49 protein-coding genes and 1 pseudogene are annotated in these 57,671 nt (G+C 42.4%); 28 read left to right on the forward strand and 22 right to left on the reverse strand.

The window, feature by feature from the left end; all coding sequences use genetic code 11:
- Positions 1-400 precede the first annotated feature (400 nt).
- Positions 401-1,558 carry an exo-beta-N-acetylmuramidase NamZ family protein gene (locus HUZ36_RS10650; RefSeq protein ID WP_147389819.1) on the forward strand — a complete coding sequence of 386 codons (1,158 nt, stop codon included), beginning with the start codon at positions 401-403 and terminating at the stop codon, positions 1,556-1,558.
- A 54-nt stretch (positions 1,559-1,612) separates the two neighbouring features.
- Here the strand turns inward: HUZ36_RS10650 and HUZ36_RS10655 are convergent, their stop codons facing one another.
- Complete coding sequence (locus tag HUZ36_RS10655; protein ID WP_125254034.1) at positions 1,613-2,461, reverse strand: MurR/RpiR family transcriptional regulator; 849 nt, start codon at positions 2,459-2,461, stop codon at positions 1,613-1,615.
- A 212-nt stretch (positions 2,462-2,673) separates the two neighbouring features.
- Between HUZ36_RS10655 and HUZ36_RS10660 the strand changes: the two genes are divergently transcribed.
- The 3 genes from HUZ36_RS10660 to HUZ36_RS10670 all read left to right on the forward strand — a co-directional run bounded on the left by HUZ36_RS10660 (position 2,674) and on the right by HUZ36_RS10670 (position 7,040).
- Positions 2,674-4,050 (forward strand): Na+/H+ antiporter NhaC family protein, encoded by a 1,377-nt coding sequence (locus tag HUZ36_RS10660; protein ID WP_176032824.1) that lies wholly within the window; start codon positions 2,674-2,676, stop codon positions 4,048-4,050.
- A 415-nt stretch (positions 4,051-4,465) separates the two neighbouring features.
- On the forward strand, positions 4,466-4,972 hold the full coding sequence (locus HUZ36_RS10665; protein WP_176032825.1) for a DUF3087 domain-containing protein: 507 nt from the start codon (positions 4,466-4,468) through the stop codon (positions 4,970-4,972).
- A gap of 256 nt (positions 4,973-5,228) precedes the next feature.
- Complete coding sequence (locus HUZ36_RS10670; RefSeq protein ID WP_368659796.1) at positions 5,229-7,040, forward strand: DUF3413 domain-containing protein; 1,812 nt, start codon at positions 5,229-5,231, stop codon at positions 7,038-7,040.
- A gap of 111 nt (positions 7,041-7,151) precedes the next feature.
- On the opposite strand, the gene HUZ36_RS10675 is transcribed toward HUZ36_RS10670, so the two are convergent.
- From HUZ36_RS10675 to HUZ36_RS10685, 3 genes are read right to left on the reverse strand one after another with little or no spacing between them, the layout of a single operon-like run.
- Positions 7,152-8,738, reverse strand: a complete 1,587-nt coding sequence (locus HUZ36_RS10675) for a sensor domain-containing diguanylate cyclase (RefSeq protein ID WP_176032827.1) — start codon at positions 8,736-8,738, stop codon at positions 7,152-7,154.
- Complete coding sequence (locus tag HUZ36_RS10680; RefSeq protein ID WP_125254029.1) at positions 8,731-9,153, reverse strand: hypothetical protein; 423 nt, start codon at positions 9,151-9,153, stop codon at positions 8,731-8,733. The genes HUZ36_RS10675 and HUZ36_RS10680 overlap by 8 nt, the downstream gene beginning before the upstream one ends.
- Positions 9,153-10,373: a hypothetical protein gene (locus HUZ36_RS10685; protein ID WP_176032828.1), complete on the reverse strand. Its 1,221-nt coding sequence runs from the start codon at positions 10,371-10,373 to the stop codon at positions 9,153-9,155. Before HUZ36_RS10685 ends, HUZ36_RS10680 begins: the two co-directional genes overlap by 1 nt.
- A 162-nt stretch (positions 10,374-10,535) precedes the next feature.
- Here HUZ36_RS10685 and HUZ36_RS10690 point away from each other — a divergent pair, with 162 nt between their 5' ends.
- From HUZ36_RS10690 to csrA, 6 genes are all read left to right on the forward strand, one after another.
- The gene (locus HUZ36_RS10690) at positions 10,536-11,162 is read left to right on the forward strand and encodes a GTP cyclohydrolase II (RefSeq protein WP_128732228.1); all 627 of its coding nucleotides are present in this window, start codon (positions 10,536-10,538) and stop codon (positions 11,160-11,162) included.
- A 261-nt stretch (positions 11,163-11,423) separates the two neighbouring features.
- Positions 11,424-12,221, forward strand: a complete 798-nt coding sequence (locus HUZ36_RS10695) for a BPSS1780 family membrane protein (RefSeq protein ID WP_125254026.1) — start codon at positions 11,424-11,426, stop codon at positions 12,219-12,221.
- On the forward strand, positions 12,221-12,709 hold the full coding sequence (locus tag HUZ36_RS10700; protein WP_125254025.1) for a regulatory protein RecX: 489 nt from the start codon (positions 12,221-12,223) through the stop codon (positions 12,707-12,709). Before HUZ36_RS10695 ends, HUZ36_RS10700 begins: the two co-directional genes overlap by 1 nt.
- 4 nt (positions 12,710-12,713) lie before the next feature.
- Positions 12,714-15,317 carry an alanine--tRNA ligase gene (alaS, locus tag HUZ36_RS10705; protein WP_128732227.1) on the forward strand — a complete coding sequence of 868 codons (2,604 nt, stop codon included), beginning with the start codon at positions 12,714-12,716 and terminating at the stop codon, positions 15,315-15,317.
- A 7-nt stretch (positions 15,318-15,324) separates the two neighbouring features.
- A complete protein-coding gene (locus tag HUZ36_RS10710; protein WP_125254023.1) occupies positions 15,325-16,548 on the forward strand; it encodes an aspartate kinase in 1,224 nt (407 codons plus the stop codon).
- Positions 16,549-16,638: 90 nt separating this feature from the next.
- A complete protein-coding gene (gene csrA, locus HUZ36_RS10715; RefSeq protein ID WP_010375935.1) occupies positions 16,639-16,824 on the forward strand; it encodes a carbon storage regulator CsrA in 186 nt (61 codons plus the stop codon).
- Between the two features lie 261 nt (positions 16,825-17,085).
- Here the strand turns inward: csrA and HUZ36_RS10720 are convergent, their stop codons facing one another.
- On the reverse strand, positions 17,086-17,586 hold the full coding sequence (locus HUZ36_RS10720) for a YcxB family protein (protein WP_128732226.1): 501 nt from the start codon (positions 17,584-17,586) through the stop codon (positions 17,086-17,088).
- Positions 17,587-18,044: 458 nt separating this feature from the next.
- On the opposite strand from HUZ36_RS10720, the gene HUZ36_RS10725 reads away from it, so the two are divergent.
- The 3 genes from HUZ36_RS10725 to HUZ36_RS10735 are packed head-to-tail and all read left to right on the forward strand — an operon-like array spanning position 18,045 to position 21,228.
- Entirely contained in the window at positions 18,045-18,293 is a 249-nt protein-coding gene (locus tag HUZ36_RS10725) for an OadG family protein (protein ID WP_176032829.1), read from the forward strand.
- A gap of 12 nt (positions 18,294-18,305) precedes the next feature.
- A complete protein-coding gene (oadA, locus tag HUZ36_RS10730) occupies positions 18,306-20,087 on the forward strand; it encodes a sodium-extruding oxaloacetate decarboxylase subunit alpha (protein ID WP_147389805.1) in 1,782 nt (593 codons plus the stop codon).
- 10 nt (positions 20,088-20,097) lie between these two features.
- Positions 20,098-21,228 (forward strand): sodium ion-translocating decarboxylase subunit beta, encoded by a 1,131-nt coding sequence (locus HUZ36_RS10735; protein WP_128732224.1) that lies wholly within the window; start codon positions 20,098-20,100, stop codon positions 21,226-21,228.
- A 410-nt stretch (positions 21,229-21,638) separates the two neighbouring features.
- On the opposite strand, the gene HUZ36_RS10740 is transcribed toward HUZ36_RS10735, so the two are convergent.
- Complete coding sequence (locus HUZ36_RS10740) at positions 21,639-22,568, reverse strand: alpha/beta fold hydrolase (RefSeq protein ID WP_176032830.1); 930 nt, start codon at positions 22,566-22,568, stop codon at positions 21,639-21,641.
- Between the two features lie 243 nt (positions 22,569-22,811).
- Here HUZ36_RS10740 and HUZ36_RS10745 point away from each other — a divergent pair, with 243 nt between their 5' ends.
- Positions 22,812-22,994, forward strand: coding sequence for an alternative ribosome-rescue factor A (locus HUZ36_RS10745; RefSeq protein WP_176032831.1), 183 nt, complete (start codon positions 22,812-22,814; stop codon positions 22,992-22,994).
- A 162-nt stretch (positions 22,995-23,156) separates the two neighbouring features.
- Here the strand turns inward: HUZ36_RS10745 and HUZ36_RS10750 are convergent, their stop codons facing one another.
- From HUZ36_RS10750 to HUZ36_RS10770, 5 genes are all read right to left on the reverse strand, one after another.
- Positions 23,157-23,315, reverse strand: a complete 159-nt coding sequence (locus HUZ36_RS10750) for a hypothetical protein (protein ID WP_167508253.1) — start codon at positions 23,313-23,315, stop codon at positions 23,157-23,159.
- 108 nt (positions 23,316-23,423) lie between these two features.
- Complete coding sequence (locus HUZ36_RS10755; RefSeq protein ID WP_176032832.1) at positions 23,424-24,173, reverse strand: hypothetical protein; 750 nt, start codon at positions 24,171-24,173, stop codon at positions 23,424-23,426.
- A 334-nt stretch (positions 24,174-24,507) separates the two neighbouring features.
- On the reverse strand, positions 24,508-25,062 hold the full coding sequence (locus HUZ36_RS10760; RefSeq protein ID WP_176032833.1) for a hypothetical protein: 555 nt from the start codon (positions 25,060-25,062) through the stop codon (positions 24,508-24,510).
- Positions 25,063-25,179: 117 nt separating this feature from the next.
- Entirely contained in the window at positions 25,180-25,914 is a 735-nt protein-coding gene (locus HUZ36_RS10765; protein WP_176032834.1) for a helix-turn-helix transcriptional regulator, read from the reverse strand.
- A gap of 28 nt (positions 25,915-25,942) precedes the next feature.
- Positions 25,943-26,260 (reverse strand): hypothetical protein, encoded by a 318-nt coding sequence (locus tag HUZ36_RS10770; RefSeq protein WP_176032835.1) that lies wholly within the window; start codon positions 26,258-26,260, stop codon positions 25,943-25,945.
- A 178-nt stretch (positions 26,261-26,438) separates the two neighbouring features.
- Here HUZ36_RS10770 and HUZ36_RS10775 point away from each other — a divergent pair, with 178 nt between their 5' ends.
- Complete coding sequence (locus HUZ36_RS10775) at positions 26,439-26,816, forward strand: MmcQ/YjbR family DNA-binding protein (protein WP_176032836.1); 378 nt, start codon at positions 26,439-26,441, stop codon at positions 26,814-26,816.
- Positions 26,817-26,829: 13 nt separating this feature from the next.
- On the opposite strand, the gene HUZ36_RS10780 is transcribed toward HUZ36_RS10775, so the two are convergent.
- Positions 26,830-27,417 (reverse strand): acyl carrier protein phosphodiesterase, encoded by a 588-nt coding sequence (locus HUZ36_RS10780; protein ID WP_176032837.1) that lies wholly within the window; start codon positions 27,415-27,417, stop codon positions 26,830-26,832.
- 161 nt (positions 27,418-27,578) lie between these two features.
- Here HUZ36_RS10780 and HUZ36_RS10785 point away from each other — a divergent pair, with 161 nt between their 5' ends.
- Entirely contained in the window at positions 27,579-28,160 is a 582-nt protein-coding gene (locus HUZ36_RS10785) for a YqaA family protein (RefSeq protein ID WP_176032838.1), read from the forward strand.
- Positions 28,161-28,163: 3 nt separating this feature from the next.
- Here HUZ36_RS10785 and HUZ36_RS10790 read toward each other — a convergent pair whose 3' ends face one another.
- The 3 genes from HUZ36_RS10790 to HUZ36_RS10800 form a co-directional block, all read right to left on the reverse strand.
- On the reverse strand, positions 28,164-29,222 hold the full coding sequence (locus HUZ36_RS10790; protein WP_176032839.1) for a hypothetical protein: 1,059 nt from the start codon (positions 29,220-29,222) through the stop codon (positions 28,164-28,166).
- A 64-nt stretch (positions 29,223-29,286) separates the two neighbouring features.
- The gene (locus HUZ36_RS10795; RefSeq protein ID WP_176032840.1) at positions 29,287-30,771 is read right to left on the reverse strand and encodes a tetratricopeptide repeat-containing sulfotransferase family protein; all 1,485 of its coding nucleotides are present in this window, start codon (positions 30,769-30,771) and stop codon (positions 29,287-29,289) included.
- Between the two features lie 54 nt (positions 30,772-30,825).
- The gene (locus HUZ36_RS10800; protein WP_128732210.1) at positions 30,826-33,273 is read right to left on the reverse strand and encodes a TonB-dependent receptor; all 2,448 of its coding nucleotides are present in this window, start codon (positions 33,271-33,273) and stop codon (positions 30,826-30,828) included.
- A gap of 339 nt (positions 33,274-33,612) precedes the next feature.
- Here HUZ36_RS10800 and HUZ36_RS10805 point away from each other — a divergent pair, with 339 nt between their 5' ends.
- The 4 genes from HUZ36_RS10805 to HUZ36_RS10820 all read left to right on the forward strand — a co-directional run bounded on the left by HUZ36_RS10805 (position 33,613) and on the right by HUZ36_RS10820 (position 38,212).
- On the forward strand, positions 33,613-34,077 hold the full coding sequence (locus HUZ36_RS10805) for a CreA family protein (protein ID WP_125254003.1): 465 nt from the start codon (positions 33,613-33,615) through the stop codon (positions 34,075-34,077).
- Between the two features lie 124 nt (positions 34,078-34,201).
- Complete coding sequence (locus HUZ36_RS10810; protein WP_167508252.1) at positions 34,202-34,375, forward strand: hypothetical protein; 174 nt, start codon at positions 34,202-34,204, stop codon at positions 34,373-34,375.
- Positions 34,376-34,973: 598 nt separating this feature from the next.
- The gene (locus HUZ36_RS10815) at positions 34,974-35,663 is read left to right on the forward strand and encodes a transposase (protein WP_176032841.1); all 690 of its coding nucleotides are present in this window, start codon (positions 34,974-34,976) and stop codon (positions 35,661-35,663) included.
- A gap of 677 nt (positions 35,664-36,340) precedes the next feature.
- Complete coding sequence (locus HUZ36_RS10820; RefSeq protein WP_176032842.1) at positions 36,341-38,212, forward strand: DUF885 domain-containing protein; 1,872 nt, start codon at positions 36,341-36,343, stop codon at positions 38,210-38,212.
- 78 nt (positions 38,213-38,290) lie between these two features.
- Here HUZ36_RS10820 and HUZ36_RS21740 read toward each other — a convergent pair.
- From HUZ36_RS21740 to nfsB, 4 genes and pseudogenes are all read right to left on the reverse strand, one after another.
- A pseudogene (locus HUZ36_RS21740) lies at positions 38,291-38,986 on the reverse strand (endonuclease/exonuclease/phosphatase family protein); the annotation flags it as partial.
- 12 nt (positions 38,987-38,998) lie between these two features.
- Positions 38,999-39,352, reverse strand: a complete 354-nt coding sequence (locus tag HUZ36_RS21745) for a hypothetical protein (protein ID WP_254879541.1) — start codon at positions 39,350-39,352, stop codon at positions 38,999-39,001.
- Positions 39,353-39,660: 308 nt separating this feature from the next.
- Positions 39,661-40,770: a M35 family metallo-endopeptidase gene (locus HUZ36_RS10830; protein ID WP_176032843.1), complete on the reverse strand. Its 1,110-nt coding sequence runs from the start codon at positions 40,768-40,770 to the stop codon at positions 39,661-39,663.
- A gap of 516 nt (positions 40,771-41,286) precedes the next feature.
- A complete protein-coding gene (nfsB, locus tag HUZ36_RS10835; protein WP_176032844.1) occupies positions 41,287-41,946 on the reverse strand; it encodes an oxygen-insensitive NAD(P)H nitroreductase in 660 nt (219 codons plus the stop codon).
- Between the two features lie 96 nt (positions 41,947-42,042).
- On the opposite strand from nfsB, the gene HUZ36_RS10840 reads away from it, so the two are divergent.
- Positions 42,043-42,954 (forward strand): LysR family transcriptional regulator, encoded by a 912-nt coding sequence (locus tag HUZ36_RS10840; RefSeq protein ID WP_176032845.1) that lies wholly within the window; start codon positions 42,043-42,045, stop codon positions 42,952-42,954.
- A gap of 4 nt (positions 42,955-42,958) precedes the next feature.
- Here HUZ36_RS10840 and HUZ36_RS10845 read toward each other — a convergent pair whose 3' ends face one another.
- Positions 42,959-43,807 (reverse strand): sterol desaturase family protein, encoded by an 849-nt coding sequence (locus tag HUZ36_RS10845; protein ID WP_176032846.1) that lies wholly within the window; start codon positions 43,805-43,807, stop codon positions 42,959-42,961.
- A 119-nt stretch (positions 43,808-43,926) separates the two neighbouring features.
- Here HUZ36_RS10845 and HUZ36_RS10850 point away from each other — a divergent pair, with 119 nt between their 5' ends.
- A complete protein-coding gene (locus tag HUZ36_RS10850) occupies positions 43,927-44,895 on the forward strand; it encodes an AraC family transcriptional regulator (protein WP_176032847.1) in 969 nt (322 codons plus the stop codon).
- A 129-nt stretch (positions 44,896-45,024) separates the two neighbouring features.
- On the opposite strand, the gene HUZ36_RS10855 is transcribed toward HUZ36_RS10850, so the two are convergent.
- Positions 45,025-46,167, reverse strand: coding sequence for a serine hydrolase domain-containing protein (locus HUZ36_RS10855; protein ID WP_176032848.1), 1,143 nt, complete (start codon positions 46,165-46,167; stop codon positions 45,025-45,027).
- 629 nt (positions 46,168-46,796) lie between these two features.
- On the opposite strand from HUZ36_RS10855, the gene HUZ36_RS10860 reads away from it, so the two are divergent.
- Both HUZ36_RS10860 and HUZ36_RS10865 read left to right on the forward strand, forming a co-directional pair.
- Complete coding sequence (locus HUZ36_RS10860) at positions 46,797-47,795, forward strand: RimK-like ATPgrasp N-terminal domain-containing protein (RefSeq protein ID WP_176032849.1); 999 nt, start codon at positions 46,797-46,799, stop codon at positions 47,793-47,795.
- Positions 47,795-48,904 carry a GNAT family N-acetyltransferase/peptidase C39 family protein gene (locus tag HUZ36_RS10865; protein WP_176032850.1) on the forward strand — a complete coding sequence of 370 codons (1,110 nt, stop codon included), beginning with the start codon at positions 47,795-47,797 and terminating at the stop codon, positions 48,902-48,904. The genes HUZ36_RS10860 and HUZ36_RS10865 overlap by 1 nt, the downstream gene beginning before the upstream one ends.
- Positions 48,905-49,044: 140 nt before the next feature.
- On the opposite strand, the gene HUZ36_RS10870 is transcribed toward HUZ36_RS10865, so the two are convergent.
- Positions 49,045-50,883, reverse strand: a complete 1,839-nt coding sequence (locus HUZ36_RS10870) for a di-heme-cytochrome C peroxidase (RefSeq protein WP_176032851.1) — start codon at positions 50,881-50,883, stop codon at positions 49,045-49,047.
- Positions 50,884-51,308: 425 nt separating this feature from the next.
- On the opposite strand from HUZ36_RS10870, the gene HUZ36_RS10875 reads away from it, so the two are divergent.
- The 4 genes from HUZ36_RS10875 (at position 51,309) to HUZ36_RS10890 (ending at position 57,474) form a co-directional block, all read left to right on the forward strand.
- Positions 51,309-52,811, forward strand: coding sequence for an ethylbenzene dehydrogenase-related protein (locus HUZ36_RS10875; protein WP_318671117.1), 1,503 nt, complete (start codon positions 51,309-51,311; stop codon positions 52,809-52,811).
- Positions 52,808-53,479: an Lcl C-terminal domain-containing protein gene (locus HUZ36_RS10880; RefSeq protein ID WP_125253990.1), complete on the forward strand. Its 672-nt coding sequence runs from the start codon at positions 52,808-52,810 to the stop codon at positions 53,477-53,479. The genes HUZ36_RS10875 and HUZ36_RS10880 overlap by 4 nt, the downstream gene beginning before the upstream one ends.
- 10 nt (positions 53,480-53,489) lie before the next feature.
- Positions 53,490-55,454 (forward strand): pre-peptidase C-terminal domain-containing protein, encoded by a 1,965-nt coding sequence (locus tag HUZ36_RS10885; RefSeq protein WP_176032852.1) that lies wholly within the window; start codon positions 53,490-53,492, stop codon positions 55,452-55,454.
- 292 nt (positions 55,455-55,746) lie between these two features.
- On the forward strand, positions 55,747-57,474 hold the full coding sequence (locus HUZ36_RS10890; RefSeq protein ID WP_176032853.1) for a hypothetical protein: 1,728 nt from the start codon (positions 55,747-55,749) through the stop codon (positions 57,472-57,474).
- Positions 57,475-57,671 lie beyond the last annotated feature (197 nt).

Genomic DNA, 57,671 nt, shown 5'->3' on the forward strand with positions numbered 1-57,671 from the left:
GCATAGCTCAGCTGGATAGAGTACCTGGCTACGAACCAGGCGGTCGGAGGTTCGAATCCTCCTGCGTCCGCCACTTTCCTCAAGTGGTAAAATAAAGAGATACACAAGCCGACTTAAGTCGGTTTTTTTGTGCCTGAATATACAGTGTAGGAGCAGGTTTACCCTGCGATCTTTAATTTCACCGTTACTCATCGCCAAATGGATGCTCAAGCGGTCGGAGGTTCACTCCCCACAAAGTACGTCCTGCGTCTGTCATTTCCCTCTAGTGGTAAAATAAAGAGATACACAAGCCGACGTAAGTCGGTTTTTTTGTACCTGGACATTTCGGAAACCTTTGAAAATGAATGCCTTTTCATTTATTGTTGAGTTGATAATATTGTCTAAATTCTCAGTGGCTTCTATGTTTCAGTCATTCATCACGTTGGTGATCTTAATTTTTGGTTTCTTATCATTCAGCCTCAATGCGCTTACCTTAGGTGCTGAGCGAGCTGAAGACTACTTATCTGCTTTGAAAGGCAAACGAGTGGGACTCATTGTAAATCAAACCTCCCGAGTCGCAGATCATCATCTTGTAGACTTTTTAATAAAACAAGGTGTTGATGTTAAGAAAGTATTTGCCCCAGAGCATGGCTTTCGTGGAAACCAAGATGCAGGCGCGCAAGTTGAAGACGAAAGAGATGTGAAAACCGGACTGCCAATCATCTCGCTTTATGGCAAGAATAAAAAGCCAAAAGCTGATCAGCTTAAGGACATCGATATTCTTATTTTTGATATTCAAGATGTCGGTGTACGATTTTATACTTATATCAGCACCATGCACCTCGCGATGGAAGCAGCATCAGATATTGGTATTGAGTTTTGGGTGTTTGATAGGCCAAACCCAAATCTGAACTATATAGATGGCCCAGTATTAGAAAAGCCGTTTCGGTCATTTGTGGGCATGCACCCGATCCCAGTACTACATGGTATGACGGTAGGGGAGCTTGCCTTGATGATTAATGGAGAAGGCTGGTTGGTAAGTAACAATAAATTGCGCCTTCGCGTGGTTTCTATGCTGCAATACAGTAGTGCAACCCAATACAAAACCCCAATACCGCCAAGTCCTAATTTACCTAATCAACGCGCTATTTATCTATATCCTTCGCTCTGCTTTTTTGAAGCGACCCCAGTTTCGGTAGGAAGAGGCACAGACTTTCCGTTTCAAGTATTTGGCCATTCAAACCCTAAACTAGGAAAGTTTAATTTTACCCCTAAGCCTGTCATCGGTGCGGCCTCTAACCCAAAACTAAATGGTGTGATTGCTTATGGTGAAGATTTAAGGGACAGTTCAGTGAGAGGATTTGATTTAACTTGGTTTATTGCTGCCTATCAGCAATTCAGCCATGAGGGAGTGGAGTTTTTTCAATCCCCGAGCTTTATGGACAAATTAGCAGGAACAGACAAAGTCCGCAAGGCCATGGAGGCAGGGTTGACTGCCTCAGAGATCCGCACACTGTGGCAGCAGGATGTTCAGCGTTTTATAAAGCTACGAGAACAGTACTTGTTGTACCCACGGTGAGCGACTTGGTTGAAAACGACTAAAACACGGCAGGTAGCCTGCCGTAAAACATCATTACTCGCTGCGCAATACCTGCATGTTTTCGTTTGCTTTATCAACGCGTTTTTGCCAGTGAAGGTTCGACTGTGCCAGCGATGTAAACAATACATCTATAAGATAAGCTTGTGAAGTACGTGATAACATACCTGAGTGCTTAAGCGGCTCTCCTTCGTTAATGCAGTACAGCGTGGCGTCCGCCATTTCGGCTAGTGCATGGTTGCCATATCTTGAAATAGCCAAACACTTACAATCATTGTCTAGTGCTTGATTCGTTAGCGTTAACAAGCTTTTACTTGTACCTGTATTACTAATAACTATCAGTAGATCATCTTTTCCCATTGTAGCGATAAAGCTAGAAGCACTGATCTCATCAACTTGTGCAATGGCTGGGATCCCTAGTTTTTGTAATTTCCATGTTAAATCTTGTGCCATCGTAAAGGTGCTGCCCAGCGCACAAACTATTACTTTTCTGGCGTTTTTTACCAGCTGAATTGCGCATTCAAACTGTTTAGCTGAATTTAATTTCCGAGTCTCTGAGATAACATTTTGCTGTTTTAGTTGTAATTTATCTGCAATTAACTCAATAGAATCGTTGCTGGAAATTAGCTCATCAATTGGCAAGCTTGTATCTGCTTGCTCGTTAAGTGCATCCACCACGGCTAATTTAAAAGCAGGAAACCCTTTGTAACCTAACTTTTGAGCAAATTTCACGACGCTAGATTGGCTAACACCAGCTTCACGCGCCAGCTCAACAGAAGAAAGCGCACGGATTTTATCGCCCGAGTTCAAGGTAAAGTCAGCGAGCTTAGCCTCACTATTTGATAGCGATGGACGAAGAGCTTTGATTTTGACAAATGTAGACATGCGATACTCAATCCGAACTAAATTAATCTGTCCATATTATAGGTTCAATTGTAACGTTACGATAGACCAAAAAGGAATATCATTGCACAAAACACACTCATTGTACCAGTTTTAGGGTTAAATGTTGACTTAAATTTAATTTATTCATAAAGACTTGGTGTTTTAAACCGCTTAACTTAAGCTAGGTGTTTTGAATTCGTAGACTAAACTATATGGCTTGGTACTCAATTTTACCACCTTTGATCGCGATAGTGGTCGTGTTTTGGCGTAAAGAAGTCATCATCGCACTGATATTAGCGCTAGTTTCATCTGAGCTTCTGTTGGCAATGAATGGCCAGCAGCCATTACTTTGGGCTACTTTTGTTGGTAGTGTTGAGCGTGTTATTGAAGTGTCGACTTCGGCAGGTAATAGTAGAATATTAATTTTCAGTATCGTGATTGGAGCACTGCTGGCTTATATTCGAGAGTCTGGTGGAGTTGCTGCCACGGTAAATATGCTACTAAACCGAGGGGTTGCAAAAAGTAAACGTCAAGTTGGGCTGTTGACAATGTTTACAGGTACCGCCGTATTTATAGAGTCAAATATGAGCGTACTAACGTCAGGCATTGTTGCTAGGGGACTATTTGACAGGTTCAGCATGAGCAGAGCACGTTTAGCTTACATTATTGATAGTACCAGCGCTCCTGTTTGTATTTTAATTTTATTAAATGGATGGGGAGCATATGTTCTCGGTTTGCTGAGTAATTATGAGTTGGCGCAATCTCCAGTCAGTATTTTATGGGGTAGCGTAATGTTTAACTTTTACGCGATTATCGCACTCTTAATTGTGTTTTACACAATTATCTTTGATAAAGTCCACGGCCCTATGAAAAAGGCTGAGCAGGAACTCCAGCATCAATCTGTTGAATTAGATAGTGGCCCTCAAGCCACCAAGTCTCGTTATATGTTAATACCATTATTGACGCTGATCATAAGTATGGCTGGGTTTATGTTTGTAACCGGAAATGGTGAGTTGGTAAATGGAAGTGGGTCTAAGTCTGTGCTCTACGCCACAATATTGGCCGTAACAGTCGCATACATACTGCTATTAGCCGGTAAAAGATTTAACCATCATCAATTAATGGATATCGGTTTTAAAGGAATGGGAGAATTGCTCCCACTTGTTAGCATAGTGCTCCTTTCTCTAACGCTGGGTGCAAGCCTGAAGGACTTAGGTACAGGGACTTTCGTTGCATCTTTGGTGGGTGACTATTTGCCTGTGTATTTAATCGTACCTGTGCTTTTTATCACAGGAGCGATAATGTCGTTTACTACAGGAACTTCTTGGGGCACTTTTGCAATACTTATACCGATAGGTGTGCCCTTGATCCAAACGTTAGGATTGCCACCATCCTTAGTGATAGGCGCTATTTTGAGTGGAGGTATATTTGGAGATCACTGCTCACCAATTTCTGATACTAGTGCAGTTTCTGCACTCGCCTCGGGCTGTGATTTACTCACTCATGTTAAAACTCAGCTCCCTTATGCGCTAGTAGGAGGAGGGGCTGCAATTGTTTGCTTTATGATTGCAAGCTTCGTTATGATCTAGTTATAGGCTCCAGCTATATGACTTTGTTTTGATACCAGCCTCATTTTAGTTAGCGTGAGTGACATCTGGGGGGCAAGCCGGTATCCGGCTATGTCCCATGCTTTCTATGTCGATGATTTGTCCCTCTGCGGATGTAGGTACCTTGGCGATAGCAGGACGAGGTAGCGAGGTTATCGACAAGATTTTCTCGCCTCAAAGTAGACCACTTAATTAAGCAAATTGGTATCATTTGTGCTGTCATGGTGCTGTTCCCTAAAATAAATCATTAAAGGAAAAACGATCAACAATGACCAAGAGGATGGAAATTTCTTATTTCGTTGATATGAATCTTGGTATGATGTGATGCCTTGGTTTAGAATGCGCGGGTTGAAAAGGCACGTAGCGTCTTGAGTTAAACTTAGGGGAGTGGTGAGTTATGACATTAATAGAGATAGATAAAACCCGTTATCGAAAGCACTTAAATCAGGTTATTGTGGCATGTGTTATTGCATTGACTGCGATTAGTTTAGGCGTAGCGCAGCTACTTATCTATTTGTTTCCAGATGCTGATGGTAGCCACTTCCATTGGAACTTATCAGGTGTCGTCGTGGCCTGTTTGATAATTGCTGGTGTCTTAAAAAAATACAAATCCCATTCGTTTATGACCGAAGTGAGTTATGTATGGGATTTGAAGCAGGCACTCAATAAAATTACACGAAAGATGTCTAAACTAAAGCAAGCCGCAGCAAACGGAGAGGTGGAAGCAATGACTGCGATTCAATACAGTTATGCAGGCTCAAGGCAGCTTTGGCAACTTGACGATAACACCATAACGATGGATGACTTAGCACTATGGCAAAGTGAACTTGATGCACTTGCTAGCAAGTACCAAGTTGAAATTCGAGCAGAAAATTATCATGAGTCTATTTTAGATAAATATTAAGGTGTGTTGATCTTTGTTTTTTGAGTATTTTATTGGTTGCGGCACTCGACTTGCCGCCTAGCAACCTATGCAACAATGAGCAAAACGCGCTAAAGTGAATCCAAACTGCTGCAAAAACAAACCTGAAAGATAAACAAATCCTAGGCAAACCTTTGATAAGTAAGGTTTGCAATTTTTCACATTTTTTAATGTGACACTAATATGTCAAAAGAATAATATACCGCTCGTTTTTTCTATTAGTGGGACGAGTAGGGTAGTGTCGTTACGTCATAGACTGCATCAATTTGGTTGGTTAGTGTTAATTAACTCGCTTTTTTCTATCTTACTAGCAGCAAATGTTGTTAATTCTAATCCGAATAGCTACCAGGGCCTGACTCTCTTCTACGCTACAGTGTCGACATGGGGGCATATGGCATTGCTCACAGGCGCTATTAGTTTGGTGCTATTGCCATTGGTTTGGGTTAAGTCAGAAGGTTGCAGGGCGCTCGGTTTTTCAGCTTTTTATGCTTTTTTCTTTGCGTTACTAATAGCCAACAGTCTGTGTTTCGAGCTATACAAATTTCATATCAATGGTGTCATTATTGATATGTTGTTAGCAGGGCAGGTGATTGAGTTATCTGTGCATGCTTGGATACAAGCCAGTGTTATTTTTGCCCTCTTATTTGTGTGTCAATACATACTTGTTAAGTGGAGCAGTAGACCAAAACGGCTAATGAGTATGCGGCTGGGGCGAAAATATGTTGTAGCCACCTGCGCCGCCGTGTTAGCAAGCAACACAATTCACGTTTGGGCAAGTGCGAACGTATACCAACCAATTACTGGATTCAGCAAGTACTTACCGCTTTTTAAGCCAGCCACCGCGAATACACTTTTGCGGCAATATGAGTTAATAGATGAAGCAGCGCTTGCACAACAAAAAAGCATGTCTTTGGTAAAAGGGCAGTTTAATTATCCGCTTCATCGGCTTGAGGCAGACTCTGTTACTGCACCTAATATTGTCGTTATTGTACTTGACTCTTGGCGCTACGATGCTTTTACAAAAAGTGCCACTCCTAATATCTGGGCGTTTGCCAAACATGGCCTGACCTTTGAGCAGCACTTCTCGACCGGTAACTCAACTAGAACTGGGATCACTGGCTTATTTTACAGTTTAACAGGAACCTATTGGCAAGATATTTACAACAATCGTGCCGCTCCGCTATGGATGGATAGAATGCGCGAATTAAACTATCAATTTGGTATTTTTTCTTCAGCGCAGCTGATCCGCCCTGAGTTTAACGAAACCGTTTTTTCTAATATAAATGGATTGCAAACCCATACTGAGGGTGATGATGTATTGGCTAGGGATAGGCAAATAACCAAAAACTGGCTGTCGTGGTATGACAACAAAGCGCCAGCGCAACCCTCATTTAGCTTTCTCTTTTACGATGCAATTCATGGGTATGCTGTGCCTGATGGCTACCAAGCTGGATTTCAGCCAATGCATGGTCCGATCAACCATATGTTGCTACACAATAACTACGAAAGACAGCCAGTTTATAATCGCTATTTAACAAGTACTCACTTTGTGGACAGTTTAGTTGCGTCAGTATTAGCGAAGATTAATAGAGAAAATACGTTGGTAATTATTACCTCAGATCATGGTGAGGAATTAAATGACAACAAGCTGAACTATTGGGGCCATAATAGTAACTTTTCAACTCCTCAAGTGAAGGTCCCGTTTATTGTAGTAGGGCCAAAAGTAGAAAAATGGCGTCATTGGAAAACATCCCGTGCTACAACCAGCCACCTAGATGTAGCACCTACTATTATGAAAACGTATTTGGGGGTAAAAAATGAGGTACAGGACTTTGCACTTGGCATGAGTCTTACAGAGCCCGCCCAAGAAAGGGAATGGTTGTTATTGAGTAGTTACAACAAATACGCCATTGTCAACAGGCAGCAGATTATAGAAGTATCAACATTGGGGACTTACGAGGTACTTGATCATAGTAACAGGCCAACTGAGCAAGCTCCAAACTACAAGCATGTACAGCATGCCTTGGAGCAAAGTCGACACTTCCAATAAGAACTGAACTATCTGATACCAATTCAATGGAATTTCCTTTCTAAAAGCCAAGTATGATGGGAGCTTTAATCAATTAGTATCTGTCTACCGGCTACCTTGATGCTCCCGTGCTTAGGTTAGATTAGTATTATTCTCATCATCTATTGAATAAACTGCAAACGCATTTTTTTTACCTCGTTTTACGGCATACATGGCTTTATCTGCATACTCAATAAGTTGCCCCAGCTCTTTGGCATCTTTTGGGTAACTCGCAACACCAATACTAGCGCCAACACTAAGATGTATATTTTTAGTCTCGTTAGTTTGCCACAGCATTTCGGTGTTGATAGCTGCTAATAAATTTGCCGCAATTTGGTGTAATTTTTCTTTTTCGACACAGTGTAGGGCAATTAAAAACTCATCACCTCCCCAGCGGCAAACAATGTCTTTGTCTCTAACGCGCTTCGTTATTTGCTTGGCTATATGTCTTAACATTTTATCCCCAGCATTATGGCCATAAATATCATTTACCGGTTTAAACTCATCTAAATCTACGATAAATAGGCTAAAGGGTAAGGCGTCATTGAGCCATTCATTAAGCTTGATTTCAGCGCCGTGCCGGTTATACAGCCCGGTAAGCTTGTCGCGGTTCGCTTTTATATTCAGCTCTTGGAAAACAGTCTTTCTCATTGTGATGTCAGAGAGGAAAATTTGCAGATAAAGTTGTCCGTTGCTTTCTAAACGCAGCATAATGATGCTGAGCCAAACGGGTTGCTCTGTGAGCGGATTGATAAATTCAAACTCAGATTGTGTGGGCTGGTTAAGGGCGAGTGTGTGTTCAGTAAAGGTGTATAGTATATCTGGAGTTTGGCAATAACGGCCGAAGCTCTCAGGAAAAAACTCTTCTAAGTCAATTCCCATTCCGGCAAGCAGATCACAAGCAGCGTCATTGGCCAAGAGCACCTCTCCTTTGTCTTTCACTAATAATGTCGGCGAGGAAGAACGCTCAAACATCAGTCGAAAGCGTTTTTCCAGTGCTTCTATGTCAGCCCTGAGGCGACGTTCTTGTTCGAACATCGCGGCGGTTTTCGCGATAAGCTGATTAGTATTGTTAGCAATATCACCTATTTCGCTAGAGTCATGGCCATTTGGTATTTGCAGCTTGAGTGGCGCACCAGGAATGACCTGGGCAATCTGTTTGTTCAAAATGCTCAGGGGCTTGGTGACTAGAAAGTGTGTCAGGATAGTAAAAATGACCAGAATAGGAATAATGACGATCATTAACGTCTTGACGCTGGACCGAGCGATGTCTCTGGCGTTTTGTTCAATAAATACGGAATTTGGCTGGATATAGATTTCACCAACAATTTCATTAAATAGAAATGGATGGTTGAGCTTGATGATAGTCGCGTTGTTGGTCTTAAAGCCCACGCTTTGTGCCAACCATTTTTCCTCACTTTTCATTGCTGCAGAGGAAATAACATCGTTACTGATCAAGCCATTTATTACCTCTACTGCCAAATCCTTATCATTGAGATAAGTTGCAATAGATGAAGAAGCCGAAACCGTTTGACCGATTTGGCCGATAATAGTACTTGAACGCGCTAATTCACGCTCGAAAATGTGATCGTGATATAGCTTGGCATATAAAAGCGAAAATACGCATGTTGATATGACCAGCACCAGTGCTAGTCGGACAATCAATCCATATCTAGTCATTGATCTGATAAATTACCTTAACATCATCAGTCACAAGCTCCATCGGTATATAACCTATGGCATTAGGTGTTTTTACGATATTTTTTAGTATAGCCGAAGGAGATGAAAAGTACTGAGGAGGAGATACCTTACCGCTAAACTTGATCCTTGACCAATACGCATTGATTTGACTTTCATTTCGTCCTGTAAGCGCAAAAAAGAATGGCTCTCTCATGGGGTGAGATTTATCATAATCATAGGTAACCGCCATTTCCCCATTAGGAAACGCTACATATTTTCCCATGTACATATCAATAAGTTGCCGCTGTGAAACGGTATCTATCGGGTTACTTTTATTGACGATAACGGCAATATCAGCATGAGCAAATAAAGGGCTTACACTAACAAGTAAAAGTAAAAACCTCAGCTCTTTCATCAAAACACCCAATTAAAGCTTAAGGTGAAGGTGTTAAACGAAAGGTCAGGTTCCTCAAACTGATCCGCTCGATGTAAATAAAATGCGCTGGGTAATCGGTGGGTTGTGGTGTGTTGCCAGTTAAGTTTTAAAGCCAGTGTTGCTGAGAGCTCGCGCCGCCAAGTTAAAGAGGTTGTGCTTTGATCAAGTTGGTAAAATCCAGAGTGCATTGACGCTGCTTGATACAACTCTACTAACTCAGGTAACGGTACTGTGGGTCCTGGCTCTACTTCTGTATTATCGGATTTGGCAATGGAATAACTTACTGAGAGCGTATTCAAATCAAATCGCTTACCTATCGTAATATAACCTGCCTTGAGATGATTAAGGACACTTGAATTTGAGTCGGTGAGAGAGGCTTCAGTTTGTACTAGCCAATTTGAATCATCATATCGCATGCTTAATGCGTTATAAGTAAAATCTTTATCTTGTATAAAAAGAGAGTCGATCAATTGTGATTTAGTAGGCCAAAATGAGAGTGGCACTTTGGCTAGGGCGTCACGTAATTGGCCTTGTTGTTCGTGTTCATTAGCCGACTTTGTTGTGGTGTAATTAGCTCTAAATAGCCAGTTTAGTGTTTCATATTGTGCCACTACGCCTAAGATAGACTTGAGCTCCACATTCCAAAAAAAGCCATTGTCACTGTAAAGCGGTGACTCAGATCTTCCCCAATATGCTTTTATGCTTGCTACACCATGGCTCAGTGGCGCGCGGTACTGAAGATCAATACCATCCAAGTTCTGGTGAGGAATGATGGCGTAAAACTCAACTGGCGGATGCTCCAAGTCCATAGAGTAACCAATATCTCGATACTCGGTCATTAAAAACAAATCGAGCCCGGTACGTCCAGCACGAAACTGCCAATTTGAGCTTGCACTGTAGCGTAAAAAAGCCAATTTCAGAGTATTGTTAATTTTATCATGGCGTTGGTCTTTGATTAGCAGTTGTCCGACTAGATCAAATGAGCTGTTTATTTTCCATTCGGCTTGTAAGCCAATTGAAGAGAATGAAAAGTCAAGTTCGTCTGTCGTTACTCCGCTTGGTTGTGAGATTGTTTCTCTAATTTTAGCCGTGCGAGAGTCTGTTTTTACCGCTTTAAGCGTCGCAAAACCGCTAAAGTCGACATTTGCACTATGGCTTAATGGTGTGAAAGCCAACAAGCATACGAATACTGAACGCATAAAATTTGTGTGAGAGTTTATCTTCCTTACCTTTCAGACTAGTTTGATTTTTACCATTTACCAATGCGATGTTACCTTTAGCCTTGTATAATGCCAGTAAAGACACCATATCTCTTTTATGGTAGCATATTGTTATATTATCACATTAGGCAAGATTAAGACGTGGCAGAAGTAAGAGCGAGAGTCGAGCTGAACGTAGGGCAGCACAGTAATATCCCTGCGGAAATAGTTTCTTTTTCAGGGCTACATGATGGCCAAGAACATGTTGCATTAGTATTTAATAATGCTGACAGCAATCAGTCTGTGCCCCTTATTCGTATGCACTCTGAGTGCTTGACTGGTGATGTCTTCCATTCTTCACGTTGCGATTGCGGTGAACAGCTGAATGAGTGCATTGAAATGATGCACAAACAAGGAGGCGTGTTACTGTATTTACGTCAAGAAGGCCGCGGTATTGGCTTATACAACAAAATTGATGCGTACGTTTTGCAATCTCAAGGCATGAATACCTATGAAGCCAATAATCATCTTGGTTTTGAAGATGACTTAAGGGATTTCTCAGATGCGGTACTGATGTTACAAGCACTTGGGCTAAACCACGTTAAGTTAATGACAAATAACCCAAAAAAGCTAAAAGCACTGAGAAGCGCTGGTATTACAGTCGATGAGGTCGTTGGAACACAAGCCCATGTTAAAGTTGGAGTATCCGGCAATGAGCAATACTTAAAAACTAAAATACAACACGGTGCTCATATGTTAGATATCAAGAAAATTTCAAAAGCGGACTAAGGGCTTTTTGCCCTTATTCTCTGAACAATGACTGGTATTGATGTGGTGGCGGCCTTACTCGGCTTACCACTTTAAGGTCAAAGTGACTATCTGCGCTCTCCACTTGGTTAAATCCAAACTTAATTTCGTATAAATTTGAAAGATGGGTGCGAAGCAGCCTAGGGATTACGAAAAAGCCCAGACAAATCCTGTTTACATGACTTTTCACCAGACCCTCTAATCAGTATAATCAAGGACGTTATAGCTTAAATTAAGTGGACTATGTCGACTCCTATTCGAACATTCAAAGCAAATATGGGCATCCAATGGGTAAAAGCGGGTTGGGAAATTTTTAAAACTCAACCTTTGACTTTTATGTTGATGTATATCTTCATGGCAGTTGTCAGCTTATTGCCGCTGTTTGCGCCAGTTTTTCATCTTATCGCTGCCTTATCCGGGCCTTTTTTAAGCGCAGGCTTTTATCTTGCTGTTATCAACAAACAAACGAATAAAGCAGCAAAGCTTGCTGATATTTTTGACCCATTTGCAGCAAAGGGTCGACGTCTGAATTTATTTCGTGTTGGTATTTACCAGATGGCGGGGGCGCTGCTGCTAACTATGGTTGCTGGCGTGTTATTTAGTGATGTGGCAACGGCCATAGAAAGTGCAGGGCCAAATACCTCACCGGAGCAATTGATCCAGTTGGTAGCGAGTAACATGAACTTTCTAGAAGTGGCTCTATTTGTGATCGCACAGTCCACAGTAATGATGGCATTTGCTTTTGTTGTGCCACAAGTTTTCTTCCAAGGCGAAAAGCGCATTTTCCATGCAATGAAATGCTCATTAGCAGCCTTCTATCACAACATGGGGGCGTTGACGGTTTTTGGATTGGTTATCGCCGCATTAATCGTTGCGTCTATTCCACTTTCAATGATCCCAGCGATTATTATTATGCCCGTGGCCATGATAGGCTTTTTTGTGTCATTTCAGGCTATGTTTATGCCTACAATTATTGATAAAAATGAACTTGAGGCACATAAAAGTAACGGTCAATCTGATGCGGGTCGTTTCGACGCGTAATGGACGAGTTAGAAGTAAAAAAACTAAAAAACTACGCAGTTTGGTTGTTATCTCGACAAGAGTATTCACAAACTGGGTTGACGCAAAAGTTGCTGCAAAAAGGGGCGACGGCAGAAGTTGCTCAACAACTGGTGTCGTGGCTTGTGTCACTAGACTATGTTAATGACCATCGCTTTGCAGAGAGCTTTTTGAATCGACAAATAGCCAAAGGACTTGGAGCAAAGCGTATCTTACTAGATGCCGGGCAAAAAGGAGTTAGCCGCGATACATTGCATGCGTTGTTCGCTGAACGCGAAATTGACTGGTACATGCAAGCTGCAAAAACCTATCAAAAAAAGTATGGTGTTTGCGAGCAACCGTTAGAATATAAAGAAAAAACAAAGCGCGTACGGTATATGAGCTATCGTGGCTTTAGTTTTGATGAAATAGATTTTGCAATTGAAGCTGCAATGAACGCAGCAGAGCAAGAAGCAATAAAGGGTGAATGATCACATGCAGCATATGACTACCGCACAAATTAGGCAAAGCTTCTTAGATTTCTTTGCTAAACAACAGCACCAAGTGGTGCCTTCAAGCTCGTTGATTCCGGGCAACGATGCCACACTACTTTTCACTAACGCCGGTATGGTGCAGTTTAAAGATGCCTTTTTAGGTGCTGAAAAACGAGCATATACACGAGCAACAAGCTCTCAACGTTGTGTTCGTGCTGGTGGTAAACATAATGACCTTGAAAACGTGGGTTACACCGCAAGACACCATACTTTCTTCGAAATGCTAGGTAACTTTAGCTTTGGTGACTATTTTAAAACGGATGCCATTAAGTTCGCATGGGGATTTTTGACGGACGTCATTAAGCTGCCGAAAGAAAAACTACTGGTAACGGTTTACCACGAAGATGACGAAGCATTTGACATATGGTCAAAGCAAGTTGGAGTGCCTGAAGAGCGCATTATCCGCATAGCGACATCTGATAACTTCTGGTCAATGGGCGACACAGGTCCTTGTGGCCCATGTTCGGAAATTTTCTATGATCATGGTGAGCACATTTGGGGGGGACCTCCTGGCTCGCCTGAAGAAGATGGTGACCGCTTTATTGAGATCTGGAACTTAGTATTTATGCAATATAACCGTCATGCCGATGGTTCAATGGAGCCGCTGCCAATGCAGTCGGTTGATACCGGCATGGGTTTAGAGCGTATTTCAGCGATCATGCAAGGTGTACATTCAAACTACGAAATCGATTTATTTCAAGCGCTCATCCAAGCAGCAGCAAAAGTTACGGATGCTCAGGACTTAGAAGATAAATCACTACGAGTTGTTGCTGACCATATTCGCTCTTGCGCATTCCTTATTGCAGATGGCGTCATGCCCTCTAACGAAGGCCGTGGTTATGTGCTTCGTCGTATTATTCGTCGTGCGGTTCGCCATGGTAACAAGTTAGGCGCGAAGGGCGCATTCTTCTACAAATTAGTCGCTGCGCTGGCTGAGCAAATGGGTGAAGCTTATCCGGAGCTAGTTAAACAACAAGCTATCATCGAAAAAGTACTGCGTATAGAAGAAGATCAGTTTGGTAAAACTCTGGATCGTGGTCTTGCCATTTTAGAAGAAAATCTTGAAGGCATTGAAGGCGATGTGATCCCTGGTGACTTGGTGTTTAAGCTTTATGACACCTACGGCTTTCCCGCAGATTTGACCGCAGATGTGGCACGTGAACGCTTTATGACAATCGATGAGCGTGGTTTCCAAGCATGTATGGAAGAGCAGCGTAAAAAAGCACAAGCAGCTGGTAAATTTGGCGCTGACTACAATGAGCGTCTCAAGTCAGAAAAACACACTGATTTTAAAGGCTATGATGCTGAGCACTATACTGGAACTGTGATTGAAATTTTCAAAGAAGGTCAGCACACGAATACGCTAGAAGATGGCGAGCACGGTGTCGTTGTGCTTGATCGTACGCCTTTCTATGCTGAGTCGGGTGGCCAAGTAGGTGATACTGGTGTACTTAAAGTGGCGAATGGTGAATTTGTCGTAACAGATACCCAGAAATTAGGTAATGCTTTTGCACATCATGGTCATATTGTTGGCCGTATTGGTATCAACGACAAGGCGGATGCACGTATTGACGCTGAGCGTCGTGAGCGAGTGAAGAAAAACCATACCGCAACACACTTGGTACATAAAGCACTACGCGACTTACTAGGCGACCATGTTACTCAAAAGGGCTCGTTGGTACTACCTGATCGTTTGCGCTTTGACTTTTCGCATTTTGAAGGTGTGACAAAAGCACAGCTACAACAAGTTGAAGACGCCGTGAATGCCGAGATCCGTAGTAACTTTGCTCTGCAAACGGAGCTGATGGATATTGATGCTGCAAAAGACAAAGGGGCGATGGCGCTCTTTGGTGAAAAGTACGACGATGAAGTTCGAGTCGTATCAATTGGTGAATACTCAATTGAACTTTGCGGTGGTACACACGTGAAGCGTGCAGGTGATATTGGCCTCTTCAAGATAGTTTCAGAAGGTGGTATTGCAGCTGGCGTTCGTCGTATTGAAGCGGTAACTGGTGCTGATGCTATTGCTTATGTGAATGAACAAGAGCAAGTGTTATCAGAAATTGCGGCGTTAGTTAAAGGTGATACCTCATCGGTATTGGAAAAAGTAACGGCACTGCTTGAAAAGTCAAAAGGCCTTGAAAAGCAAGTCGCACAGTTAAATGACAAACTTGCAAGTGCTGCGGGTGCAACACTACTAGACTCGGTAACTCAAGTGAATGGTATTAAGTTACTGGTAGCTAATGTTGCAGGCACTGAGTCTAAGGCCTTACGTGGTATGGTTGACGATCTGAAAAACAAGATTGGCTCGGGTGTAATTGCACTGGGTGTTGCGAACGGTGAAAAAGTAAGCCTGATTGCAGGTGTAACGAAAGATCTTGTCGGTCAGGTTAAAGCTGGCGAACTGGTTAATCATATGGCTTCTCAGGTTGGTGGTAAAGGAGGCGGTCGTCCTGATATGGCGCAAGCTGGAGGCTCACAACCAGAAAACCTTGACACAGCACTCAATAGTGTTTCTGATTGGTTAAATGAAGTAACGCAGTAATCAGCAAGTGGCGCTGATTGTACAAAAGTTTGGCGGCACCTCGGTAGGTTCTATAGAGCGTATCGAGGCAGTCGCTGATCTCGTGGTTAAAACACAACAACAAGGCCACCAAGTGGTGGTCGTATTGTCTGCAATGTCGGGTGAGACAAATCGCCTAATTTCTCTTGCACAACAAATCGATGCACGTCCAAGCGCCCGTGAACTAGATGTGTTGATCACGACGGGTGAACAAGTCTCAATTTCTCTATTGGCAATGGCTATTATTAAGCGAGGCCACTCAGCGGTTAGCTTACTGGCGGATCAAGTTGGTATCAAAACTGACAATATGTTTTCTAAAGCGCGAATTACCCAGATAGATACAACGCGCTTAAGGCAAGAGCTAGAGCATAATCGGATTGCTATTATTGCTGGGTTTCAAGGCCGTGACGAGGAAGGTAATATCACCACGCTTGGGCGAGGCGGTACAGACACCTCAGCAGTTGAAATTGCAGGTGCTTTGCAGGCTGATGAATGTCAGATTTATACCGACGTTGATGGTGTTTATACGACCGACCCACGCATTGAGCCACATGCAAAGCGGCTATCACATATCACTTTTTCTGAAATGCTGGAGTTAGCGTCCGTTGGCGCAAAAGTATTGCAGATCCGCTCTGTTGAAGCGGCTGGTAGATACAATGTACCGCTGCGAGTACTGTCATCATTTTCCCCTGATAATGGCACTTTAATTAGCTATGAGGAAGCAAAGATGAAAAATACTAAGATTGTGTCTGGGATAGCAAGTGTCAAAGATGAAGTATTGATCTTAGTTAAAAATATCGACGTAAAAGTAAGCAACTTGGCTAATATTCTCACGCTTTTAGGTGAATATAATATCGAAGTTGACATGATTAACCATTTGAACCACAGTGATAAAAAAATAGACTATGCTTTTACTGTGCAGGTTAATGATGCTGTGTTGGCACAAGAAGTTTTACTTCCACATCTACAAAATTTTGGTGGTGCAACAATGGAGGTTAATGCTAACGTGGCAAAAGTGTCGGCGGTTGGGATCGGGATGAAATCTCACTCTGGTGTCGCCGGTCTATTTTTTATGGCATTGGCCGAGGAAAGCATTCACACTCTACTTGTATCTACCTCTGAGATAAAGATCTCAGCACTTGTAGAGGAGAAGTATCTCGAACTGGCAGTGAGAGCATTACATGCCAAGTTCGAATTGGAAAGTACTGAGTAAACTAAGTTTTTGCTTACTTTTCTGGGAAGTTTTATTTAAAATGGATTTGATGCGGAATCTTTTAAATTTTGGAATAACAGGAGCAAGAGAATGCTAATACTAACTCGTCGAGTAGGTGAAACCCTGATGATTGGTGATGAAGTGACTGTAACAGTACTAGGTGTTAAAGGTAACCAAGTACGTATTGGTGTAAACGCGCCTAAAGATGTTTCAGTACACCGTGAAGAAATCTATATGCGTATTCAGGCTGAGAAATCTAGCCCAGGCAATATGTGATCAAGGTATTGAATTAGTATGTGAGTTAAGGTGACTTGATACCTAGTTTGTCTTAATACTTGCTCAATTTGAAGATATAAACCTGACGTTAACATCGTAAAAATTTTATTTAGAACAACTGAATAGCAAATTTTTATGCCGATAGAGCTAAAGCCTCTTGAGATTATCGACAAGGTTTTTTGCTTTGAATATTGTTCACTTTATTAAGCAAGTTAGTTTAACTTGCATAAGTAAACCCCACGAATGTGGGGTTTATCATTTCTATATGTTCTTTGTCACTTTCTGTGACAAAAATTCGATGGCTTCTGCACTTAACCCTGACTTACTAATATAACTTGGCTTGTTACTTTGAAAGACCAAAAAACCTCGCTCTGTTTCAATTAACTTTTCAATAGCATTAAAAGCATAACAAAACTCAGCATGACTGGCTTTAGTGATGATCTGGTTATCGGTAATTGATACTGTAACCACATTGCCAGCGGCTCGTGAAAGTGCCTGCCTAGTTACCCACCAAGCTTTACGATAATAAAAGGCTAAGCATTCGACTACGGCTAGCAAAATAAGAAAGTTGCCAAGGTAGTGCTCTTGTAATCCATAAATAGCGAAAAAACCGAGCGCGACAAGCAGTATTAATAGACCATATTTAGGTTTTATCGCCAGTCCATTTGCTTCAGATTCTTCAAAGCACTCTTTGTAATAGGCCTTATCTAACTTAAATTGACTTTGGAAAGATAAATTTTCATTTTCTTTAGGCGATGACATACGTAATTACTTTAGTGAAAATTTACCTTAATTATACCTTTATACAGGTTCAAAGCGGTAATGCTAGGTTAGAGTAATTAAAACAAATTTATTACACAGACCGGAAAATAAGCGCTACAGCTTAACGTTTACGTAAACTTACCTTTTTGGTCAGTCCAATTGACAAATATAATTAAGATAACCAAATTTTCATTAAATGAGACCTAGATCTTGACTATTACCTGCTACTATTTTGAATATTTTTCATATTTATTGTGCATATCACCAATATTTTAGGTGGTTTTTATAGCTAACTATATGATTGGAATAAGTTTAATATTTTTGGTATTACCAATTTACAATAAGCTTTACAGCGAAACATTTTTTGTTATAAGGTGAATAAATATCGATAAAAAGTGAAGGTTTGTATCAGTTCGTTAACGCGAAGAATAAAACCGGATAGCAAGTAAGGGGTAAAAATGGATATTGGCGCACAGTTATTGCAAGCAGGAAACTTAATGTTAACTGGTATGGTTGGTGTGTTTTTGTTTCTGTCTATTTTGATTTTTGCGATGCGGCTTTTAGCAAACTTCGCCGCTCAGCTCAAAGAGGTTGAGTCTAGCACTTCACGGCAAAAAATAGCCAAAACAGCTTCTTCACAAGGGGTGCCGCAGGCACATATTGCAGCGATTAGTGCAGCTGTTGCAACCTACAGAAAAAATAATTAATAGGGGTCTTGCATGTCACAGTTAAAGCTTACTGAACTTGTGTTGCGCGATGCGCACCAATCATTATTAGCAACCAGAATGCGATTAGAAGATATGCTTCCGATTGCTGAACAGCTCGACAATATGGGGTATTGGTCGGTTGAATCTTGGGGAGGTGCAACCTTTGACTCATGTATTCGCTATTTGGGAGAAGATCCTTGGGAACGGATCCGTGCATTGAAAGCTGCGATGCCTAAAACCAAACAGCAAATGTTGTTACGTGGCCAAAACCTTTTAGGCTACCGGCATTACGCCGATGATGTGGTTGAAAAGTTTGTCGAGCGTGCTCACCATAACGGCGTTGATGTCTTTAGAATATTTGATGCAATGAATGATGTGCGTAACCTAGAAACTGCTATCAAAGCAGCGATAAAGGTGGGGGCGCATGCGCAAGGAACGATTTCGTATACTGTGAGCCCAGTCCATACGTTGGAGATGTGGTTAACTCAAGCTAAGCAACTTGAAGACCTTGGCTGTCATTCAATCTGTATTAAAGATATGGCGGGATTATTAAAGCCTTATGACGCTGAGAAACTGATTTCAGGGCTAAAGCAGACAGTATCAATACCGATTGCAATGCAGTGTCATGCTACGACTGGGTTGAGTACTGCGACCTATCAAAAAGCCATTGATGCAGGCATTGACATGCTCGACACAGCTATTTCATCTATGAGCATGACCTATGGTCACAGTGCAACAGAAACCATTGCTGCAATTGTTGAAGGTACTGAGCGTGATACCGGTTTAGATTTACTCGCATTAGAGGAAATAGCGGCTTATTTTCGTGAAGTGAGAAAGAAATACGCAGCATTTGAGGGCAGTTTAAAAGGTGTGGATGGTCGTATTCTCTCGGCTCAAGTACCGGGTGGTATGCTTACCAATATGGAAAACCAGTTAAGAGAGCAAGGAGCTGGAGATAAACTTGATGCTGTTTTAAAAGAGATCCCAAGTGTAAGAAAAGAACTTGGCTACTTGCCGTTAGTTACACCAACTTCGCAGATTGTAGGGACACAAGCAGTATTGAATGTACTTACAGGTGAGCGGTACAAGTCGATAACCAAAGAGACCGCAGGTGTACTAAAAGGTGAATATGGTGCGACTCCCGCTGATGTTGACCACGCCTTACAGCAGCGTGTACTGGAAGGTAAGGAGCCTATCACGTGCCGCCCAGCTGATTTAATTGAGCCAGAACTTGATAGCCTACAAAGTGAATTGATAGCGACCGCGAAAAGCGAACAGGTTACGTTGGCCGAAGACGTTATTGATGATGTACTGACTTACGCTTTATTTCCTCAAATTGGCCTTAAATTCTTAAAAAACCGCAACAACCCTGATGCTTTTGAACCAAAGCCCACGCAACTTGAGAGCAAAGAGCAAAAAACAACAGCAACCCCTGCAACAGGTAAAGCATCAACTCCAGAGCGTTATAGCGTAAAAGTTGATGGCAAAGTGTATGACGTTGTTGTGGCACCTGGTGGCGAGTTGCAAGAGGTACAAGTAAAAGACAGTGAACTCATCCCACAGTCAACTTCAGTAAGTTCAAGTGAAACTCTTAATGCGCCGCTTGCTGGTAACATTTTTAAGTTAATGGTACGCGCCGGAGATGAAGTACAAGAGGGCGATGTTGTGCTTGTGATGGAGGCGATGAAAATGGAAACAGAGGTTCGTGCTACCCACAGCGGCCGAGTCGCAGAGTTATTGGTGTCCGAAGGTGACTCAGTCAGTGCTGGTGACGCTATGATGTCTTTAGCGTAAGGGAGCAAAAATGGAAGGGTTGATTAATTTGTGGCAAGCAACAGGGCTTGCGAATTTTACCTGGCCTGCATTGTGTATGATGGCCGTGGGTTGTGGGCTATTGTACCTAGCAATTGCAAAAGGTTTTGAGCCGCTGCTTTTGGTGCCAATTGGTTTTGGGGCTATTTTGACCAACATTCCCGTTGCAGGGCTTGGAGATCCCGGCGGCTTGTTATATTACGTCTATTACATTGGCATAGATAGCGGTGTATTCCCTTTATTAATTTTTATGGGGGTTGGCGCGATGACAGACTTTAGCGCATTGATTGCAAACCCAAAAATGCTGTTATTAGGAGCAGCGGCTCAGTTTGGGATCTTCGCAACCTTATTCGGCGCTATTTTACTTAATTTTATCCCAGGGTTTGAATTTACTCTACAAGATGCCTCTGCAATCGCGATTATCGGTGGTGCTGACGGCCCAACTGCGATATTTCTGGCATCAAAATTAGCCCCTGAACTATTGGGCGCAATAGCCGTTGCTGCATATTCGTATATGGCGTTGGTGCCGATTATTCAGCCACCGATCATGAAAGCGCTCACCACAAAAGAAGAGCGTCAGATAGCAATGCCGCAATTACGTCACGTATCGAAAACAGAAAAGATATTATTTCCACTCGCTGTACTTGGCTTGACGATATTGTTTTTACCTGCCGCAACACCACTAGTTGGTATGTTTTGCTTAGGTAACTTGATGAAAGAGTGTGGTGTGGTAGACCGCCTTAGTAAAACGGCACAAAACGAGCTTATTAATATTACAACCATTTTCCTCGGTCTGGCTGTTGGCTCAAAATTAGCAGCAGATCAGTTTTTAACGATAGAAACATTGGGAATTCTGGCGTTAGGGGCTGTTGCCTTTGGTATTGGCACAGGAACCGGGGTATTAATGGCAAAAACCATGAACCGCTTTAGCAATACTCCGATTAACCCTCTGGTAGGTGCGGCAGGAGTATCCGCAGTGCCGATGGCAGCGCGAGTGGTTAACAAGGTCGGTCTTGAGAGTAATCCACATAACTTTTTATTGATGCACGCGATGGGGCCAAATGTTGCTGGCGTATTAGGCAGTGCGGTCGCTGCTGGTATTTTGCTTGCACTAGTTGGATAATTTTAGCTTCTCCAACCATTAACGTGGCAATGATTTAATTGCCACGTATTTTTGATCCAAAATATGCAGAAGCTGAAAGAGTATGAAGTTTATTCCATTTCGAAACTTACAATGTCCGGGTTTAGAAACTGCAGTGTGGTATTGTCGATTGCTATTTTTAACCGGTGTTGGTTTGATTGTGTTTGGCATAATAAAAGAGGGGCTTGCCCTTTATCACTGGTGTGTTGAATTGGCCACTTACTCCAAGTTAATCATAGCTAGTATTTATAATTTTGACCTCTTGTCCCGTGCGAATTTTCATTAAATGGTAGTCGGTGTGGTGAAAGTATATTTTGCATGTGGACTCGCAATTAAGCTAAAAAGTATGTCTCATGAAAAGTCGTAATAATTTGATATACCCACACGAGACCTTAGATCACTTTATGTAAACTCTTTTTATACCGTTTTTGTTCCGCCTTGAAAGCGTGCTTTGCTATCCATTTTGCTATTTTTTGCATTAAAACTGGTGGAAAATCATGCCCCATGCCATTGACTAATTTGAGTTTTGATTTTCGGATACGCGTTGCAGTTTGTAACCCTGCAGTGATAGGGAAAATGGGATCATCCGTACCGTGGATGACAAGTGTTGGCGCTTTGATTTGTGATAAAGCATGTTGGCGACAACGGCCTGCTATTACTGCTGTGAGTTGGCGTTTAAACCCTTCAGGGCTATGGGCGCGCTCAATATTTTGCTTTGCGAGTTGGTGAAGTGTCATTTCATCTTGTGGGTAGGCGGGGCTTCCAATCAGTTTGTTGAGCTTGATATTATACTGTACAGCTGATTGTCGGCAGTTTGGTTTAGGCCTTGCCTTGGCGAGCTGTAACATCACTTTGAGGTTAGAAAAAGTAAACTGAGGATACGCCGAAGTTGACATAATAGACGTTAAGCTCACTACCTTTTTTCTGTGTTTGGCCGCAACTATTTGCGCAATCATTCCCCCCATGGACGCACCAACTAGATGTGCGCGCTTTATCTTTAAACTTTTCATGAGTCCTATTACATCTGACGCCATATCGTCTAAGGTGTAGGGAATATGAGCGTGGATCGGAAGTTTTTTACTGAGTATTGTTCTGATCACGTTAGGTGAGCCTAGGCTATCTAAATGGCTTGATAAACCGCAGTCTCTGTTATCAAATCGGATCACGCGAAACCCTTTGTTTACAAGTCCAAAGTACAACTCATCTGGCCATACAGTCATTTGTGCACCAAGACCCATGATAAGAATGATGACAGGTGCGCATCGCTCTCCTTCGTCTTGGTAATGTAATTCAACCCCGGTTGCTATCTTAATATTGGTCATTATCACAAATAGATTGGGTGGCCTTTTGCACTAAAGTTAAGTATAGGCATGACAACTGCGGTTATACCATTTTTACTTAACCTAGCTGCTATACTTTTCTATCAGCAGCTAAAAATATTTGTTGTCAAAGCATTGCGCTTTAACTGCGTTAGGTTATTATCCGTGCAGTGTCTACCGTGCTTATTTAGACCACAGTAGGCTTATTAATTTCGTTTCTATTTATACATTTATTCGGAGTGGATAATGACTAAAAAAAGTAAGGTTCAACATGCTCATCAGCGTGGTGAAATTAAAGATAATGCACTAAAAGCGTTGGTAACCAGCCCCTTGTTCAGAGCAAAAACCGAGAAGAGCAAAAAGGGAAAAGGCAGCTATCAACGCAGCGCAAAACACAAAGGCCAAGAGCCTTACCTTAAGGCAGCCTGAGCTTTAAGATAAGGTTTTTTGCCGATACATTTGTATGTCATGTGTGATTAAATTGTTGATATTGGGTGTTGGTCATATACCGCCCGGCACTACCTCAAATTGCCACCTTTTGTCTCCCATGACTAAACGATAGAATGTTGAATAGTATAGTTGTTACCGCTGTTATGCTTTTGCTTCTACAGGTTGTGTGTCGTCAAATAGACGCAGGGCAGCAAACTCATCGTCAACTACTACGTGCTCGTAGCTGAACCAATATCTTGTAGTGACAAACAAGCCACTAAGCACAAGCCAAAATTGTCCCGTATTAGTAGTGCAATCCATAAAATAGGCTGTTATCGCCATAATCAAGTGTAAAGCACGTATTGAAGGCTTGGAATGTGAAGCTTGCGGCGCAGGGTGTCCCCCGCGCCATCACGTTAGTTTATGAAGTTAAAGTTCTACGTTTTGCCATTTTAAAAGTAGCTTTAAGGTCGACCCACCTATACTCCCTGCTTCTGATAGCCCATAATGGATCATAGCCGCGTTTTGGTATGATAATGATATACCTAAGAGATAGTCTTTGACACCGTCTTGACACTCTGTTTCTTCATCACCATCATAATCTGAGCATTGTAAGTATAAGCCATCAATTAACGGCACAAAATAAGAGTCAAAGTGATCAGATAAGTCAACTAAGTATGACTCGATTAGCGGTTTCGAAGCATGTTCCACTGCTGCTAACGTACTAGCTTGATCCCAACAACGCTGCCACACTCTCGGGTAATCAACTTCTTTGTTTTCTAATAAAGTAATAAACTCATCATAGCTGCCATTGATGTCGAGCATTACTTGTGTGTCGTCATAACTCGTGCAATTTTGAGGGTTATTGATCGTATCAAAAATGGTGACTTTTAACTTTGAATTGTAACTAGTTCGGGCAGGATTATATGATGAGGATAATCTTTTCCAGAGCGGCAAAAGTGTGCCTAAACGTACCGGATAAAAATCATGATCAATTGCTACTCCTTTCTCATCAAGCCAATGAACAATATCTAACGCTTCTCGATAGCGGCCAGACTCATATAAGTAATTAGCTTCATCTAGCTTTGCTTGTAGTTGCGGGTTGATGTCGTTGGCGTGTGCAAAACCGCTAAGCGCGCTGGTGATAATAAAAGCGCCGGTGGTTAACAGTTTTTTCATTTTGCTCTACTCCTTAGTAAAAAATGAATGGGTAGTTCTCTACCACAATTAGGATTGCTTGCGTGAGGTATTGAGATTCCTTCCACGTTGCAAGCAAATATATAGAGCAAAATATGCACCAAAATTATGATTAAGGTGTTTTTGTTTTCCAATGGCGATTACGACTTAAAACGAAGAGTCCAGCAGGTGTAGACTTACTGCAAAAGAACATAGAAGTTAAATTGCAAGTCCATAAAGAAATTAAATCAGCTAATGTCAACCGGACATCTGCCGCTAACTTCAATGTAAATACAGTTGGAGGAATAGTTTCCTCCATTCAGCTAGTTCAGCTCACTTAGCTTGAAACGAGGCAACGGACACTGGGGGTTTCACCAGGTTCGATGATATTAATATTGACCTCTGTTAAGTCGCCTATTATAGGTTTTAGCGCCTTATCAAAACGATTTGCTGCGGCTTCGATTTTTTCGGCATAGTCACCAATAGCATCAAAACTGTCGCTATGATTTTCAATTATTGCTTCAATCTGCTTGGCCTTTTCTTCTTGTTTAGCCAATAACGCTTTATTGATCACAAGTTGACTGTCGTCTTCTCGTATCGCTTCTATACTAATGGCCTCTATTTCTTTGCTCAGCAGTGCAAGCTTGTCCTCAATATCTCTTATTGGTAACTCTTTAGCTGACATATCACGCTCTGCCGCTTTAAGTGCTTTATATGCACCAACCTGCTCGGAGTCCATGGTGTGTTTGATTATTGGGGTACAGTCTTGGTAAGTGATAAGCTGATAGTTGCCTTGTGTTTGCACCTCAGTTGGATTTGCTTTGGAGTAGCCAACGCAGGCACTCAACGCCAGTGTTACCGAAATAATGAGTATTGATTTTGTGGTTTTCATAAGCACCTCAAAGGGAAAAGTCTGATGTACAGAATTAGTCGTGGTACAGTTTGAAAAGGTTGATTTTAGATGTGCAAGTATTAGTAACAAAATATGAATCGGGCAGTGAGCTTAGGGTTATTGACCACTCTTATCGGGTGCTTGGCCTTGGTGCTGTGCAATTTCTTCGGCGTATTTGGCTTTAACTAGTTCAACATAATGGTTGAGGTTTTTATCAGGGCTAACAGCATAGGTCAGCTCATTTTTATTTATCGCAGTGATACGATCCAAACGAAACTCGCGGTAGTCGCTGCGTAATTGACAAAATGCGATGAGTGTCCACTTACCACCCCAATAGACTAATCCAAGTGGCTCGATAACGCGCTGAGAGTGTTGCTGTAAGGCATCTTTATAGTCAAGGGTTACACATCGCTGAGTTTCGATGGCCGCTCTGAGCTTGGCACTAAACGATTGCTGTTGTGGCCCATGTTTAAAGCTAGATACCAAATAGGGAGAATGTTCGTGTTGTTGCTTAAGATGCGCAGGTAGTACAGCTTCTATCTTGGAAATGGCTGATTTTGCATGGGCGCTTAGTTCGGGATCCGTCCAAGCACTGACCATTTTACTGCCAAGCAAGAGTGCTGTTAATTCGTCATAACTAAACATCATAGGAGGAAGCGGGTAATCGGCAATGACATAGCCGATACCAGCTTCCCCTTCAATTGGCACGCCAGAACTTTGTAAGTCCTGAATATCGCGATAAATCGTACGCTCCGATACGCTAAAGTGAGCGGCTAACGATTTGGCTGTTACAGCTAATCGCCGACCCTTGAGCAAATTCACTAGCTGGAAGAGGCGTTCGGATTTATGCACGAATTTTCCTTTTTAAAAGATGTAGTGCTTATCCACTACATTGAGTTTGAGTGACGATATGGCTTCGACTAATGGAGACACTTTCACTGTTTGTATACTGCATTAGTCGCTTACATACTTCAGTGGTTGGGAATTGTTCAGATACTGCTTGCGCATGTGCTAATGATTGCCAATAGAATACATCGATATATTCATCGGTTTGGTCATCTTTACTGAGTGACCGATATAGCAGCCCAGGCTGTTGCTCAATCCATGAAGCAAAGTCAGTGTTAACACGCATTAAATCCTGATCTGTTGCGCTAATAGCTAATTTAAATTTTACGATCTCTACGATATGTTGTTGCATAGTACGTCTCCTATTAAGTTCGTAGAGCAGTAAATCATGGGGCTGTGTCAGGGAGTGTCAGTAGTGTTCAAATATACAGTATTATAGATAAGATACCAAACATGGACTGATATACACTATGAGTGATTAGGTTCAAACTATATCGAGTCGTCAAGTTCTATTAAACAGGAGTTGCACAATGGATCATCAACAAGTACATGATTACTTACTAGCCAAGCCTTATACCAGTGTAAGTCAGCCTTTTGGTGAAGGTGTTGATGTGTATAAAGTAAAGGACAGAATGTTTGCGACGTTGGCGCTTGGTAAAATGGGTAAAGAAGATGACGAGCATCGCCATTGGCGCGTAAATCTCAAATGCGATCCTGATGAAGCACAAGCGCTGCGAGATATTTTTAGTGCGGTGTTACCGGGTTACCACATGAATAAAAAACTTTGGAACACGGTGGTGCTTGATGGATCCATTCCAACTGGAGAACTTGAACGGATGATGGATAACTCATTTCACCTTGTGGTCGAAAAAATGCCGAAAAAACAGCAAAAAGATATATGGGGTTGAACATAGCTAGCTATCAGTGCAGTTCACCCCGAACATCACTGATATGTGCAATGAGCTGTGGAAAGAAAGTGTTGAACCCGCTTTCAAGTTCTTGATAATGCTTGTTTATGTCAGCTTCGCTGCCTGTAAATTGGTTAGCAAAACGAATGCGCCTTGCAATGTTATCCAGCGCCAGACCAACACCTGAAACAGACTCATAAGTTGCAAACCAGTCATGTGTTGTCATTGCCGTTACAACGCGCTGCATGTTGGTTGGCATAGCACCTAAACTGTCTTGGAGTAAGGCGAACCGGCTACGTTTGAATTGATGTAGAGGCGTTGTATGAAAGCTGTCCCAATACTTAATTAAAAAATGGTCATACAATACGTCTATGGCTATCCCTGCAAAGCGACGGCGTGATGGCGAAAAAAGTTGTTTCGCAGCTCTGGTTATTGCATGACTATCAGTGAACTTATCGACTTGAATGTGGGTTTTCAGACCTTGCTGCACAGCGTTTGGCAGCATCTTTACATCAACACCTTTTTGAAAGTCGCCAAGTAGATTACCAAAGCATGATGCGCCTGTGGGTTTTGCAAAGTACAAGTGCGCCAAATAGTTCATGGAAGCCTTCTCAGTTATGTTGCTGTGAACAGGGTAACTCATTGAGCCGGATTTAAGAAGATAAGAGGGGGTTAATTCAGTCAGGGGCAATCTACGTTAGATTAAGCTGGAGTCATAACATAATCTGAGTTTCAGGTTCCACCGTAAACAGGGAGCGCATAATGGCAGTTAAGGCTAAATTGAAGCAAAAGACTAAGCGACTGGTCGAATCAAAAAATATGCTTAACGGGATCACCGTTGCATCCTTTTTAGAGTCAACTATCGTGCCCATTCCCCTCGAGGCAGTGATGGTGCCGCTGATGCAAGCAAGGCGAGAAAAGCTGTGGATAATTGCGCTAATGGCAACAGTTGGATGTGTGATTGGTGCCCTATTTGGTTATGCGTTGGGTTATTATTTATTTGATGTAGTGGGGGATTCTGTTATTGAGCTGCTGTCGAGTCAGTCTCAATTTGAGCAAGTGAAAGCGCAGATGCAAAGTCAGGGATTTTGGTTTGTGCTGACCTTAGGCATAGCACCAATACCGTTTCAGATTGCCATGTTAGCAGTAGGTGCTACTAAATTTTCACTCTTACAATTTCTAATTGCAACTTGTATTGCCCGTTCACTGCGCTATTTTGGTTTGGCGGCGGTCGTTTACTTTGCAGGTGATCAGGCAGAAAAGCTAATTAAAAAGCATAAAATAAAAGCCGTTGTTTTTACAACGGCTATGGTGCTGTTGGCTTGGTGGATAGCCAGCCGTTAATCATTAATGCTTTCGATATAAAAATTTAGACTCATGTTGTGAGCGCGCAAACATCAAAAAATCATTGCTTAATGTCAATGGGGTTGATGCGAGCGTTTTATACTGCTGATAATAATTATTTGGAACGTCGGCGCGTTTCAATAATGTGAGCGCGGCTTTTCCCTTTTGTGCATACTCTCTGTAATCTTTGGACTTATTTAGCAGTTGAATATAAGCAAGGTAAAAAGGTTCAAACTCAGCATGTCTTGCAGAGCCTGTCTGCTTTAACATGAGATCAATGTTGTACAGCAGCTCGCTTTGGTGCTGCATTTTCTCAATTAACTTATTTTGATCTTGGCGGATCATCGAGGCTACCACTCGTTCTTCAAAGTTATTAAGCTGCTCTGTCACTGTGTGGTGGAGCCGTACAAATTGCTCAGCATGTCGCTTACTCAATTGTTGTTGGAGGTTGCGCAACAGCACACTTTCCTGTTTGCCCAACAGATTAATCTGAGCTCTCGCTTCTGCCAGCACCGTTTGGTAAGCTAATTTGTCCCTGTTGTCTTCTGGGATCGCCTCAATCTGCTTTTTGATTGCTTGAATATGCGCGTTGATCAGCGAGAGTTTTTCATTAACTTCAATAATGTTCCACTTACTGGGTGGTTGGTTAAAAAAACCATGAAGTGTCATTTTTTCTTGGCTAGCTTGTGTGTGTAGTTTCACCAATACATCGATCAATTCAGTCAGTGGGTAATCTGTAGATAATGCGCGCAGTAAATTATCCGCTTGTAGTGAGTTATTAATACTTTTTGATTGTGCCGCTTTTATTTGAGCCGTAACGATATCTGCGCTTTCATAAGCTGTTTTTGCATCTAATAGCAAAGCAAAAGCCAGTTGTGTTTCTTGGTATATCGCTTGCCATGTGGCGCTATCGTATCCACTGAGCGTTTTAAGTGCATTTGCCTGTGCTTCTATGTCTCTTTGTTGTTGGGCATGGTTAAGCGCGTGTTCGGTTTTTGTTATTTCGGCCGGTGTACAAGCCACGAGCGCTGCGAAACAAAGGGTAGGGAGTAGTTGCTTCATGTCGTTATTGTTTTGTATTCCTTTTTCCTAACGTTAGCATCATCACCGTAACGGAGCAATATTCCTAAATCGGGTATGTATTTCGATATTTGCCTACACTGGAGTTATTTAATGGCTGTCTGATCTGCATTTTGCTGGCTGTTGCTGAGTAATAACCCCGCTTATAAAAGTGAAGTGCATTGTCTTGCCAATCCAATTCGAGAAAGTGACAAAGCGATTGCATAGTCAAGCGGGGCGCTTCTACTAGCGATTCATAATTCACCAATTTAATTTGAGTCGGATGCTTTTGTGTGGCTTTTTGCAAAAACGCATAAGTATCATCATACATAGTTTGAATATCTTGTATCCGGTATGAGTAGCCATGAAAGGGGCTGCTCGTTTGATAGAGTTGACGGAAGTTTGCGATACAAGTATCTGTTCTGTCTCGCTTCATCACGACAAACTTTGCGCGTGGAAACGCCTTAGCAAGCAAATCGATAAAGAAAAAATGAAATGGCTGTTTGTCTATAAAACGTTTGTCACCATCAACGGATTGCGCGCTAAAGAGACGATATTGCTCAATGGCGTTAGCCTCTTCATAGGCGCGGCTTAGGCGTTGAATATTGCTGTTATAATCATGACAAAATCTAAGTGCTTGAGGCAATATACTGGTCTCTCCCAGTGGCTGTAACAGCAATTGCGCTAAAATTTGCTCCATCAGACTGGTGCCTGAGCGCGGCAGCCCAACGACAAATATTGGTGCAAGTGACCGCTCTGGTGCAAATTCAATAGGTTTGTCGAGAAGTTTACTAAGTGCTTGAAAGTAATCCGTCATCTGTTTAGGCGAATAGGAAATCTCAGCACTGATCGCTTGCTTACTGGCAATAAAGCTTTGCCATGCCTTGGGATAATTTTCTTGCTTTTCGTATTCGAGTGCCAGTGCATGGTGAAGCCGCTGTAATACAAGTGGTGTAGTTTGCGCTGTTATCTCAGTAGCTAATTGAGTGATGCGAGTCGGTGCTAATTCCACAGGAGCAAGCTCTGAGTAGGTTAACTGGCACTTTGCATTACTTGAGTTTGCTTGCACTAAAGAGGCAAGCAGCGTCCGCGCTTGAGCTAATTCACCAGACATTTTCAAGTGTATTGCATAGTTTATCGCGATTTCAGGGCTGTGCGGTGCGTGCGTATAGGCACGGTTAAAATGCCAACCAGCGTCAGTATATTGATTTAATCTCAGTAAGATATTTGCAAGCGTATCGTGCTCTGACCCCGACAATTGTGTGCAGCCTAGCAAATGCTGTATATAGCGCTTTGCAGCTAATGGTGATTGTGTAAACAGCGCAAGTTTGGCAGCGCTCAGAGAATAAAGGGCACAGGGAAATAAACTTAAGCACTTATCGTAAATTTTTTGCGCTTTATTGAGGTTGCCAAGAGTCATATTCAACTCGGCTAATAAAGCGTACGCTTGGTGGTCATTGGCATTGGTATTGATGCGAGCGACTAATGCGTGATGCGCTGCTTGAAATTGGCGCTGTTGAATGTAGCTTTGGATCTGATTGTATGGTGTCATCGCAATATACAAGAGAGTGAAGTCGGCCTCACTCTCTATCTTGGTTTTTACTGATTATAACTCAAACTGATAGTCTAGCTTGAGGCCTATAGTACGAGGTGCTGTGACATAGTGCCCGTACACTCGCTGCTGCTCAGGCAAAGCTTTGTTTAATGCCGCAAATTTAGCTTCACCAGCCCAAGATTTGTCTCGTCTTACCGAGGTGAAAGCAAATTTGTCAAACAAGTTGTCAACATACAAGGTGACGGCCCATTGCTCGCTTGAAAGTTTGGCACTGAGGTTAGATAAGGCAAATCCTGGCAGTACCTCTCCGTCAGCCTTTAACCCGACTTTAGTGTATACGTCACTCTGTGCGGTTACTCCATAATTCACGTTAAGCATTTTGTCGTCGAACACTTCCTGTTCGTAGCTTAAACCGAATGAAAACTGCTGTTTTGGGGCGCCAGGTAAGCGGTCGCCATCTGTACCGTCATAGTATGGCTGGTAAAGCGCGATTTCTTCAGCGCTGTAGTCACCTTCTTTGAATACCGCAAACAGGGCTGGTGCATCATCAGTCAGCTGCGCTTTTGCATAAGAATAGGTTGCGTAAACTGTCCAATGGTCGCTCAATATAGCGCGGGTTGATAACTCGATACCAGTCGAGTTCGCAGAGCCTGCATTGGAAGTTATGATTTCTTGGCCGTTTACCGTCACAGATGAGATCTGTGCATCTTCCCAATCAACACTGAATAATGCGGCATTAAAATGCAGCTTATTATTCAGCCATGTAGACTTTAACCCCAGCTCATAGTTAGTGGTGGTGTCTGGTCTATAGCTAAGTTCATGCGGCAGTGCACAGATGATCTGTTGCTCAGGCAATGTTTCTGGGCACGACTCCAAACCGTTACCACCGCCTAACCTAAACCCTTCACTGACAGTAAAGTACGTCAGTAGTCCGTCTTGCCAAGTGTAATTGGCATTAAACTTAAACAAGCTACCATTGTCTTTGGCACTGACTTGTTCAAACGAAATTTGCTCAAGACTTGGCAGACCACCAGAATAGAGCGGGGTTTCAGCCGCTGATTTAGTGTTAACGTCATAGCGATAGAAACGCGCGCCCACAGTGATATTAAAATCCTCTGAAAATGCGTAGCCAACTTCGCCAAACAATGCTGACTCTTTGCTGGTGGCATTAGTCAGAGCGATATACTCAAGATCTTGCTCAATATTGTTGATTTCGTCGCCCCAAAACTCCGTGAGCCCCGGCGTGTACTCTCTATCATCTGAGCTAATTTCCTGTTTGCTGTAATATACCCCTGCAATCCAATTTAGGGCGTCATCCCCTTTAGAGACTAAACGGATCTCTTGGGTAAACGTGTCTTGATCTGTAGTGTCTTTAGTCAAAGCGGTAAAACTAGGAAAGTCCGCGTAGCCTGGCCAAATATCATAAAGGAGATCGGTTTGATCTCGTTGGCCTTGCTGTTCTTTGCTTGACCAACCGGATGCCGAAACTAAATCTGCAAACTCCAAATCGGCGTTGATTTCAAGGCTAAGTAGGTCATCTTCTTGTTCGTTAGGTTCAAGCACACGATAGGCTGACTCGTATGGTTTGATAGAGTCGGCAAGCGGGTGCTGTGCGCCAAGGCTTTGGTACTGTGAAATCGAATTAGCACCATTTTCTTGTTTTTGATGGAAATAGTTCAGTGTGGTATCGATATTCTCGTTCACCAACCAACGTAGAGAAACACGCGTAGTGGTGATGGTTTCGTCATTTGCATCCGCCACTGCGTTGATATTCGCTTTAACATCCTCAGCATTGGACCAGTCGGGGTCTGGGTTTGAAACGCCAGGTTGTTTAACCACATAGCTATAATCCATAAAGCCGGGGTTATGATAGCGGTTAATGCTAGCGCGAACAGCTAACTCATCTATTACTAACGGCATATTGAATACAGCACCGATTTCATGACCGTTACTGTCACTTTCGTTGATACTGAATACGTCGCCACTGAGCTTGCCCTCAATGATATCAAGCACAGGTGCTTTTAGCATGGTTCTAATTGCACCGCCAAGTGTGCCTGCACCGTAAAGCGTACCTTGCGGACCAATCAAAACTTCAACACGCTCAATGTCAGTGAGTCGCAAATCGACATTAATCGGGATTTCGCCAAGGTAAGTCGCTACGGTACCCGAGTCAGAGGCTCGCTCTGATGAATTAGTATTCAAACCTCGGACAATAATAGGTGAACCCTCACGGCCTCCTTGTTCTGTCATTGTAAGACCAGGAACCCACCTTGCTACATCTTCAAGGTCACCAATATTTTGGTCGCTCATCACATCGCTGTCTACAGCAGTAATATTTAATGGTGCTTCTTGAACTGTGCCAGCACGTCGAGTGGCAGTCACTTGAATTCGTTCAATTGACTTTTCTTGAATCTTGCGCTCTTCAGCGTGTGATTGATTCACAACAAAAAAACTCGAACTAACAGCTAGTGCGACTAAGCTTGGATGGAGCTTACTCATGAATGGTGAAACCTCAAATTAAGAATTAAACGTGACGAAATTTCAATCTTTAGAGATGGATAACTATGCAAATAGTGCATTTTTGTCCCGAGCTTAGAGAGAATTTCATACAACTGGTGGTAAGTTAGCTAATCATACTTTGTATATTTTTTAGGTAATTTACCCACCCTGAAACTGCATCGCATGCTAACATGCTTATTCTTATATTGTGAATAATTATTTCAATTATTTGAATGATTATTTCTTTTTGGGTTGTGTCGATTTGCGAAAATTTTCAAATAGCTTAGAGTATTAACTCCGTATGCTTCTTTTGTACGTCAAATACCCTAAGGAAAAATAATGAAAAAGCTGATGTTTGCATTGTTGGCATCTTGTACATTACTTGGTTGCTCTGACAGTGAAGTTGGAGATGTATCACTCGGTCTGTTTACGCTTAAAGATATAAAGCTGGACTCTATGGTTGACCCTGTTGTTACAGGCGTGACTTGTCATGTAGCGAGTGTTGAAGATGACCTGAGTTTTTCAGACCCAAGTGATAGCTCTATCTCTTGTCGTCAAACGAGCGAAATAACACCTGCAATGCTGGCGAATATAGACAAGAGTGACTCTGGCGAAGTGGTATTTAAAAAGTCAAAAAGTGTGTTTTTTAAATCAATGAAAGTAAGAAGAATTTTTGACGCGAAAAATCAAACCTTGATGTATTTGGCTTACACCACAAAGGAAACCTCAGGCAGCTTTAAGCACAGCCTGTCGACAGTGCCATTATGGGGTACGCAGGCTTATCGAAATGCCAAAGCCGATTAACTCACGTTTGCTCAGGGTAAACTCATACACCTTGATAATTCTTTCGTACATTATTTTTGTTTGAATTAAACCTTTTTACTCACGATTTCGACTAAGCTTAATAATGATAATTTTAGGAGAAATCGTGATGCTCAAAACACGCTTTTTTGGTAAAACAGTCAATACTGCGTTTGCTGTGATGACCGTGCTATTTATTATTCTGACGTTAACAACGGATGCGCATAGTATCTCTTCCCACGAAACTGAGGTTGAGATCTTTGCGCAAGATAAGGTTATTTCAGAATCTAAATCTCAATAAACTTGCGCCTTGATTTATTTTATTTTATTGATTAGTAAAACTTAAAACAATGAAAAAGGTAGAGTTAGTATAGTAATGGACTAGTTCCTTTTCTGGGTTGTTATGAAGGCATAAATTTATCTAACGTATTTATGACATATACTCATGACCGGCTTGCGTTGTGTATAACGTGTATACTCTAAATCTCCCCGTTTTATTCATCTCATTAATAGTCTTTATTCGCCTGCGGTCAAAATTGTAATTAATTTATTGCGTTATACTCAGTCTGCATTAGCTTTAATTGAGGACTCATATCAATTTGTTTAAATATTGGCTTAATCTGAAGTGGCAAATATGACGCTAATGGTATTAAAAGCTTCTATATTACCTTCATGGATATAGGAACGTGGCGATAGTAGGAGGCGGAGTTACCGATAAGATGTGCTTGCCTAAAAATAGGCTATTTAATTAGCCGCAGGTCAGGTTAATTGAGCAAATTGGTATAAGAAAACGGCGCAGCTTGCGATTGGATACTTGCAGGTTGCTGCTCTAAGAACACGAATTTTAGCTGACTTGCTTTGTGCTTGTCTGACTAAAACAGCAATAACAAGGAAGATATATGGCACGCCAATTTGATAACTTTTATAGTCATGGGGCAATTAGCTTTGATGATTTTATTAATTGTGTCTCTAGTTTGTATACGGGGCCTGATTGTATAGATGAAGGCACGCTAAGGTTGCTGGCAGAAATGCTTTACAGGCTCTCACAAAATAAACAGTTTTTAGCGGCGCAAGTTGCAGGTGGTAATAAGTACACGCACCACCCAAGAGGACTGTTAGATAACGATGATTTATATGTACTTTATGAACAGCAGCAGCCATTTTTTGGTGTCTATGCTCAGATCTGGCACCCGACCCTCAAGCGAGGGAAAGCACGAGGTTTTAACCCACCACAGAGGGATTACAACTTTTCTGCGTTGACGACCAACTATTTTGGTCCAGGTTGCGGCAGTAAGCTTTATCAATACGAATACCGGCAAGATCTCAAGCAAGGTGAGCACTGTGCATTGTCATTTCTACAGTTTTATCAATTTACGTCGGAAAATGTACTCTTTACTGAGGCCTCAAAGGATGTAATTGCTCAGGCGTTACCTAAAAGTTTGAGTATAACCATTAGCTTACGGTTAGAGAAGAACGAGCATCCATGCTTTATCTTCGATAAATCTTCGAAAAGAGTGCTAGGTGTTATAACTGATGTAAATTGTGAAAAAGCAGGCGTAACGTCAAAAGTGGGATTGCTTGAAGTATAAGTCATTCCAAGTGTAGTATTTGTTCACCTTGATGTAGGTGCCTTAGCTGCAATAAGGGACAGGAGCGATGTTATCGACAAGGTGTTTTGCCTTTAAGTACCTGAGATGCGGGGTGCTTGAGCCCCATCTTTATACCAATTAGACTTAATACTTGCTCAATTTGAAGGAGTAAATCTGACACTTAACAACGTTAAAAATTTCTTATTTAGAACAACTAAATAGCAAAATTTTTGCCTTATCTATATAGAGGTAGGTACCTTAGCGATAGCAGGACGCGGTAGCGGAGTTATCGACAAGATTTTCTCGCTTCAAAATAGACCACTTAAATTAAGATAATTGGTATTATTTTGTTTAATTGAGCCTATATAGCTGTAACCGAAGTGCAAATATGTTAATTGTATCGAGGTAACTTGAGCTTAGGATAACACAGGCTGTTAGTATGCAAATATGCTTTGTATTAGGGAGTGTGTAGTTGTTGGACACGACAGACCCATTTATTCTTTAGCCAAAGCTCAGGTTAATTGGTACTAAATATAAATATCTGCACGGGTGATGGTTGAACCAACATAATGAACTGTTTTGTTGGGTTAACTTCACGCCGTTTTGCTTTCATACCAGTGTCTTAGAGGCTGGTAATGTTTTTGCTCAAACAACAAAATTAACGGAGCGGCGTAATAATGAAGAAAATGAGCTTGGTGGCCTTTGCTGTGGCGCTTGGGCTAAGTGGATGCGCTCAAGATAAGCCGGTTACACAAAAGCATTCTGAGGTTGGAGTCAGCCAATCTAGTATGTCCAGAACAGAGATAGATAAAGTTGTTGAACAATATACGAGACAATTTATTAACCACCAGCCGGCATTGGCAACATCATTAAAACTACCGAACAGTGAATACGGTGATTATCAAACAAAGCTACCTGACTACTCTGTCGTGGGTATGCAGGCACTGCAAGTCGACATGAATGCAGCGGCGCAGCGTCTAGCGGCAATACAACCGGCAATCAGTAACTCAGATGACTTATTACATGTGAAAGTCAATGAAGTGATTGCGCGTTATTACGCCGGAGATAAGGGGTTCTCAGCCGGTTATATTGATACGTGGGGTGGGCACCTGCCATATATTGTGAACCAGTTGTCAGGCCCCTTACTCGATATTCCTAATGTGCTAAAAGACCAACATGGAATAGAGAGTGAGCAAGATGCCAAAGACTATCTTGCTCGCCTGAATGCCTTTGTTGAAGTGACGAAGCAAGTGGCAAGTAAGGTAACAGCGGACGCCAATAAAGGCGTAATTTTACCAAAAGTATTGTTTCCAAACACGCTAGGTTATTTAGATAACTTCACGGCGCCACATGGTGCAGCGCATCCTTTGGTTACATCGTTTAAAGAAAAACTTGCAAATATCAATGATATTACAGATAAAGCCGCCGCTGAATATGTTGCACAGGCGATACAAATTGTTGAGCAAAAGCTTTATCCCGAGTTTAAAAATGTGTCTGCTATTATGCACGCTCTAGAGAGTAAAGCGCCTGAAAAGGTTGGTATTTGGGCTCAGCCAAATGGCGAAGCTTTCTACCAGCATGAGATCACCTACTTAGCGGATTCTGATATGGGCGCCGAAGAGATCCACCAAATTGGTCTTGCTGAGGTGGAGCGTATTTCAAAGCGTATGGACGAAATCCTTAAGCAAAATGGCTATTCACAGGGATCTGTTGGCGAACGGATGAAGCAGCTCAATGAAGAATCGAGATTTTTATATGCGGACTCTGACGAGGGTCGTGAAGCGTTATTATCGTTCTTGCGTGGTGAAATAGCGACTATTTTACAAAAAGCACCAGATTATTTTTCTACTATTCCACCGCAACCAGTTGAAGTCAAACGCATACCACAGGCTGTGGAAGCAGGTGCGCCCGGTGGTTACTACAATGGACCATCGCTTGATGGAAGTCGCCCAGGGGTATTTTCAATCAACCTAAAAGATATGAAGGCAGTACCAAGCTTTGGCATGAAAACCTTGACGTATCATGAAGCAGTTCCTGGTCATCATTTTCAAATTGCCCTGAATATGTTGCAAACCGAAATTGGTTTGATGCGTCAAAATGCGTCATTTAACGGCTATATCGAAGGATGGGCATTATATTCTGAGTTGCTGGCTTATGAGATGGGCATGTATAAAGACGATCCATTTGGTGACTTAGGTCGTCTGCAAGCTGAGGCCTACCGTGCAGCTCGACTTGTTGTTGATACTGGGTTGCATTACAAAAAGTGGACACGCGACCAAGCGATCACCTATTTTGCTGATGCAACAGGTACGGCAATGAGTGATGTGGTATCGGCTATCGATCGTTATATTGCGTGGCCCGGGCAAGCGCTTGGTTATAAGCTAGGTATGCTCAAACTGGTTGAACTGAGAGAGCATGCTAAGCAGCAACTGGGAGAGAAGTTTGATATTAAAGCATTTCATGATGTGATCTTACTAAAAGGTGCAAGGCCGCTGCGCTTAGTTGAAGAGGATGTTAACGCGTGGGTTGAGTCGCTAACAGCAGCCTAATTTTTACTCTCAGCTTGGTGGTGAGTGAACTACCAAGCTGATTTGCCTTTCTCTTTGCCTGTCTTTATGGTCTCTGGGTTAATACTTGATATTTGGTTTTGCTTTTGCCCTAGCAAGGATTTCTTCGCTGCGATTTATATCTTTGCGTTGTAGATCGAGGCCCGTGGTATTTTCATTTTCTACAGGCTGATAGGCAAGTTCAGCATACAGTGCAAAGTGATCAGAGTCGATATTTGCCAGCCGCTTTATATCAACAACAGTGAAGTGATGACTTGAAAACAGATGATCTAATGGCCATCTAGCAAACGGGTAATCTGCGTGAAAGGTGTTAAACATACCACGACCAACCCTAGGGTCTAATAGTCCACTGATTTTACGAAAAAGCCTAGTGGTTGGAGACCATGCAACATCGTTCAAGTCTCCGGTTACTATGGTCGGTAAAGCGTGTTTCGCTATGCGTTTAGCCACAATGACTAACTCAGCATCACGCTCTATGGCGGTTTTATTCTCTGTTGGGCTAGGAGGAGCTGGATGTAAAAAGTGAGCTTGTATGATGGTATTGGATGGGAGTTTGATTTTTGCATGTATCGAGGGTACATCTTCTTCAACAATATACTCACAGGTAGCGTCCTCAAGCGGGTGGCGTGAATATACATGCATACCATATAAATTAGACTGCGGGCACTTTACAGAGTAGGGCAGTATATCTAACAGTGAGTCGAGGTGTTGTTGCCATATCTCGTCACTTTCTAGTGTTATGAGTATATCAGGCTGATGTGCTCGAACTTAGCTGAGCAACAGGCTAAATTGGCGGTTGGTTTGTAGCACGTTGGCGGTGAGTATACTCATTGTTTGAGTATTTGATGTTGCATGTTTTACCTCTACTGGCCAAAGGGGCGTATAAGGCAAGATCCACCAAAGTTGAAAGCATAAGCACGCGGTGAGCACAAACATAGTGATCACGCTAAGCAGACTTAACTTGAAAAAGGCAATGCACAACATCAGTGCTACGGCAGTCATTGTGACGAGCTGGAGTCTAGGAAACTCCATTGCTCTGACACTCCAATGCGGGTGCTTGGCCAAAGGTAATAACGTAGCTACCAAGATAACAACACTCAGTGAAGCGATAATCCAAGTCATGTAATACCCTAACATAATGGAAGAATTTGCTCAGTATACTTTATGTCGGCTGAAATGTATGTGAATAGTATCGACGTTGAGTGGGCACTCATTGTCGATACTCGGTTGGTGGGGAACACCGTTGGTTATACTTTTGAGCTTAGGTAATTTAGTTGATTAACTCACTTCTTACCCCGGGTGCAGGTTAAATAGACAACAATTTGAAGGGAGAACTACCTTGTAAGCTTGATAACACTGCTCAGTTAGTATGACCAAAGTACTTTCTCCACTTCAAAAAATTTACTTAACCTTATGTTATATAAACAGCATTAGTTTTGATATGGCGTATTTTCCGCGAAATATTCGTGGCTATCAGCATTTTGGATAGCTTGGCTTGGGTTAGAAATCGCAAGGCTTTTCGCTCCAGACTGTCCATACACAATATCGTCAGTACCGGCGACCACATTAAAGTGGCTTAGCTCATGCACAATTGTTCCAGCGCGTGAGTCTGTACCAAGCTCATTTGCATTCCAAAATGCACGACATAGATATATCTTGTACGGTTGATTTGGATATACGTAAGCAAAGTACGATTGATTACAGCTACAGTCAAACGTAAGGTCTTGGTTATCAATTGCATCGTTAATGGCGTTAAAGTTTGCTTTTACCGTCGCATAACGGCTACTGGTTGCTGATCCAAACCAAGTATTGTAACGAGTCGATGGATTGTTTGCTGAGTGACTATTTAAATAAGCGACAGAGTTATTTGTGATTTGATCCGCCGCGTCCAATGCCGATAAAATGCTGTTTTTTTCGCTATTGCTACAACGGCCCGTGAAACACGTACCATCAGTACAGTCTGCTGCAGCGCCCGGCTTTGCAGCAGCCTGAATATTGCCTTTGCTTAACGGAACACCTTCAAGCCATAAGTTAACCGCATTGGAGCTTAGCTCTGCTACTGAGCTAGTAACGCTAGATTGATGCTGCATCATACGGCTTTCCATACGCAGCTTGTCATTTCTGCCAAACAGATCGAAAGACTCAACATCATAGCTGATCTCATAATTTCCAGGCTTACTGAGGTCATAAAGTCCTGACAATTCAAATGATTTTGATAGCGTTTCACCTGATTTTAATTTGATGAAGTCTTCTTCTGTGGGCGCATGGCGTTTATAGTGAGGGCCAAAGAAATCTACTTCTTTTCCATCTCTGGTAATTTTAAATATATGTTCTTCGTCGAGATCAGTATACCAGCTTAGGATTTTTTGATTATCTTTGCCTTGGTTGGTGATGTTTAGCGTGGCGATAACGTCGCCATTTTTCTTTGTATCAACATCGACATTGACTAAGAGGTTTTCGTTCATTGCATTAGCATGTAGTGATGCGCTGATAGCTGTGGCGAGTAACCCAGCCGATACTGTGCGTGATAGTAGTTTCATTATTTCTTCCTGTTGAGGTTTTCTCAGAGCCTTGATCCTCACAAGCAATTAAGGACTGAGTTTACTTGTTGTCATTATTTTTTGAAGAACTTCAAATTTATCTTCACTTTTAATTAACAATAATATATTCAAAGTTTCAAGTGTCACTTGGAAACTTATTTTTATGTTTGAGAGAAGAGATAAATTACTAATAATTTCATGAGTATGTAATGTTATTGAAAAGTATGGATAAATTTTAATCGAATAAAGAGAAGACTTTTTTGTAAATTTATTGTTTTATTTACGTTGGTTTACAATGATTAGAGCGAAGTGTTACAAACACTGATTGCGCAATGAACGAGACTTTTGAAAGTTATTGAGTTTAGCTTAGTAAGCAGCCTAGCAAATCCTCACTTAATAAACTCAGATTTATACTCTATTTTGAGATTGAGCAACTTGCCTACTGGCCAGTAGGCAAGTTGAATTTAAACAGTGAGTACAAACATTTATATTTAAAAAAGCTTAACTCTCAGTCGCCTAGATTTCGGTAATGATGTCTTCGATTGCGAGGCGTGATTTAGGTAATTTAGCATTAAAATCAGTTTCGTCACGGTAGCCCAGTGCGACAATGGCAAGGGGATCAAAACCTTGTTCAGTTAATCCTAACTCTTTACCTAAGATTTCAACATCAAAACCTTCAATGGGAACCGAGTCAATGCCAAGTGACGCCGCACCGAGCAAGAACTGTCCAAGATTTAAGTAAACTTGTTTACCCGTCCAAGCTTTGATTGCTTCATTGCTGGTTTGGTTTAAGCCGACAAAATAACGGCGGCCATCATTCATTTGTGCCTCGATTTCAGAGCCTTTTTCAAATCGACCATCGGCACTTTCTTTGGCAAGCACTTTATCTAAATGCGTATCATCTATATTTTGTTTTGCAGCAAATACAACAACATGTGATGCGTTAAGTACTTTTGCTTCATTAAACTTATAACTATCTTGTGTGCTTTTAGCCACTTGGGTTTTGCCAGCCTCAGTACTTGCGATGACGAAATGCCATGGCTGAACGTTGGTACTAGACGGGCTTAGTCTTAGCGCCTGCTTGAGTAGGTCAATATCTGAATCACTAATTTTTTTATTAGGATCAAAGGCTTTTGTGGAATAACGATTGTTAATTGCATCGCGTAACGTGTACATATCAGACTCCTAAAATTGCTTTAAAGACATAATATGGATTTACATAATCAATAAAAAGATGATAATGAGTTAAATAGTTTCAAAAATTTTTTGAAAATGAATACACAAGATTTAATCGTCGTGATGAAAACGGCTCAGCTTGGCAATATTAGTGCGGCGGCTGCGCAGTTAGATATGCAGGTTGCCACAGCGAGCGCCGCGATAAAGCGAGTGGAAAAGCACCTTGGCTTTCAACTTTTTGTGCGCTCTACGCGTAGCTTAAGGCTATCAAAGCAAGGTGAAACTTACTTGCCAATTTGCGAGCAGGCACTTGCGCTTTTGGATAGTGGCAAAAAACAGGTGCTTGATAACGACAACGAAATTGACGGTGAGCTAAGGTTAACCGCACCGTCAGATTTTGGCCGTAATATTCTCCTACCTTGGCTAGACGAATTACTTGACGAGTACCCCAAACTTGCCCTGAAGCTTATTCTTAATGATCACAATCTCGACTTTTATCGTGACGGTGTTGATATCGCGCTGCGCTATGGCGCGCCTGAAGACAGTAGCTTCTACGGCTTTAAAATTTGCGATGTGCCATTGCTGCTTTGTGCCTCTACGGAATACTTAGAAAAACAAGGCACACCAAAGAGCCATGAAGACTTAAGCGAGCATCAAGGGCTATTCTTTTTGATCAGAGGCAGTAAGTTTGATACGTGGAAACTGACGAAAAATGAACAAACTTACAAAGTGGTGCTTAAAGGGCGTAGAACCAGTAATGATGCGGATGTGGTAAAGCGCTGGTGTGCGCAAGGAGCGGGTATTTCATTGCGCTCCGCGATAGATGTAGCAGACCAACTAGAACAAGGTGTGGTGCAAAGTATATTAAATGACTACCGCGTTGAATGTAAGCCGCTGTGGTTGATCTGCCCGTCAAAGCAAATGATCAACCCAAGCGTGAGAGTGCTGCGCGATAAACTAAGAGTGTACTGCCAAGCGCTTGTAGAAAAGGCCGAGCGATATAAGTAATGCGCTAGGGCTTGACTGAAGCTGTACTCTTAGGTTTGTCGGGTAAATGGGTTGGATAACCAAATAACGCCAACCATTTGCCCTTTAAGGTGTTTGCTTGTGAAAAGCGGTGGAACATATGACGCCACTGAGCAAAGTTTACGTCTACAGGGGTTTGCTTTGGTGCCGCACCTCTTATTCCATAGCAAATTGTTATGTCTATACGCTCCTCAACAAAGGTGCCAAAAAGCTTATCCCAAATGATGAGCACCCCGGCAAAGTTTTTATCTATATAATCGGGATTACTGGCATGATGAACTCTGTGGTGGGAAGGCGTATTAAAAATCCGCTCTACCATCCCTAATCGATTAACTGTTTGTGTATGAACAAAAAATTGAAAAGCTAAGTTAATTGCGACGATGGCAAATACCAAGGTAGGGGTAAATCCAAGGAGTATCATAGGCAGCCAGAATAGCCACATACCGACAATTGGGTAAAGCAAGCTTTGGCGAAATGCGGTGGTAAAGTTCATTTTATTAGAGCTATGATGCACTACGTGTGCGCTCCAAAGCCAATGAATACAGTGTGATGCCCGGTGAAACCAGTAATACAAAAAATCTTGCAAGATAAAACCAAAAAGCAAAGTAAAGAGATTGAGTTCGATTGTGAACAAAGCAAATTGATGGAGCCAGTAAAAGAGTGGCATCAATACAAGCAAAGCTAGCGCGTCGCTGCCTTGATGGAGCAAGGCAAGTAGGGCATTGAGCATTGAATCTCGCCAATCATAATATTCGTGGTGCTTGATGTACTCCCAAGCAACACAAAGTAAAAAGGCGGGACTGAGTGCCAGTAAAATTAGCGATACATCAATCATATACAGCTCCTTCTTTAGCCAAAGCTTTGGTACTTTATGCACTAGCGTAACGGGATAGTCATTGACAATCCTGCCAAACTGCGCCAAAAATTTGTCCAAATACGACAAAAGGAACTGCAATGCACTCAACTTCGTTTGTATATTTTTATAGTGCGTGGGTACATATTCATGACCATTTTACTGATAACAAGAGACTGCTAGGTGAGCTTGCAGAGCTAGTAGCGTCACGGCCTGAACGTGTACCACTTGTTGAATATGAGCGACTGCTTGAGGTAGGGCTGGAGCTGAGCGGCGATCCCTTGATTGGTTTTGAACTGGGTAAAGCCATTCAGTTGCATGACTATGGAGCGCTAGGTTACTTGGTCGAAACCAGTAAAGACTTACAGCAAGCGATTACCTCTTTATTGCATTACGATGCCATTGTTGCCGATATTGGCCTCGCTGTATTCACAAGTGATAGCGACAATGCCAAGTTAACTTGGCAACCAAAAACCCCGCTGGGTAAGCAAACCATTTTGCGTAATATGACCGCTTGGGTGAGCGCTGCACGGCAGCTTTTGCGTTCAACTTTATCGCCTAATCAACTCCATCTTAGCTTTAGCGTGTGTGACCGAGAATTACAGCGTTTACAAACTTGGTTTGGCTGCTCCGTTTTACAAAACTGCCCTGAAAATGCACTGTGGTTTCCGTTAGATTTTCTTGCCATGCCAGTCGCTACCGTCGACAGCCTAATGCACGAACATATTGAGCAAGTGCTTGCTAAAAGCGTCTCAGCGTTTTGTGATAATGATGATTTAAAGACCCGCGTTGCTAATTTACTGGCAGCAAAGCACTCACTTGCTGGAGTCAACCAAGCAAGTATTGCTAAAGCATTAAACATGAGTGTGCGTTCGATGCAGCGTAAGCTACAAATACAACACACTAGCTTTAGAGTCCTACTCGATGAAGAGCGAAAGCTTCGATTTGAACAGCTCATCGGCAACACGAGATTACTCGATATTGTCGATGCGCTCGGTTTTACAGAACAAAGTGCGCTCAATAAAGTTTGTATGAAATGGTACGGAAAATCACCATCAAAGCTAAAATGAAGAGCCGAAGGTGGGTAAGTTTGGGCTAGTTAGTCAAACTCCCTGCATCGGTGCAAATATGTATTGAGAATACATACTTGGCATCATCGATTTCCAACAACCGTTACCTCACCGCTTACGCGTTTTCATTCAATAAATCGAAGGGTCTTCCCCGTTCCATAATTTTAAAGCAGCCAATATTTCAAAGGTTGCATAAGTAAAGTCACTTACATTCAAGGACACCGAATTACACATTCCCACAACAGACGTTTTGGTGTCTGGCCTTCGAATGTAACTGGTGTCTGTGCCGACCCAACCCCCGTTGTGGAAATAATAACGTCCATCAGTATTTTGCCCATTGGCGTAATACCACTTTCCTTCGTCACTCTCTGGAATATTGATATTTGGCTTGTTCATTAGCGCCATTAACGTTTCTGGATTTTTGCCTAGCTTAGGAGTTTGGAAGTGAGTATCCCAAATAAGCATGTCATCTATGGTGGTGAATAAGCCTCCATCACCAATAGTGTGTAAAGCGGTTAAATGATTGAGCTGTTTTCCTGCTTCAGGTGAACGATATCCTGAAGCGCGGTGAGGAATAACCTCTTCGGCGCTATCTGAAAAAAATGTGTGCTTCATACCGAGCGGCTTAAATATACGCTTGTCGGTGAATTCGCGTATCGTCATTCCGCTTACCCGCTCAATCAATTTTGCCAGAATGATATACCCGTGATTACTGTATTTCATTGTGGTGTCAGGCTCATGTACAAGCGGGAAATCTTTAATGACAGAATAGTATTCCGCATTTGGTATGAATTTTTCACTACCTATCATAAATCGGCTTAAAGGAGATTCACGTAGCGTGTCTAGGTGATCGTCGAAGTTTCCTAAACCAGAGAAATGACCTAGCATTGAATTAATGGTAATTTTTCTTCCATAATCTTTTAAATCAGGTAGGTGCTTGCGTATATCGTCTTCCAGCTTGATGGCTCCATCATCTGCTAATAACAAAACAGCAAACGCTGTAAATTGCTTTGATACCGACGCCATTCTGAATACCGATTGATTATTGAGGGGGATTTGGTGTTCTAAATTAGCCAGGCCATAGCTTTTTTTGAAAATAAACTTTTTGTTTTGGATAATACCTATAGAGCAGCCCGGTCCATCTGGGCTAATGCTTTTATCTGCAATTGCATCCATTCTTTTTTCTAAAAGCATTAGCTGCTTATTCTGTGCAACAGTTTGACCTGAACTGAGTAATAAGCTAAAGGTGAACGCCTGAATTAATCTGTGCATGAGTTTTTCCTATTTTATTATTTATGCTTAGAAACATTTGCCTTCCATGTAAACTAAAACGTTAGGTGATTTTACATTCGCACTAGCATTGTCAAGTACTGAAACTCGTTATATAACATTTTGTAACTCCAAAATATTAATCGTTTTAGGTTGAAAAATATACTCTATGTTTGTATCGGAAAAAATATGACATGTCTGCTAAATTAGCTACGCCAGTAAAGGACTAAAGAGGAGCCTTGATGTCAGAGTCAAGGCTAGTTACAAATATAAACAACTACAACCAAAGCGCTCATTGCTCTTGGCGTTTTGAAGTGTGCCTATCGTTTGCTATTTCATTCTTCATTTTCTTTTTAAACACGAGAAATCTTAATTGTTTTAATCAAATCTGATTGTGAATGTTTTTATGGTTTTCAACCTTTTGAAATTAAAGATTTTTATTTTTACTCTCGACCGCAAGAAAGATTTATCTTGAGCATCAAAATTACTCAATTGCTAAGAGCTATATTTAAGATTACAACTACTTCACTTTATGTGGGTGCTCTCAATTTCCCACTTACCCTATGTTAACTCGTGGGGTGCTAAAACCATCAAATATTGATGTTAAGCATCACCACTCAAGGACTCTTTAGATGCTATCTACTTTATTCGTTGTTGATCAAAGCACCGATGTGCTGCCGCTGGCAAACAACGTTGTCACCTTTGAAACCTATTTACAGGAATACCCAAAGCTTGGCGAATCAAAACTTCGAGTGATTAATTTATGTGACTGTGACCGCTATTTAAGCCAAGGTTACTACTGCTCTTTACTAGCTGAGGCGGGTGAAAAGCTAGGAATGAAGGTGCATCCGTTGGAAGCGTCTGAGCTGTATAGCTTAGGTCAATATGATGGCTTATTTATCCGTGAAACAACGGCAATTGATCATCACACTTATCGCTTTGCGCAAGAAGCAGAGCAAAAAGATTTAGTGGTAATTGATGACCCAAGCTCTATTTTGCGCTGTTGTAATAAGGTGTTTTTACATGATGCCTTTAATTACAAGAAGGTGCCAAGTTTAGAGACGCGATTTGTTAGCCAGTGCAATGAACAAGTAATTGATAAGCTCATTGACGACTTGTCGTTACCTCTGGTGCTTAAAATGCCTGAGAGCTCGTTCTCAAAAGGTGTTTTTAAAGTGAAAACCAAAGAAGAGTTGACAGAGCGCCTAGAGGCACTAATGAAGGTCTCTGCGATTGTACTAGCGCAAGCATACTTGTATACCGAGTACGATTGGAGAATTGGTGTATTAAATGGCCGTGCGGTATACGGCTGTGGTTATCATATGGCACGTAACCATTGGCAAATTTATAACCACGGCTCAAAGCGTAACTTTTCTGGTGGCTTTGACACTTTGCCAACGTTTGAAGTACCAAAAGCGGTATTGCGGGCGGCATTAAAAGCGGCAGCAGTCGTCGGCAATGGTTTGTATGGAATTGATATTAAAGAGCACAATGGTAAGGCCTACGTGCTTGAAGTAAATGACAACCCAAATATTGACCAAGGGGTTGAAGACAAGTACCTCGGTGACGAGCTGTACATGCAGGTAATGTCTGAATTATTAAGGCGCCTAGAAGCGAGAGGTAAAAAGTAATGTTACAACCGGTGTTAGTGCTTGAGAAGGCTGTTCCACAAGATTTGAATGATCTTAGCGCGCTAGAGCAACAATGCTTTAGTGCAGACAAGCTCAGCCGTCGCCAACTCAAGCATTACATTAATTTTGAACATAGCCTATTGCTAACCGCTAAACTTGCTGGAGAGCTTGTGGGATATGGTCTCCTTTGGTTACATCAAGGAACACGGCTAGCCAGACTTTATTCGCTGGCGGTGTCGCCACAGCATCAAGGGCAAGGCATAGCACGCCAACTCATGTCAGAGTTAGAAACCAAAGCGGGTGAGTTTGGTTGGCTATACGTGCGTCTCGAGGTTGCTAAGCGCAATACCTCTGCCATTGGTTTGTATAAGCGTATGGGTTATCGGGTGTTTGGTGAGTATCAAAACTACTATGCAGACCAAGATGATGCGCTAAGAATGCAAAAGTGTGTACGCAAGCTATCAAAACAGGCCGTATTACTTCCCGCACCTTGGTATCAGCAAACTACTGAGTTCACTTGCGGCCCTGCGTCACTGATGATGGCGATGGCGAGTATTGATTCTGGGTGCATGGGCGATCAAATATTGGAGCTTCAGATTTGGCGTGAAGCGACGACTATATTTATGACCGCCGGACACGGTGGGTGTCACCCGTTTGGTTTGGCATTGGCAGCTGAACGCCGGGGTTTTGCAGCAGAGGTGGCAGTTAATACATCTGGGCTGCTATTTTTGGACGGTGTAAGAAGCGTGCAGAAAAAACAAATCATGACGTTAGTACATGAGCAATTTCAGCAAGAATGTGAGTATCGAGATATTCCGATTCATCAGACCGATGTGCAATTAGCGCAGGTGGAAAAATGGCTATCACAAGGCAGTGCAGTGCTGGCGTTAATAAGCACGTATCGGTTAAACGGTAAAAAGGCACCACATTGGGTACTAATTACGGGTATAGATGAATTATGTTTATATCTTAATGATCCTGATGTAGAGGACAATCAAAATCCAATTGATTGCCAACAAGTTCCAATTGCAAGGGCAGATTTTGAAAAAATGATCACCTTTGGCGCAAGTAAGCTAAGTGCCTTAGTTGTGTTGCATGAGTCATTTTGAGCAAACAGTACTACACCGCCTGAGTTAAAAGTAAAGGGGGAGCTTGCTCACCCTTTACCTTAACTATCAGCAAACAGGTACTTCACTCAAAAAGTAGTGTTGATAAAGTAAGAGCATCAGTTATAGCCCTTATTTTGTCCTTATAATGTCTTTAAAAACTCGACAAGTTGCCATTTTTCGTCGTTGCTTAACGTTGTGCCATGGAGGTGCCCATGATTACTATTTCCAGGCATCACATCACCATTTCCCTGCTTTACATTAAATTCATTCATGCCTTTATGGGTGATATAACCCACATGTACAGGATCGAACTGGCGACTACCAACCCAAAAAGTATCCGGACGTAATTCAGGTGGTTGTAGTAATGACCATAAGTTGGGAACTGAGCCGTTGTGAAGATACGGAGCCGTTGCCCAAATGCCATTGAGTGGCCGAGCTTTGTAAACACCAGCATCATAAAAGCCATCTTGGCAATCTACATCCGTATCAGGGCTTAGATCATGCCTGTTTTTCAGATATACTTTGAGGCGTTCTTCTATGGACTTTTTGGCCGTGGTTTTCTTACCATTTGGGCCTGCACGTTCAGCTACAAGCCCAGCTTCAATGGCTTTGATGGGATGTTTTAACACTAAGCCGACCACCCCATTTACCGGTATATCAATCGCTCTATCAATGGCATCAAACTTATTTCCTATCAAAATATCTGTTTTCGTACCAGCCAAGAATAAGGTCTTAGCTTGATGACAACTGGCATTATTGGACATCGTCGGATCAGTGCCAATTGTTCTAACAGGTACGGTTACTGCCTGATAATCTTTAAGCACGTTTTTTCGGTCAATCAGTTGGTGACAATTGGCACAATTATTCTGATATAACAATTTACCCTGCGCGGCTTTATTGGTATCAATACCAGGTAAGTATTGCTCAGGCCAAGCTGGTGGTAATAAAGTTTTAACCCACGCCTCTAGTTGCCCAAGACCTTGAATATCGACAGTTGAGCTGTAACGAGCATGTTTCCCCCAAACTCGTTGCCAAACAGGTGCTTCCTCAATAGCTAGTGAACCGAACACACCGACGACTTCTCCGATGTTTCTGACCAAAGGACCAATCACAGGAACGTTTGGTGCAGACGCGTTCCACTGTACGACATTAGATTGATGCGTCCCCCACAAAAAGGGATAAGAGACAGGGGCCGTAGGTGCATTTTTATTATTGAGATCATCCAGCGCGAAAGCAGTACCAGCATTTTGAATATTACCAAAGGCGTCTAAGCGGGCGTAGCTGGTAAAGTCCTCAGGGTAGTGTTCTGGCAAAGCATTAACCGTTTGTCGCTCAGCGGTGGCAAGGGCAACATGTTTAAGATCTTCGCGCAAATCGTCAATTAACTCAGCAGATGTGCTTCCTTTTAATACACGTTTGGCAAACCGATTGAATTTCTGATTATCATTGAGCGTGGCTTCAAGTGCGGCATTTAAGCGGCTAAAAAAGAGCACAAAATTGGCCAGTGTCGGTGCACCTTCGATCAGGATTTTAGTGTCATTAAAATCAAGTTGATTGGTGTGACATGCCGCACAAGTCATACCAACCCAAGCTTGTCCGGTCTGTTGGTTGTGATGAAGTGCAAACCCAATAGGTAATCCCGATGGGTTATTTGCAGATGTTTTACTTGGCAAATAACGCAGCATTTCCATGTGTTCACTATCACGAAAAAGTGCGGTACTGTCGGGCTGTTCTAACCACGTAAACCATGAATAGGGGATTATCTGAGAGCCTTGACCTGTAAACCAAAAGTCCTGTCGTAACTTATCAGACCACCCTTGGTTTAGCCAAACCCGCTTAGGAACTTGACCTGAATGTGTTACTTGCTCAACAACTTCTTTTGATATTTCAGGTTTGTTAGTGGGCGACGTGCAACTTGCAAGGAGCAAGGTAAAGATAATTGCAGTGTTTATATATTGTAATACTGGTGGCTTATCCATAATTTTCTTTGCTTTGACGGTAAAAGTACAGACAACCTTAGTACATGGCTTTTAACAATCAAGTTACATCACATTACACCAATCAAGCAGGTTTATAAGTGACCTTGACGCTGAAATAGAGAGTTGGTCAAGCTATTGTTTTTAAAGCTTTCCTAGAGATGCCTTTTTACCATATTAGTGTTTTTTAGTAACGGAGAGCTCGCAGCTTTTTTCTATTTTATTTTTTATCTATTTGATATTTAGCATAAATTTTATTTAACAAAGCACAGACTAAGCGCCCCCTGTTATTGCTAAAACATGACTGCTCAAGCTGCTTGAGTTATTCAAGGCGCTGATTATTTATCAGACTTTACTTTTCAAAGATGAAATATTTATGTAAATTTATTTGTTTACACTGTATTTACTTTGTTTGTTGGGGAGCATTTGTGCGTCGAAGTAGTTTCGCTATTTTCCATTTGATGGCAGTGGTAGTTATTTTGTTTGGGCTGATCACAGGCCCTCGTTTGGCTATTATTAACCATGACTTTCTTGCATTTTTATCGCCGTTATTGCCCCAAGGTGCAATACTCTCAACGCATGTACTGTCTGGTTGTGTGCTGACCTTGATTGCGATTGCATTTGCATTTGTGAGTCTTCGCAGCCCCTTTTATGGTACGCCCAGCAAATTTGACAAACTCATTAACTGGTTTGGTTATATCAGCATCATCCTTGCCATTATTACGGGCTGGTTATTATGGTTAAGCCCACAATCTCTAGGTCTCATTGTTCATGGCATTTGCGCCGCAGCCATTATGGTTTATTTATTGCTACATGGGGTAAAGCATATTGTCTATAAAGGTAAACGAGTTCTGAGTGTGTTGATACCGAGAAACGCCTTAGTACTGCTAAGCTGTTGCATGGCGCTTGTGTATTGCTCAGGGTTAGGTGTGCAATATTTTATGTTGACGCAGCATTTACGATTAGAGATAGCGCCCCTGTCTGAACACAGTTTTCTTGAAATCGATGGTCTTGGTGACGAGCCTGAATGGTCTCGAGCAAAACCCGTGACATTAACTACGTTTGGTGGGGCAAACTTTACCAATGGCAGTAGTGAGGTGGAGATTAAGGCGCTGAGCAATCACAGCGAAACTTTTTTCCTGATCCGTTGGCAAGATCCCACCCAAAGTCTCTCTCACTTACCATTGGAAAAAACCGCAGCAGGGTGGCAAGTTCAAGAAGATGGTTTTTACCGTTTTGATGAGCGTACTTACTATGAAGACAAATTTGCCATCATGCTGTCGACAACCTGTGAGCTGGGAGGAGATGGAACTGTCCATTATGGTGATACCCCGTTAAATGATAAACCGCAAAATTGGCACGGCAAAGGATACCATGCCAGTACAGACGGTCGTGTACGAGATCTGTGGCATTGGAAGGCCCTAAGAACCAACGATATGTACTTGGCAGATGACAACTTTGTTGGAGCGGCAAAAAAGGTGGCGCTAGGAGAGCGGCGCTATACCGCAGGTTACCAAGCTGATGGTAAAGAAAGTGGGGCTTATGTAATGAATTGGCGTTGGTATTCACCCGACACAGTGACCCCAAAACGGCTGCCAATTCCTACCGCTGAAGAAACACCAAACAAGGTACTTGATTGGTTTTCTAGTACAGTCTACACACCACAATCTGATAGCGCGAAAATAGGTGAGCAACTTCCATCGGTGTTGTATCGCTCAAATCGTTTTGAAGGGGATAGAGCGGACGTAAGAGCGCGTGGGCGTTGGCAAGATGGTTATTGGACACTGGAACTGGTCAGGAAACACCAAACTAACTCAGCCCTTGATGTAGATTTACAGTCAGGTGTGTGTATGTGGGTATCGGCCTTTGATCATGCACAAATTGCACACACTCGACATCACAGAGCCATCCAGTTGCGGTATATGCTATGAATATCACTTCACGCTTTATTTTAACGCTGATAATCGTGGGGATGACCTTCGCTTGTTTGTGGGGAGAGCCTCCAAAGCGCAAAGCGCCAGCGCATAGTCGCTTTATCAAAGTAACGAGTGATATGCAGCCGTTATCAGCATGGCAAGGACCGTGGCATTGTGTATACGACAAAAAGTTAAATCTCATTTGGGAAGTCAAACGTGACGATGAATCTATTCATGACGGTTACTGGAGCTACTCTTGGTACGATGGTAATACAGGTATTGCTGATCAAGGGGATTGTTACTTTGAAGCATCTCGTTGTGATAGCCAAGACCTTATTCGTAACACCAACCGTGCTGCACTGTGCGGTAGTACTATGTGGCGCTTGCCTACCCCCGCAGAGCTGCGCTCATTAATTCAAACACCTAATAGTCCAGGTAGTCCGCATATTGCGAGTGATTTTTTCCCCCATATTAAAAATGGTGATTACTGGAGCAATGCAGCTGATGCCCAATTACCTCGTGCATTTAGAGGTAAAAAACGAGGGGCTGTTGCGGTGAACTTTCATACAAAAGAGTCGCTTTCATTGCCTTATGACAATGCTGCTTTTGTGATGCTGGTGGCAACGCCACCAATACAACTCTCTACGGCTCTAAGTGGTAATGAGCCTATTACGCTTAACTAGGACCAAGGAAATGAAATACACGTATACAGCAACATTATTACTTACCACGAGCCTCTCTTTTGGCAGCATGGCTGCCAGTGATTATCATCGGCTTGTTTGGGATGCAGAGCCTAGCACCTCAGCCACAATCGGTTTTACTGCCACATCGGGAACCGGTCATATCGTGAAATATGGCAATACGACCGATGAACAAACTTGGCGCAGTGGCGCAGTTAGTGCGACTCATACTTTTGATAATGGCCTTTCAAGTTCATTTGTAAAGTTAACGGGCTTAACACCCAATAGTGCCGTGTATTATCGCGTGTGTGATTCTGAAGGGTGTGGTCAGCGACTTTGGTTTAGAACGGCACCACAAACTGCATCGGGTATCACCGCTGTGGCTGGTGGTGATACGCGCACCGGATGGACAACGCGACGCAAGGGTAATGCGTTGATAGCCAAAATTAGGCCGTTATTTATTATGCACGGTGGAGATTATACCAATGCAAATTCAGCTTCTGAAATGCGTGAGTATCTAAAAGATTGGCAATTAACATTTTCAGATGACTTAATAAATGGGCTGGCTTATAAACGTATTTATCCGTTTGTCGCGACGCATGGAAATCATGAAGATGATAATTATAAAACGCTCTGCCAAGTGTTTGGCGTGGATTATGATCAAGATGGGACGTGCACCGCAAAGGACACCTATGGTGCGTTGAATGTCGCTGGCCTGTTGCGGGTTTATACGCTAAATAGTCAATTTAAAAACAGTGGGTGGTCGAATTATGCAACAGCCATGAATAACTGGTTAAAAAGTGATTTACAGTCGCAAGGAGCTGGCGCCAAATGGCGTGTTGCACAGTACCACAAACCTATGTATCCACACTACTCAGGTAAGTCTGACAATACCATATTACATACGTGGTGGGCGCAGACTTTTTATGATCATGCGATGAACCTCGTCGTTGAGTCTGACACCCATATCAATAAGCTCACTTATGCACTTAGCCCCACCAGTAATGGATTCAGTGCAACTACACAAGGTGGTACGGTTTATGTGGGTGAAGGTAGCTGGGGAGCACCTGCAAGAAGTGCAAATGATCCAAAAAATTGGACGATTGACTTGGCAAGTATTCAGCAGTTTAAAGTATTGAGTGTGACCAATGACAAGCTGACAGTACGTACCGCAGAGTTTTCTAGTAATGCGACGGCGTTGACTAAAGCTGAGCGTGACGCCGATCCGCTGGCGCTGCCTATGAATATGACATGGTGGTATGCCACAGAAATTGGTGAGGAGCTAAACTTACTTAAAGCTGCAAATAACCTTTCGGTAATAGATACACCGGTGATAGAGCCTCCTTTGCCGACAGAGTTGATCAGTGGTCAAGCTGAAACCAATTTAACAGGCGCACAAGCATCGCAGTCACTCTTCTATATTGCAGTGCCTCCGACGGCGACACAATTGATGGTAGAGACGCGCGGCGGTCAAGGTGACGTAGATTTGTACGTACTCTTTAATGCACCACCCACCACAAACAACTTTGAGTGTCGCCCCTATAAGTCTGGCAATAATGAAGTGTGTACCATCACACCGGTACAGTCAGGCAATTATTATGTGATGCTTAATGGCTACCGTGATTATTCTGGTTTGTCTTTGACAGCGACCTATTCGACAGACACACCGCCGGATCAAGGCAAGCAAAAACAATGGCCAGATCAAGGTGGAAGCAAAGGACAATGGCAGTATTATACATTTGATGTTGCACAAGGAACGCAAAGCTTACAGATCAGTGCAGCAGGAGGGACAGGGGATGCCGATTTATATGTCCGTTTTGGTCAAAAACCAACAAGCGAATTGTATGAGTGTCGCCCCTATGAAAACGGCAATAATGAGCTGTGTACTATTACAGCGCCGGCCGCAGGGCAATGGCACATTGGACTTTACGGCTACGCCGCCTATTCTGGCGTAACAGTGGAGGCTAATGCTCAGTAGTCATGGTAATAATATGCTTGAGCTTGGAACAAACACTTGTTTTTGGCTCAGGTTATACGTTAGGCCGGGTTAAGTAATTATTTTGGCGTGTGATCACAGAAGATAGGCTTGTTGCAAAATAGAGTGAATTGATGGAATTGCGACAATAATCAGGGTACAATTACGCTGCTTTTTTGGACGCATTCATGCGTTCTGGCAACGACCTCTGAGGCTCGCAATCGTTGCGGTTCGTAGGGAAGAATAATTGATCACGAGCTGGATTTAGTCTCGTGGTGATAACAAGGATCATATTATGAATACAAAACTTCTCGTTGGCTTAGGTGCTGTGGCTATTGCCGTTGGTGCTTATGTTTCTACTCAACCTTCTTCACCTAGCATAGCCATGGAACAGCTAGAGTATGTGCCTGCTGACACTGCAGTTTTTTGGGGGCAGTTGCAGCCTTTTGAGCAGCAAAAATACCTCTCTTTCATGCCACAGGAACTAAGGCAGATCCAAGATATTGAAGAAGTAACTGCAATAATCAGACAGGAAAATAATAAGCATCTTAACTTCTTGGCGACATTATTAGAGCAGTATAATCAAGCGATGACTTCGCCTGAGCAAATGAAAGCTATCCTTGGTATGGGTGACACCGTGAGAAGTGTGTTCTATACCGTAGGTTTGTTACCTTCAATTCGCTACGAACTTGCAGACCCTGAAGCGTTAAACCGTACCATCAAAATGGCAGCTAAAGACGCTGGTATTACATTCGAGGAAGACACGCTAGATGGCGTGGCGCTGACGCGTTACAAACTTGAGGTTGCCCCAGATGCCAATATTGAGCTGATCACCTCTATTCAGGGACAGTGGATCACCACTACTTTCAATACACCGATTAACACTGAAGCCGATCTAAAAATTGCACTAGGTATTGCCAAGCCTGCTCAATCACTTGCACAATCAGGCAAACTTGAACAGTACAACGAGCAATTTGGTTTTGATGGTGCGTCAATTGCGTTTTTAAATCACGTGGCGTTAGTTGATGGGATCACAGCAAATAAGCAGTCTGATTTGGCACGTATGCTGAACAACATATTGCAGTTAGGTGGTGGCGCAGAAGAGCTTGCAAACATCAGAACGCCAGAATGCCAAGCTGACTACAGCGCAATTGCGAATCAGTGGCCTGCAACGGTAATGGGTACTAAGAAGGTTCAATTTACTAATTCTGAAATCGACTTTGAAATTGACACTGTGGTTGTTGGTAAAGACACAGAATTAATGAAAGCGCTTGGTTCTATTCGTGGCTTTATTCCTGCGCATGTCACTAATGATGAAGACAAAGTGCTGGGGTTTGGATACGGCGTGGATGTTGCTAAGATTGCACCGCTTGCTAACACCTTATGGAGTCGCTTTACTAAAGCGGAGTTTTCTTGTGCAGAGCTTGTCGCAGCGCAGCAACAAGCTAAGCAAAATAGTCCAATGGCAGTGGCGATGATGACTGGTATGGTTAACTCTGTAAAAGGTGTAAGCGCATCAGTGTTTGATTTATCAATAGATCAGAATGCTCAAGGGATGCCTGAGCCAAAAGCGGTTGATGCACTTATTACGCTCTCAGCAGAAGACCCATTAGTATTGGTGAATACTGTTAAAGGTCTTGCTCCTATGCTTGCACAAATTGAAATACCTGAAGATGGTAGCCCCATCTCAATTAATCAATATATCCCTTCTCCGCAGCCGCTAGGAATAGATATTAAACTGGCGCTAAAAGGAGATCACTTAGTATTATTTACTGGTGAAAAGTCTACTGTTGTTGCACAGAAAATGGCAGACCAAGCACTTGAGAGTAATGGCATGACACACTTTAGCATGGATATGCAGGCCTTTTTGACACCAATGCTAACTGCATTGAAGTCAGCAGGACAACCTGTTCCTGAAAGTCTCGATGCGCTCCTGGAGCAAAATATGGTGTTTGAGTTTAGTATGGATGTGGCTGAACATGGCCTCGTATTCGGTACTGATATGAAGCTAAAAAAGCTATAAAGATTAAGTACAAATAACACGTAAAAAATGCCGACTTACTGTCGGCATTTTTGTGTCTGAGGTTATACCAATTTGACTTAATGCTTGCTCAATTTGAAGGCGTAAATTTGACGCTAACAGCGTTAAAAACTTCCTTTCCAGAACAACTAAATAGCAAAATTGTTACTTGGTAATCGACAAGATTTTCTCGCCTCAAA

The organism is Pseudoalteromonas sp. McH1-7, assembly GCF_013366255.1.
Taxonomy (GTDB): domain Bacteria; phylum Pseudomonadota; class Gammaproteobacteria; order Enterobacterales; family Alteromonadaceae; genus Pseudoalteromonas; species Pseudoalteromonas peptidolytica.

Bases quoted from the DNA above. Each gene is read 5' to 3' on its own strand.
- HUZ36_RS10760 (WP_176032833.1), bottom strand. From the start codon at position 25,062: ATGAAAACCACAAAATCAATACTCATTATTTCGGTAACACTGGCGTTG.
- HUZ36_RS10800 (WP_128732210.1), bottom strand. From the start codon at position 33,273: ATGAGTAAGCTCCATCCAAGCTTAGTCGCACTAGCTGTTAGTTCGAGT.
- oadA (WP_147389805.1), top strand. From the start codon at position 18,306: ATGTCACAGTTAAAGCTTACTGAACTTGTGTTGCGCGATGCGCACCAA.
- HUZ36_RS10865 (WP_176032850.1), top strand. From the start codon at position 47,795: ATGTTACAACCGGTGTTAGTGCTTGAGAAGGCTGTTCCACAAGATTTG.
- HUZ36_RS10735 (WP_128732224.1), top strand. From the start codon at position 20,098: ATGGAAGGGTTGATTAATTTGTGGCAAGCAACAGGGCTTGCGAATTTT.
- HUZ36_RS10685 (WP_176032828.1), bottom strand. From the start codon at position 10,373: ATGCGTTCAGTATTCGTATGCTTGTTGGCTTTCACACCATTAAGCCAT.
- HUZ36_RS10815 (WP_176032841.1), top strand. From the start codon at position 34,974: ATGGCACGCCAATTTGATAACTTTTATAGTCATGGGGCAATTAGCTTT.
- csrA (WP_010375935.1), top strand. From the start codon at position 16,639: ATGCTAATACTAACTCGTCGAGTAGGTGAAACCCTGATGATTGGTGAT.
- HUZ36_RS10780 (WP_176032837.1), bottom strand. From the start codon at position 27,417: ATGAACTATTTGGCGCACTTGTACTTTGCAAAACCCACAGGCGCATCA.
- HUZ36_RS10885 (WP_176032852.1), top strand. From the start codon at position 53,490: ATGAAATACACGTATACAGCAACATTATTACTTACCACGAGCCTCTCT.
- HUZ36_RS10795 (WP_176032840.1), bottom strand. From the start codon at position 30,771: ATGACACCATACAATCAGATCCAAAGCTACATTCAACAGCGCCAATTT.
- HUZ36_RS10790 (WP_176032839.1), bottom strand. From the start codon at position 29,222: ATGAAGCAACTACTCCCTACCCTTTGTTTCGCAGCGCTCGTGGCTTGT.
- HUZ36_RS10675 (WP_176032827.1), bottom strand. From the start codon at position 8,738: ATGACTAGATATGGATTGATTGTCCGACTAGCACTGGTGCTGGTCATA.
- HUZ36_RS10770 (WP_176032835.1), bottom strand. From the start codon at position 26,260: ATGCAACAACATATCGTAGAGATCGTAAAATTTAAATTAGCTATTAGC.
- HUZ36_RS10880 (WP_125253990.1), top strand. From the start codon at position 52,808: ATGAATATCACTTCACGCTTTATTTTAACGCTGATAATCGTGGGGATG.
- HUZ36_RS10745 (WP_176032831.1), top strand. From the start codon at position 22,812: ATGACTAAAAAAAGTAAGGTTCAACATGCTCATCAGCGTGGTGAAATT.
- HUZ36_RS10725 (WP_176032829.1), top strand. From the start codon at position 18,045: ATGGATATTGGCGCACAGTTATTGCAAGCAGGAAACTTAATGTTAACT.
- HUZ36_RS10870 (WP_176032851.1), bottom strand. From the start codon at position 50,883: ATGGATAAGCCACCAGTATTACAATATATAAACACTGCAATTATCTTT.
- HUZ36_RS10720 (WP_128732226.1), bottom strand. From the start codon at position 17,586: ATGTCATCGCCTAAAGAAAATGAAAATTTATCTTTCCAAAGTCAATTT.
- HUZ36_RS10680 (WP_125254029.1), bottom strand. From the start codon at position 9,153: ATGAAAGAGCTGAGGTTTTTACTTTTACTTGTTAGTGTAAGCCCTTTA.
- HUZ36_RS10820 (WP_176032842.1), top strand. From the start codon at position 36,341: ATGAAGAAAATGAGCTTGGTGGCCTTTGCTGTGGCGCTTGGGCTAAGT.
- HUZ36_RS10805 (WP_125254003.1), top strand. From the start codon at position 33,613: ATGAAAAAGCTGATGTTTGCATTGTTGGCATCTTGTACATTACTTGGT.
- HUZ36_RS10650 (WP_147389819.1), top strand. From the start codon at position 401: ATGTTTCAGTCATTCATCACGTTGGTGATCTTAATTTTTGGTTTCTTA.
- HUZ36_RS10845 (WP_176032846.1), bottom strand. From the start codon at position 43,807: ATGATTGATGTATCGCTAATTTTACTGGCACTCAGTCCCGCCTTTTTA.
- HUZ36_RS10830 (WP_176032843.1), bottom strand. From the start codon at position 40,770: ATGAAACTACTATCACGCACAGTATCGGCTGGGTTACTCGCCACAGCT.
- HUZ36_RS10660 (WP_176032824.1), top strand. From the start codon at position 2,674: ATGGCTTGGTACTCAATTTTACCACCTTTGATCGCGATAGTGGTCGTG.
- HUZ36_RS10840 (WP_176032845.1), top strand. From the start codon at position 42,043: ATGAATACACAAGATTTAATCGTCGTGATGAAAACGGCTCAGCTTGGC.
- HUZ36_RS10850 (WP_176032847.1), top strand. From the start codon at position 43,927: ATGCACTCAACTTCGTTTGTATATTTTTATAGTGCGTGGGTACATATT.
- HUZ36_RS10740 (WP_176032830.1), bottom strand. From the start codon at position 22,568: ATGACCAATATTAAGATAGCAACCGGGGTTGAATTACATTACCAAGAC.
- HUZ36_RS21745 (WP_254879541.1), bottom strand. From the start codon at position 39,352: ATGACTTGGATTATCGCTTCACTGAGTGTTGTTATCTTGGTAGCTACG.
- HUZ36_RS10750 (WP_167508253.1), bottom strand. From the start codon at position 23,315: ATGGATTGCACTACTAATACGGGACAATTTTGGCTTGTGCTTAGTGGC.
- HUZ36_RS10855 (WP_176032848.1), bottom strand. From the start codon at position 46,167: ATGCACAGATTAATTCAGGCGTTCACCTTTAGCTTATTACTCAGTTCA.
- HUZ36_RS10665 (WP_176032825.1), top strand. From the start codon at position 4,466: ATGACATTAATAGAGATAGATAAAACCCGTTATCGAAAGCACTTAAAT.
- HUZ36_RS10890 (WP_176032853.1), top strand. From the start codon at position 55,747: ATGAATACAAAACTTCTCGTTGGCTTAGGTGCTGTGGCTATTGCCGTT.
- HUZ36_RS10695 (WP_125254026.1), top strand. From the start codon at position 11,424: ATGTCGACTCCTATTCGAACATTCAAAGCAAATATGGGCATCCAATGG.
- alaS (WP_128732227.1), top strand. From the start codon at position 12,714: ATGCAGCATATGACTACCGCACAAATTAGGCAAAGCTTCTTAGATTTC.
- HUZ36_RS10860 (WP_176032849.1), top strand. From the start codon at position 46,797: ATGCTATCTACTTTATTCGTTGTTGATCAAAGCACCGATGTGCTGCCG.
- HUZ36_RS10775 (WP_176032836.1), top strand. From the start codon at position 26,439: ATGGATCATCAACAAGTACATGATTACTTACTAGCCAAGCCTTATACC.
- HUZ36_RS10755 (WP_176032832.1), bottom strand. From the start codon at position 24,173: ATGAAAAAACTGTTAACCACCGGCGCTTTTATTATCACCAGCGCGCTT.
- nfsB (WP_176032844.1), bottom strand. From the start codon at position 41,946: ATGTACACGTTACGCGATGCAATTAACAATCGTTATTCCACAAAAGCC.
- HUZ36_RS10655 (WP_125254034.1), bottom strand. From the start codon at position 2,461: ATGTCTACATTTGTCAAAATCAAAGCTCTTCGTCCATCGCTATCAAAT.
- HUZ36_RS10700 (WP_125254025.1), top strand. From the start codon at position 12,221: ATGGACGAGTTAGAAGTAAAAAAACTAAAAAACTACGCAGTTTGGTTG.
- HUZ36_RS10785 (WP_176032838.1), top strand. From the start codon at position 27,579: ATGGCAGTTAAGGCTAAATTGAAGCAAAAGACTAAGCGACTGGTCGAA.